The organism is Methylobacterium sp. D54C (assembly GCF_053345595.1).
Window position 1 is genome coordinate 221,837 of the sequence record NZ_JBKFAK010000006.1, and the last position, 47,541, is coordinate 269,377.

Consider the following 47,541-nt stretch of genomic DNA (forward strand, 5'->3'; position numbering starts at 1 on the left):
GCCCAGGCGGCGCTCGCCGGTGAGCTCGACCCGCCGGACGACCCGACGACCAAGGCCGCGACGCGGCTCCACCTCGCCCGCGTGATCCTCGGCCGCGTGGCGGCGAGGATGCGCGGCGGCAGCGCGCAGGAGGGCGGTCCCGATGGCGTCTGAGAGCCCCGACCGCGCGCACGCGGTCGCCTTCACGCTGAACGGGGAGGCCGTGCGGGCGCATGTCCCCGCCCGGATGCATCTCGGCGACCTGCTGCGCCAGTCCTTCGGCCTCACCGGCGTGCATCTCGGCTGCGAGCACGGCGTCTGCGGCGCCTGCACGATCCTGGTCGACGGCCGGGCGGTGCGGTCCTGCCTGATGCTCGGCGTCCAGGCCGACGGCGCCACTGTCGAGACCGTGGAGGGCCTGACCGAGAGCGGGCGCATCCGCGACCTGCAGGACGCCTTCCACGCCCGCAACGCCCTGCAATGCGGCTACTGTACCCCCGGGATGCTGGTGACGGCCGCCGAGCTCCTGGACGACGCGGACGCGGCCACCTCGCGCGAGGCGATCCGCGCGGCGATCGCGGGCAATTACTGCCGCTGCACCGGCTACCACGCCATCGTCGACGCCATCGCGGCGACCGCCGAGGCGCGCCGCAATCCCGGCCGGGAGGCCGCCGAATGAGCGCGGACCTGAGCGGCCTCACCTTCCTCGACCGTCCGAACAGCTATATCGGCCGCTCGGTCCCGCGGCCGAACGCGCGGCGCCTGCTCGAGGGACGGGGCGTCTACGTGGACGACGTGGCCGTCGCCCGCCTCGGCCACGTCGCCTTCCTGCGCAGCCCCCACGCCCACGCCCGCATCGTCGCCCTGGACACCGCGGACGCCAAAGCGATGCCCGGCGTGATCGCCGTGGTGACGGGGCCCGAACTGGCGGCCGTGTGCACGCCGTGGGTCGGCGTGCTCGGCCACTTCAAGGGCCTGCGCTCGGCGCCCCAGCACGCCCTGGCCCTCGACCGGGTGACCTGGGTCGGCGAGCCGTTCTGCGCGGTCGTCGCGCACGGCCGGGCCGAGGCCGAGGACGCGCTCGCGGCGATCACGGTCGAGTTCGACCCGCTCCCCGCCGTCGTCGACATGGAGACGGCGCTCGATCCCGCGACGCCCGCGATCCACGCCGAGCTCGGCGACAACCTCGCCTTCGAGCGCGTCCTCGACGTCGGCGACGTCGACGCGGCCTTCCGCGACGCGGCCCTGGTGGTCGAGGAGACCTTCCAGTTCGGCCGGCACACGGGCGTGTGCCTGGAGCCGCGGGCGATCCTGGCCGACTGGGCGGCGGCGGACGGGATGCTCACCGTCCACCACTCCTTCCAGGCGCCGCACATGATGCAGGACATCCTGTGCAAGCACCTCGCCCTCCCCGAGGGGGCGGTGCGGGTGATCTGCAAGGATGTCGGCGGGTCCTTCGGGATCAAGGTCCACATCTACCCCGACGAGATGGCGACCTGCGCGCTGGCGCTGATGCTGAAGCGCCCGGTCAAGTTCGTCGCGGACCGGCTGGAGAGCTTCCAGAGCGACATTCATGCCCGCGACCACCGGGTCACCGCCCGGATGGCCTTCTCGGCCGAGGGCGACATCCTCGCCCTCGACATGGACGACCTCACGGGCATCGGGCCCTACTCGGTCTACCCGCGCACCAGCGCGGTCGAGGCCAACCAGGTCGTCAACCTGACCGGCGGCCCCTACCGGCACCGGCACTACCGGGCCCGGGCCCGGGTCGTGCTCCAGAACAAGGCGCCGACCTGCCAGTACCGGGCGGTGGGGCACCCGATCGCCACGATGGTGGCCGAGGGGCTCGTCGATCTCGGCGCCGCCCGCCTCGGCCTCGATCCTTTGGCCGTGCGCGAGCGCAACGTCATCCCGGACGACGCCTATCCCTGCGCGGGCGTCTCGGGGATCAAGCTGGAGAAGCTGTCCCACCAGGCGGCGCTCGCCAAGCTCAAGGCGATGATGGACTACGACGGCCTCCGGGCCGAGCAGGCGGACCTGCGCCGGCGGGGGATCCACCGCGGCATCGGGCTCGCGGCCTTCATCGAGATCACCAACCCGTCGGCGGCCTTCTACGGGGTCGGCGGCGCGCGCATCTCCTCCCAGGACGGCTGCACGATCCGGCTCGATCCGCAGGGGGGTGTCGTCGCGTCGGTCAGCGTCACCGAGCAGGGCCAGGGCACCGAGGGCATCATCGCGCAGATCGTGGCCACCGCCACGGGCGTGCCGATGGACAAGGTCCGGGTGATCTCCGGCGACACGCAGGCGACGCCCTACGGCGGCGGGACTTGGGCCTCGCGCGGGGCCGGCATCGGCGGCGAGGCCGCGTGGCAGGCCGGCAAGGCGCTGCGCGGCAACGTCCTGGCGGTGGCGGGCGCGATCCTGCAGGCCGATCCGGAAAGCCTCGACGTCCGCGACGGCGCCGTGGTGGACGCAGGCACCGGGACCGAGCGCATGCCGCTCGCGGAGCTCGGCCGCATCGTCTACTTCCGCCCCGACACGCTGCCGCCGGGGGTGCAGCCCGAATTCGTGGCGACCCGGCACTACGTGCCCAAGGACTACCCCTTCGCCTTCACCAACGGCGTGCAGGCCTCCTACGTCGAGGTCGACACCGAGACGGGCTTCGTGCGGCTGCTCAAGCACTGGTGCGTCGAGGATTGCGGCACCGTGCTCAACCCGCTCCTCGTCGACGAGCAGATCCGCGGCGGCATCGTCCAGGGGATCGGCGGGGCCCTGTTCGAGCACTGCCTCTACGACGGCGAGGGGCAGCTGCTGAACGGGTCGATGGCCGACTACCTCGTGCCGATGGCCGGCGAGATGCCCGATATCGACGTCGCCCACGTGGTCTCGGCCACCGCGTCGTCCGAGATCGGCGCCAAGGGCGCGGGCGAGGCCGGCACCGCCGGCGCGCCGGCGGCGGTCGTCAACGCCATCAACGACGCGCTCGCGCCGCTGAACGCCCGTGTCGCGCGCCAGCCGGTGACGCCCGAGGTCGTGCTGGAGGCGCTGGGACTGATCTGAAACCGGCTGCGGGCTTCCCGTCTTTGCGAGCGCAGCGAAGCAACCCAGGGCAGCGGGACGCTGCCGAACGTGGCGGATCCCTGGATCGCTTCGCTGCGCTCGCGAGGACGGATGACCCTTTCGGGTCAGGACACATCGAGCATCACGGGGCACGGTCCGCCGAAGAGACCGGTCCCGACGAGGAAACGCCGACGGAGGGACGGGAATGGGAACGGGCTTCGACAGGCGCCGGCTGCTCCAGGGCAGCGCCGCCGCATCCGCGCTGGCGCTCGCCGCCCCGGCGCTCCTGCGCTCCGCGATCGCGCAAGGCGGTTCGACCGGAGGCCCGATCCGGATCGGCTTCCCGGTGCCGCTCACCGGCGCCTTCGGGGCCGAGGCGAACGACCAGGTCCGCGCCGCCCAGCTCGCCGTCAAGGCATTCAACGAGGCCGGCGGCTTCCAGGGCCGCACGGCCGAGCTCCTCGTGCGCGACGACAAGCTCAACCCCGGCGAGGCGGCGACCCGGACCCTCGAGCTGATCGAGAAGGACAAGGTCAACTTCCTGGTCGGCGGCCTCTCGGCGGCCGTGACCCTGTCGATCAACAACGTCGCCCGCGAGCGCGGCGTCATCTACAACTCGATCAGCCAGTCCGACGCGATCAACGAGGCCAAGGATTTCGGCCGCACGACCTTCCACGAGGCCCTGAACCCGCACATGACCGCGGGCGCGGTCGGCCGCTACGTCTTCCCGAAATCGGGCAAGCGCGTCGCCTTCCTCAGCGCCGACTACGCGTACGGCCACGAGATGATGCGCGGCTTCAAGCGCGCCGGCGAGGCCTCGGGCATCGAGGTCGTGGCCGACATCCGCCACCCGATCGGCGCCTCCGACTACTCGGCCTTCCTGCCCCGGATCGCCGCGCTCAAGCCCGACGTGCTCTGCCTGTGCAATTTCGGCCGGGACCAGGTCGTCTCGATCCAGCAGGCGACCGAGTTCGGCCTGAAGCGCACCACCAAGCTCGTCGCGCCGGTCCTGCTCTTCACCGCCCGCAAGGCCGGCGGCGACGCCTTCGACGGCGTGATCGGCGGCACCTCCTACTACTGGCGCCTGGAGGACAGCGTGCCCTCCGCCAAGGCGTTCAACGACCGGTTCCGCGCCGCCTACAACGGCGCCGTCCCGTCGGATTACGGGGCGCTGGGCTATGCCGGCGTCCGCTCGGTGCTGGAGGGCGTGAAGGCCGCCGGGTCGGTCGAGACCGACAAGGTCGTGGCCGCCATGGAGGCGCTGAAGGCCGACTTCTACAAGGGGCCGCAGAGCTTCCGGAAATGCGACCACCAGTCGGTGCAGTCGGTCCTGATCGTCGAGGCGAAGTCGAAGGACATGAAGACTCCGGACGACGTCTTCACGATCCTCGGCACGGAGGGGCCCGACGAGCGCTTCCTGCGCGGCTGCGACGAACTCGGGCACAAGGCGTGAGGCGCCCCATGCGAACCCGCGGGAGGGCGCGGCCTTGAGCGACATCACGATCGGCGGCTTCCCCCTCGATCTCCTCGCCCTCCAGCTCGTGACCGGCATCGCGCTGGGGGCGATCTACGTGCTCGTCGGCATCGGCCTGTCGCTGATCTTCGGGCTGATGAACGTCGTCAACTTCGCCCACGGCGCGTTCTTCATGGTCGGCGCCTATGTCGGCGTCTTCCTGTACGGCTACACCGGCAGCTTCTGGCTGAGTCTCGTCGCGGCGCCGCTGGCGATGGGGCTCCTCGGGCTCGCCGTGGAGCGCGTGCTCGTGCGCCCCCTCTACGGGCGCGGCATCGACGACCCGCTGCTCCTCACCTTCGGCCTGTCGTACGTGATGGTCGAGAGCGTGCGCATCGCCTTCGGGCTGACCGGCCTGCCCTTCGGCGCGCCGCCCGAGCTGCGCGGCGCGGTCGACATCGGCATCGGCTACTTCCCCCTCTACCGCCTGTTCCTGATCGGGTTCGCGCTGGCGGTGGTGGGCGCCCTGTGGCTGTTCATCGAGCGCACGCCCTTCGGCCTCGTGATCCGGGCCGGCGCCCGCGACCCGCAGATCGTGCAGGTGCTCGGCATCGAGATCACCAAGGTCTGGCTCGCGGTCTTCGCCCTGGGCTGCGCGCTCGCCGGGCTCGCCGGCATCCTCGCCGCGCCGCTGCAGGGCGTCACGCCCGAGATGGGGGTCCCGGTGCTCGCCGAGGCCTTCGTGGTCACGGTGGTCGGCGGCATGGGCTCGCTGGCCGGGGCCGTGCTCGCCGGGCTGATCGTCGGGATCGTGGTGGCGATGACGTCGCTCGTCGCCCCCGACATGACCAAGATGGCGATCTTCGCCCTCATGGCCCTGGTGCTGCTCGTGCGCCCCCGGGGCCTCCTCGGCCGGGCCGGAGCCCTCGGATGAGCGCCCGCGCCCCCGCCTCCGCCGTCACGAAGGGAGGCTCCCTTCCGGCTACCTTGCCGGCGGCCCGGCCGGGCTCCGGCCGGGCCGGGCGCCGGCTGGCGTGGTGCGGCCGGCACCGCGTCGCCCTGACGCTCGCCTTCCTCCTCGTGTTTCCCTGGATCGCGCCCTACCAGGCCCTTGCCGTGAACATCCTGGTGCTCGGGCTCTACGCCCTCGGGTTCAACCTGCTGTTCGGCTATACCGGGCTCCTGTCCTTCGGCCACGCCGCCTTCCTGGGTGGCGGCGCCTACGGCTGCGGCATCGCCATCGTCCATTACGGGCTGCACCCGGCCCTGGCCCTCGTCGCCGGCACGCTGCTCGCGACACTCATCGCCGCCGTCATGGGCGTGCTGGCGATCCGCACCCGCGGCATCTACTTCGCGATGACGACCCTGGCGCTGTCGATGTGCGTCTACTACGCCTTCTACCAGGCGGAGGCCTTCACCGGCGGCGAGAACGGTCTGCGCGGCATCAACGTGCCGACGCTGACCCTGCCGGGCTTCAGCCTCAACCTCCTCGACCCGGTGGTGAAGTACTACGTCGCGCTGGCGGTGGTCGGCGTCGCGGTCTGGCTGTTCTCGCGCCTCCTGTCGTCGCCCTTCGGGGCCGCCCTCGAGGCGATCCGCGAGAACGAGGGCCGGGCGCAGGCCTGCGGCTACGACGTGCGCCGCATGAAGCTCGCGGCCTTCGTGATCTCCGGGGCCCTGTGCGGCCTCGCGGGCGGTCTCCAGGCGATCCACCTCTCGATCGTGCCGATCGAGACGATGCACTATTCGACCTCCGGCCAGGCCGTGATGATGGCGCTGCTCGGCGGAATGGGGACCTTCTTCGGGCCCTTCGTCGGCGTCGCGACCTTCGCGCTCCTGCAGGACGGGCTCGCCACCGTGACGAGCCACTGGCAGCTCTTCGTCGGCGCCGTCTTCATCGCCTTCGTGCTGTTCCTGCCGCTCGGCATCTGGGGCGAGGTGCTGGCGCGCCTGAGGAGGGCCGGATGGTGAGCGCCGCCCCGGTCGCCGCGCCGGCCAAGGCGCCGAGTACGGCGCCGCCGATCCTCGCCACGGAGGGGCTCGGCAAGCGGTTCGGGCATTTCCGCGCCCTGTCGGACGTGACGGTCGCGTTCCCGGAGGGCGGCATCACGGCGATCATCGGGCCGAACGGGGCGGGCAAGTCGACCTTCTTCAACCTGATCTCGGGCGCCTTCCCGCCGAGCGAGGGCCGCGTGCTGTTCCGCGGGCGCGACATCACCGGGGCGGCCCCGCACGCCTTCGCCCGGATGGGCATCGCCAAGTCGTTCCAGATCACCAACGTCTTCCCGCACCTCACGGTGCGCGAGAACGTGCGGGTGGCCGCCCAGGCCCGGCGGGTCCGCTTCGCGTTCTTCCGGGACCGCGCGGCCTATCCCGAGCTGGCGGAGCGGGCCGAGGAACTCCTCGGCGAGGTCGGGCTCGGCGCCCGGATGGACCGCCTCGCGCGCGAACTCGCCCACGGCGAGCAGCGGGCCCTGGAGATCGCGGTGGCGCTGGCCGCCGAGCCGAGCCTCCTCCTCCTCGACGAGCCGACCGCCGGGATGAGCCCCGAGGAGACGCGCGAGATGATGGACCTCGTGCAGCGCCTCGCCGAGACCCGGACGCTGATCCTCGTCGAGCACAAGATGAAGCTCGTCATGGGCCTGTGCCGGCGCCTCGTCGTCCTCCACCAGGGCCAGCTCCTGGCCGAGGGCAGCCCCGACGACATCCGGGCGCATCCGGAGGTGCGCCGCGTCTACCTGGGCAACACGGCGGGCAAGATCACGGGCACGACCGCATGAGCGCCGCCGTCACGCAGCCGCTCCTGGCGGTCGAGGACCTGCGGGCGTGGTACGGCCACTCCCACATCCTGCAGGGCCTCTCGCTGGAGGTGCGCCCCGGCGAGATCGTCACGCTGGTCGGCCGCAACGGCGCCGGCAAGACCACCACGCTGAAGGCGATCATGGGCCTCGTGGCGAAGCGCGAGGGGCGCGTGACCTTCGCGGGCGCCGACATCCTCCACCGGCCGCCCCACGAGCGCTTCCACCAGGGCCTCGCCTACGTGCCGGAGGAGCGGCGCATCGTGCCGGGGCTGACCGTGGAGGAGAACCTGCGCCTCGGCATCCTGGCCGCCAGGGGGGCAGGACGGGGCGCGCGCGCGACGCGCCGCGACGAGGCGCGGCGGATCGAGGTCATCGCCGAGACCTTCCCGCGGCTGAAGCAGCGCCTGAAGCAGGAGGCGGTCACGATGTCGGGTGGCGAGCAGCAGATGCTCGCCATCGCCCGGGCGCTCATGGCCGAGCCCGTGATGGTGCTCCTCGACGAGCCCTCGGAGGGGATCATGCCGATCCTGGTCGAGGAGATGTTCGCGCAGTTCGTCGCGATGAAGCGGGCCGGCACCACGATCCTGCTCGTGGAGCAGAACGTCGAGCTCGCCCTCGACGTGTCCGACCGCGTCTACATCGTCGACGGCGGCGCCGTCGTCTACCACGCCCCCGCGGCCGCGCTGCGAGACGATCCCGAGATCCAGGCGCGCTACTGCGCGGTCTGAGCGCCCGCACCGGCCGGTGGGCGGCGCAGTGTCAGGAGGAGACCAGGATGGACATCGCTGGCGCGTATCGGATCCCGGTCGCGCGGGAGGCCGTCTGGGCGGCGCTGAACGATCCGGAGGTGCTGGCCCGCTGCATCCCCGGCTGCAAGGAGCTGGTGCAGGCCTCCCCGGAGGAGATGACGGCCAAGGTCGCCCTCAAGGTCGGGCCGGTCTCGGCGACCTTCGCGGGCACGGTCCGCCTCGAGGACTTGCGCCCCCCCGAGGGCTACAGCCTCGTCGGCCAGGGCAACGGCGGCATGGCGGGCTTCGCCAAGGGCCGCGCCGCCGTCAGCCTCGCGGCGGAGGGCGGCGAGACGCTCCTGACCTACACCGCCAAGGCCGAGGTCGGCGGCAAGATCGCGACGCTGGGCGGCCGGCTCATGCAGGCGACCGCGCGCAAGCTCGCCGACGAGTTCTTCGGCAAGTTCGCCGCCGAACTCGGAGCGACCGGCGACCCGGCCGCGCCCAGGGCGGCCGAGGCCTAGGAAAACCGCGCCTCGACCGCGCCTCGACCGCGCCGGCCGGGACGGTCGCGCCGGTCCGGCGCGTCGGAGATCGGTCATCGCTGCGATCCGATCTGCAGGACATTGAAGCCGCGCTGCAGGGAGGTCCCGAGGAACTCTCCGAACGGGGTGTTCGCACCCGCGGCACGATCGACGCGGAGGACGGCGGCACAGCCGCGCTGCGGGCTCTCGACCGAGCGGCCGTCGACGGAGGCCGCAGGGGCCATGCCGGCTCGCCAACGCGCCTTCAGCGCGGAGACGGCCCTGTCGGCCGTCCGGCAATCGGGATAGGCAAGGGATACGAGCAGGGCCGGTCCGTTCTTGCCTTGATAGTCCGCCACGATACCGCCGGCATAAGCCGGGACGCCGTCCCGTCCGCGCTCGCGCTGATCCGCGATCGCCTTCCTCTGCGCGGCCAGATCGGTCGTCGCCGACAGGAGGGCGGCAGGATCGTCGGGGGTGATCCCCATCAGCGGCGTCACGACGGCCGCTTGAAGGATCGCGCCCGGGTCGCGCTCATCCGCGGCGGCCAGACCCGTCAGCGCTGTGGCGACCGCCTCGTGATCCGCCGCGCTCCGACCGACCCCGACGCGTGTCTCCAGATCCGCGGCCGCGGACGCCTGCGCGATGACGCGATCGATCGCCAGGATCGCGCTGGTCTCGCCCATCGGGCCGGACCAGGGATCGGTCGGCTGCCGGGCCCTGAGATTCAGGGCGCGCGGCTCACCGTTGGCGAGAATGCGCGGCGCGGTCGAGACCGGCCGGAAGTTCCTGTCCTTCAGCTTGGCGACCAGAGTGTCGGCTGCCGCCTTCGTCGCCAGACCCCAGTAACTCACGCGCGCCGGAGGCTGGCCGAAGGCCGCGAAATACGAGATGTCCTCGAACGGGATGCCGGCCTTCTCGGTCCATGTCTGCGCGCCGCCGTAGCTGAGGGCGTTCAGCGGGCGGATGCTCTGCGCGAAGGCCATGCGCCGCAGGCCGGCGTCGCTCAGCGCACCGCCGGCGGCCCGGGACAGCGCCTGGACGTCCATGAAGACGATCGGCATCGGGTCAGGCGTCGCCAGGACGGAGTCCGGCACCGCGCGGAGAGCCGCCTCCAGAGTGCTGGCCGCCTGGGCCGCCGGCGCGATCATCAGGACTGAGAAGGACACGACGACGAGGCGGGATGAAACTGAGCGCCAGAGAGGTCGTGTCACGTCGAATCCCATGCTCCAGGTCCCTCGGGAGCGCCGATGCCCGTCTGCCGGTCATGACGATGATCGCGTCGGGTAAGAAGAGATCTCCGCAGTGCTCACCTGATCATTGCTGGACAGGCTCTCTTCTGTCTCCCTCAGTCGATTTTAGCTGAGCCGCTCTCGGCTTCCACTAGTGAGGGTGACCTATTGACCGCGCCGCCCGGATCGCCGCCGATCGGACGCCCGGCGCCGTCGAGACGAGCGACGACCGATGGGGGGCGTCGGCTCTGTGAGAGCCGCAACGTGACTTCGGCCTCCGCGTGTCGCCCCCCGCGCGCCGATCCTCTCACGCGAGCGATTCTCCGGTCCGATCGCGCATCGTGAGGACTGCGGCGAGCGAGATGGCCGACAGCACGGCGACGTAGAGGCCCGGCCCCGTGGGCCAGGCCAGGTGGTGGACGATCCACGTCGCGGCCATCGGGGCGGTGCCCCCGACCAGCGCCATCGAGGCGTTGAAGCTGATTGCCAGGGCCGTGCAGCGCGAGCGGTGCTGGAACATCTCGACGAACGCCGTCGGCACGACGGCGGCGTTGCCGGCGATCAGGATCGCGAACGCGACCTGGCTCAGGACGATCAGAAGCGTGTCGCCGGTGGTCAGCAGCATGAAGAGCGGCCACGACAGGATTGTCAGGCCCGCCCCGGTCAGGACCAGAACACGCTTGCGCCCGAAGCGGTCGGACAGGGCTCCGGCGATCGGGATGCACACGGCTTGAACCACCATGGCGAGGGAGTTGATGAGAAACGCCGTGTGTTGCGGGAGGCCCGACACGGTGTGCATGAACGTCACGAGGTAGACGAACACCACGTAGAAGCCGCACGCCAGGCCGAGATTCATCGCGAAGGCGCGCAGCATGGCGGAGCCGTCGATCTCGACGGCCGTGCGCAGCGGTGAGCGCTGGTCCGTCGGTGCCCGATCTTCGCGAAACACGGTCTCGACGTGATCGTCGTCGATATGGCGACGCAGAGCGAAGATGAAGACGCCGAGCACGATCCCGAAGAGGAACGGCAGCCGCCAGCCCCACTGGTGCACGTCCTCCGGCGTGAGCAGGCCGGTGACGAGCGTCCCGGCAATGGAGCCGAGCAGGATCCCCCCGGCGGCCCCGATGCAGGCGAGGCTGCCGGTCAGGCCGCGGCGCGCCGGTGCTGCGGTCTCGGACAGGAAGATGGCCGAGGAGGTGTACTCGCCGCCGACGGAGAGACCCTGGCCGAGCCGCAGCACCACGAGCAGGACGGGCGCGAGGAGTCCGGCCGACGCGTAGGTGGGCAGGCAGCCCATCAGGAAGGTCGAGACGGCCATGAGGCCCGCCGACAGCAGGAGTGCCGTCTTCCGGCCGTAGCGGTCGCCGATGTGGCCGAACACGATGCCGCCGATCGGGCGCATGAAGAAGGCGGCGGCGAACACCGCGAAGGCCGAGAGCAGCGACGTCGTGGGGCTGTCGGACGGGAAGAAGTTCCGGCCGATGACGGCACTGAAGTACCCGTAGGTGGCGAAATCGTACCATTCGAGCGTGTTGCCGATGGCGCCCGCGACCACGGAGCGGCGCCGCGCCGCGCCGGGGACCTTCGGGCCGTCGGCGATCGCGTCGGAACTGATCGGGAGCGGCGGCTCACCGTACGGAGGGGTGGATTGCATGATGCGCCCGCCTTGCCGCCGAATTCAGTCTAGACGCTAGACTGAAACGCCAAGCTTGGCGAGACCATTGGAGAAGGACGACATCGCTCTTCCGCTCGACAGTTAATAGGCGCGGGGCAGCCTCGCGCGGGCGAGCCCGCCAGGGCCGCACGCCCCTCCGTCCTCCGCGGCCAGACCGCGATCGGGAAGCCTTCCGTCCTCACGGTGCCTCGGCGTCGGCGGGAAGATCCGGAGCTTCGGCCGCCGCTGCGAACGCCCGCCGGGCCCGCTCGATCTCGGCGTGGTGCGTCTCGGCCCAGATCCACACGCCGCAGAACGCGGCGCCCAGGCTCCGGCCCAGCGGCGTCAGCGTGTAGTCCACGCGCGGCGGGATCACCGGGTGCACCGTCCGCCGGACGAGACCGTCCCGCTCCATCTGGCGGACGGTCTGCGTCAGCATCTTCTGGCTGATCCGGCCCACGGCCCGGCCGAGCTGCGTGAACCGGAGGGTGCCGTGCTCCTCCAGCGCCTCGAGGATCAGCATGGTCCACTTGTCGGCCACTTGGCCGATGATGTCGTTCACCAGGGCCTCGATCGCCGGATCGACGTCCTGCGGGGGTGGCCCGCGCCGCTTCGCCTCGATCGCGGGGTCGGGGGCAGCCCTGCGCATTCGACACTCTCCTTTCGGTGCGTACAAATCTTTTCGGTGCCTACTTCAGGGCGGAGAGTGTCACCCATACTCTCTGCGGCGACAACAACGGGGTCGCCATCATGAAAACCTCCGGCAACACGATCCTCATCACGGGCGGCGGGTCCGGGATCGGAGCCGCGCTCGCCCATCGCTTCCACGATCTGGGCAACACCGTCATCGTCGCCGGTCGCCGCGTGGAGGCCCTGGAACGGGTCACGGCCGGCCGCCCGGGCCTGCACGCGATGCCCCTCGACATCGCGGATGCCGGAGACATCGCGGCGTTCGCCCGGCGCGTCACGGCCGAGCACCCGGCCCTGAACGTGGTGATCAACAACGCCGGCATCATGCGCTTCGAGGCGCTGGATCAGGCGCGCGACCTCTCCGACGCGGAGGCGACGATCACCACCAACCTGCTCGGCCCGATCCGTCTGACGGATGCCCTCGTCGCGCATCTGGTCACACGGCCGGACGCGGCGCTGATCAACGTGTCGTCCGGGCTGGCCTTCGTGCCCCTTACGACGACACCGACCTACTCGGCGACGAAGGCGGCGATCCACAGCTACACGGTCTCGCTGCGCAAGGTCCTCAAGGGCCGTGTCGAGGTGATCGAGCTGGTGCCGCCGGCGGTCCAGACAGATCTCACGCCCGGCCAGGCCACCCGCGCGGGCTACCTGCCGCTGGCCGACTTCATCGACGAGGTGATGGCCCTGTTCCAGCAACAGCCGACGCCGACCGAGATCCTGGTGCAGCGCGTCGCCTTCCAGCGCAACGCCGAGGCCGAGCACCGCTTCGACGCGGCCGTCGCGACCCTGAACGAGGCCGCTCGCGCGGCCCGCGCGGCGCAGGAATGAGGTGCGCGCGGAGATCCGCGAGGAGATCCGCGTCGCCGCGCGCGGGCGCGACCCGTGTTTCATCAGTTCAGCCCGGAGACGATCGATGCCGTTCGCCAATTTCAAGATCCCGCAGGGCATGATGACCGGTCCGCAGAAGGCGGATCTGATCCACCGCACGACGGATCTGCTGGTCTCCTTCTTCGGGGAGGCCGCGCGCCCGCACACCATGGTCCTGGTCGACGAGGTCGTGGATGGCGGCTACGGGCGCGCGGACGAGGTCTTCGATCTCGAGGCCCTGCGACGCCTGCGGGCGCACCACGAGACGGGCCCCGTTCCGACGGGACTAGGAGGGAGCGCCGTTGCGTGAGACTCTGGGCCTGCCCCGGCGGGCGGGGCGAGGCGGAGTGCCATGCGATGAGCCAGGACGACGAATCGCCGCCGGCGCGGCGCCGCTTCCTCGCACAAGGCGCGGCGGCGGCCGCGGCCGTCCTCGCGGGCGGGCCGGCCCGATCGGACGAGGCGGCGCCTCCGGCCGTTCCCGAATGGATGAAGGTCCCGGGCGCCGATGTCGGCAGCCAGACCTACGGCCGGCCCTCGCGCTTCGAGGAGGGCGTCATCCGCAACGTCCCGAAGGGTCTGAAGCAGTACATCTCGGCGTCGAGCCGCACGCCGCTGCAGGATCTCGACGGCATCCTGACGCCCAACGGCCTGTTCTACGAGCGTCACCACGGCGGCATTCCGGACATCGATCCCGCCCAGCACCGGCTGATGATCCACGGACTCGTCGAGACGCCGCTCATCCTGACGATGGACGACATCCGCCGCTTCCCGTCGGAGTCGCACATCTACTTCCTCGAATGCTCGGGCAACCCGGGCTTCGAGGCGATCAAGGGCAAGACGGCGTCGGACCTCGTCGGCCTCGTCAGCTGCGCCGAATGGACCGGCGTGCGCCTCGCGACGGTCCTGGCGGAGGCCGGGCTCAAGCCGGACGCGCGGTGGGTCGTGGCCGAGGGCGCGGACGCCGCCGCGCTGACCCGCAGCATCCCGATCGCGAAGTGCCTCGACGACGCCCTGCTGGTCTACAGCCAGAACGGCGAGCGGCTGCGCCCCCAGCAGGGCTACCCGCTCCGGGTGCTGCTGCCCGGCTACGAGGGCAACATGAGCGTGAAGTGGCTGCGCCGGCTCAACGTCACGGCGGAGCCGGCCTATTCCCGCGAGGAGACGTCGAAGTACACCGACCTGATGCCGGACGGCACGGCGCGGCAATTCACCTTCGTGATGGAGGCCAAGTCGATCATCACGCGGCCCTCGGGCACGCAGCGGATCGCCCCCGGTTTCCACGAGATCACCGGCCTCGCCTGGAGCGGGCGCGGGCGGATCCGCGGCGTGCAGGTCTCGACCGACGGGGGCGGGAGCTGGCGCGACGCCGCCTTGCAGGAGCCGGTGCTCAACCGGGCGCTGACGCGGTTCCGCCTGCCCTGGCGCTGGGACGGGACGCCCACGACCATCGCGAGCCGGGCGATCGACGAGACCGGCTACGTGCAGCCGGGCTTCGAGGCGCTGACGGCGGTGCGCGGCCTCAAATCCTTCTACCACAACAACGCGGTCGTGCCCTGGCGCATCGCCGCGGACGGCGAGGTGGCCAATGGCTATGCGTGAAGCCCGCGCCGCCGCGGGGATCGCCCTGGTGCTCGCCTGCGCCGGACCGGCACGGGCGACGGAGCGCCTCGGGATCGGGCGTCTGGCCACGGAGGCCGAGATCGCCGCCTGGAACATCGACGTCGACCGGGACGGCCGGAAGCTGCCGCCCGGACACGGCAGCGTCGCCCACGGCCGAGAGGTCTTCGAGACCCAATGCGCCTCGTGTCACGGCAGCCGGGGCGAGGGCGGGACCGGCGAGCGGCTGGCCGGCGGCCAGGGCACGCTCGCCTCGGCGAAACCGCTCAAGACCGTCGGCAGCTTCTGGCCCTACGCGCCGACTTTGTTCGACTACATCCGGCGGGCGATGCCGATGAACGCCCCGCAATCGCTCAGCGCCGACGACGTCTACGCGGTCTCGGGCTACGTCCTGTACCTGAACGGGCTCGTCCCGGAGAGCGCCGTGCTCGATGCCGCCACCCTGGCCGCCGTCCGCATGCCGAACCGCGACGGGTTCGTGCCGGATCCCAGGCCGGATGTGAGACCCTGACGGGAGCGGCATACCCGACGGCGCCGTCCCGGCCCCGCCCGCCGCCAAGGCGCCACGGTGCTGTGGCCGTTCCGCCACTGTCGTCGCAACATTATTACATTCGGTTGCCGGGGCGTTGACCCGGCCGGTCGCCGCGGCAAGTATTTTCCTGCCAAGGTTATCCGGGCACGGCCCGGAGCCGGCGTGGTAATCCGGTGCGCGCTGCGCGGTGCGTCCGGATCTGCCCCGCACCTGTCGACTGGGCGCGCCCGTTCCCCGCGGCCGCCGGTGCCGCGCACCGGGACGGTCCGGCGGCGGCGATGACGCGCGTCACGGGAGGCGGCCTTCGGCGCGACGACGTTCCTCGGGCGCGGTGCCCCAGCGGAGCGCGCGGTGCCGCCCGTCCGGGCGTGACGCCGCCCGCCTCCGCGTGGCCGCGCGCCGGCAGCAGCGAGTGTGTGGTGGCGAGTTCTGGACGATTGTCGTTCCGCGAGAGTTCCAGGCCGCGCCGGGGATGCGGCCGCCCTGCCGGGGCGCGGCGCGGCAGCCCGCGCCTGGCCCTGGCGGCCATGCTGTCCGCCGGCGTGCCGGTCGGGGAGGTCCGCGCGCAGGAGAGCGTGACCCTGGAGGAACTGTCGGTCGAGCATGTCGGCGAGGGTGCCGCCCGCACGACGGCGTCCGGGCGCGGCAGCATCGGCCTGATCGGTCCGACACCGGGCTACGGCGCCGGCGCGGCGGTCAGCGCGACGCGCACGGCCACACCGCAGATCGACGTGCCCGTGGCCGTGTCGGTGGCGCCGCGCGAGACGATCACCGACATCGCCGCCACCCGCGTCGACCGGGTCTTCGACTACCTGCCCGGCGTCGCCCGCCAGAACAATTTCGGCGGCCTGTCGATCTTCAGCTACGCCATCCGCGGCGTGACCACCTCCGAGATCTACAAGAACGGCTTCCCCCTCAATCGCGGGACGCCGCCGCCGCCGGACGCCCAGAACATCGAGCGCATCGAGGTGCTCAAGGGGCCGGGAGCGGCCCTGTTCGGGCGCAGCGACCCCGGCGGGCTCGTCAATCTGATCACCAAGCAGCCGACCGCCGAGCGGTTCGTCGAGTTCGGCAATCAGGTCGACTCGTTCGGCCTGACCCGGGGCACGATCGATGCCGGCGGTGCGCTGAGCGCTGACGGCACGGTGCTCTACCGCTTCAACCTCGCCGCCCAGGGTGCGGGCAGCTTCCGCGACTTCGTGGACAGCGACCGGCTCCTCGTCGCGCCCGTGGTGAGCTGGCAGGTCACCCCGGACACGCGGATCACGGTCGAGACCGAGTTCGTGAAGAACCGGATCGTCTTCGACCGGGGCGTCATCGCGCTGAACCGGCAACTCGGGTTCCTACCCGTCTCCCGCTTCCTTGGCGAGCCCGGGCAGAGCACCTATCAGAACAACAACACGCTGCAGGTCCGCGTCGACCACCGCTTCGACGAGAACTGGCAGCTTCGCCTCGCGACCTACTTCAACACGGGCGATCTCGCGGGCGAGTCGGCGGAGATCCGCGCCATCGCTGCCGACAACCGCACGGTCTCGCGCGACCGCAACGTGCGCGACTACCGCTGGGACGTGGCCGTCGGGCAGGCCGACCTCGTCGGGCGCTTCGATACCGCCGGCATCGGCCACACGCTTCTTCTCGGCATGGACCGGGAGAGCACCGACAGCCGCACGCAGTACTTCCGCTCGAACTTCCGCACGAGCCCGTTCGCCCTGGACATCTACGCCCCGGTCTACGGGCAGGCGCTGCCGCCGATCACCATCCCGCGCAACAACCTGGAGCGGATCACCAACACCGGCCTCTACGCGCAGGACGAGATCGTCCTGAGCCCCGAATGGCGGGCGCTCGTCGGTGTGCGCCTCGACATCTTCGAGCAGAGCTTCCGCGAGCGCGCCGTCCGCAGTCAGGTCGACCAGTCGCGGGTCGCCGCGTCGCCCCGGGCGGGCCTCGTCTATCGGCCGATCCCGGAACTCGCCCTCTACACCAACGTCGGCACGAGCTTCCGGCCGAACATCGGCCCGGACGCCGCCGCCGTGACCCGCGGCACGGCCCTGCCGCCCGAGACCGGCCTCGGCTACGAGGTCGGCGCCAAGTCCGAGCTGTTCGGCGGCAGCCTGCTCCTCACCGCCGCCGCCTTCCGGGTGGAGCGGGAGAACGTGCTCACGCCCGATCCCGCCAATACCGGCTTCTCCCTCGCCGCCGGGGCCGTCCGCAGCCAGGGGTTCGAGCTGACGGCCCAGGGGCAGATCACGCCGGAGCTGAAGCTCCTGGCCGGCTACGTCTACGCCGACGCCCGGGTGACCAAGGACAACGTGCTCCCGGTCGGAGCCCCTCTCATCAACGTGCCGCGCCATTCCGGCAGCCTCCTCGCGGTCTACGAGCCGGAGGGGGCGTGGCGCGGCTTCGGCATCGGCGGCGGCGTGCGGGGCGTGGGCGCGCGCGCCGGCGACGCGGCCGGCTCCGGCTTCACCCTGCCGGCCTACGTCGCGGTCGACGCGCTCGCCTACTACCGCTTCGACAATGCCCGGATCGCGCTCAACGTCGAGAACATCTTCGACACCGCGTACTACGAGAGTTCGCTGAACGTGTTCCGGGTCTATCCGGGCTCGCCCCGGCGGATCACGGGCTCGGTGACGGTGCGGTTCTGATGGCGGGCCCGCGGCCCCCGTCCAGGCAGCCGCCGGGGTCGTCGCGCCGGCGAGAGGACGCGCCTGCGGGACTCCGCAGGCCGGCCGCTTCTGCGCTATGTCGGATTCCGTGCTGCACGGCAGCAGCGACGCGACAGGCCCGGGCAACGGGGCCGAGGGGACGGTATTCGGGTGGGTAAGGCTTTGATGGAAGCGATCGTCCCGTCCGATGGCACGGCGCCCCGCGTCGTGCGGCGCCGCATCGTTCTGCTCTACCTCGTCCTGATCGCGGCCAACGTCGCCGCCTGGTCCTGGGCCTACAGCCTGTTCGCGGGGCAGCCGGCCCTGCTCTCGACCGCGCTGCTGGCCTACGTCTTCGGGCTGCGCCACGCGGTCGACCCCGACCACATCGCCGCCATCGACAACGTCACGCGCAAGCTGATGCAGGCGGGCCAGCGGCCGGTCTCGGTCGGCTTCTGGTTCGCCCTCGGCCATTCCACCGTCGTGGTGGTGGCCGCGGCCGCGGTGGCGCTGGCCGCCACCAGCCTGATCACGGCCTCGGAAGGCTACCGGGAACTCGGCGGCCTGATCGGCACAGGCGTCTCGGCCGCCTTCCTGATCCTCATCGGCCTGGTCAATCTCGTCGTCCTCGCGGGGGTCTGGCGCGCGTTCCGGCAGGTGCGGCGCACCGGCCGCTACGTCGAGGCCGACCTCGACATGCTGCTCGCCAACCAGGGCGTCCTCGCCCGGATCCTGCGGCCGCTGTTCCGCCTCGTGACGCGCTCCTGGCACATGTACCCGCTGGGCCTGCTCTTCGCGCTCGGCTTCGATACCGCCACGGAAGTGAGCCTGTTCGGGCTCTCGGCCGCCCAGGCGAGCCAGGGCATCGATCTCTGGACGATCCTGGTCTTCCCGGCGCTGTTCACCGCCGGCATGACGCTGGTCGACGCGACCGACGGCGTGCTGATGCTCGGCGCCTACAGCTGGGCCTATGTCCAGCCCATGCGCAAGCTGTTCTACAATCTCACCATCACCCTGGTGTCGGTGGTGGTCGCGCTGGTGGTCGGCACGCTGGAGGCGCTGAACCTCCTGGCGGACAAGCTCAACCTCCAGGGCTGGCTCTGGGAGCGGATCGCCGCGATCAACGACCATTTCGGCGTGCTCGGCTTCGGCATCGTCGGCCTGTTCGCGGCGGCGTGGCTCCTGTCGTTCCTCATCTACCGCCTCGGCCGGTTCGACCGGATCGACGTCAAGCCGGCCGACATCCCCTGACCGGCGTCGGCCGTGTCCACGCGGGACGTCCGGCGCCGGTGAGTTGGGCCGATGTCGGAGCGCGCCGGATGCGCGCGGCGGGCTGAACCTACCCGTCCGCCTCGCTCAGCCTCAGGCCGGTGAACGTCAGCGTCGCCGTGTAGATCGGGGCGCCGGCCGCATCCCGGACGACCACCGTGTAGGTTTGCCTGTCCCCGTCGCTCGGGATCTCCCATGGCGCGACGTCCGGGAGGGAGATCATCGCTTCTCTGCGCGCAGCGTCGAAATCGGCGCACTCGGTCCCGTCCTCGTCACGTTGCAACTGACCGTCGTGGATATCGAAGAAATTGCGCGGCACCCACGCCTCCGTGACTGGCTTCCCCTCACGAAAGCTAACCGGGATCAGAAACGCCGGTTCTCGGCGCGCGGCGCCCGATCCGCGCCGGTGACCGCGGCCGACGCCCTCGGATGAGCGGGCGTCGACCGGGCCCGGCCGGCTATCCGTTCCGGGCCTTCCGGCGCGGGCGGCCGTGCCGTCGCGTCGCCGGATCGCGTCCCCGAACGGACACGTCGCGCGGGGCTGCGGATCGGAAGTGAGAGCGCCGCGCGACGGCGTGCGCGGCGTGACGGGACCGCTCCGGCCGTTCCGGCCGGGCCCGTGCCTCCGGACGGGCGGTCGCGGACCCGCGGTCTCTCAGCGGTCTCTCGTCTTCGTGGTACGGGAATCCTGCGTCTTGTTTCCGTCGTCGGCCGGCGAGGCGCCCGGAACGCCGGTGTTGCCCGAGCCCCCGCCCCTCTCTCCGCCCTTCATCTGATCGCCGTGCTGCATCCGCTGCCCGCCCGACCCGGACGGCGCTGGGCCGGACGTCGATCCTCCGGCGGCGCCCTGTGCCGTTGCCGCGCCGGCTGTCCCGAGAAGGAGCGACGAGACGAGGACGAAGATCCGGATTGGGGTCATGATGTTCTCCCGAAAACTACCATTGGGCAAGCACAGAAAGCTGTCTGAGTTCCGGAATATCGCAAAATATCGAGGGTGAGCTCATGATGTTATGTTTTTCTTATTGAATACTGCGGGTCGACGTGCCGAAATATCCGATGGCGGTCCGGGCGCGCGCGCATCGGCGGGCAAACCGCCCGGATCGCGCCTGAGCTGTGGGACGCCGACGTGGATAGGCCTCCCAGCGGGGAGCCCGCAGATCGGTCCGACACGGCGCGGCGGGCCGCGCTGAGAGCGGCTCGGAGGGCCGGAGGGGTCGGTCCGCCGACGATGACGGCACGAAATGACCGCCGCGGCGTGAGCCGGGCGGTCCAGGTGGTCTCGGGATGTCCAGAGTTAGACGATCGCGGGCCGCGCTTAATCCGCGCCGCGCGGAGCGGACCGCCGTGCCGGCCGCGTCCTCCGGCGGGCCTCGTCGTGCTGCGGCGCTCGCGCGCCATGTCCACGTCGTCGGCGGCGATGCCGACGCGTCGGTCCTGACCCGCGTCCGCGACGAGGACACGCGCCCCATATAACCGTCGCGGGAGCGCGGGCCTCCAGGAGGCCGTCCGTGGCGGCGCGGGGATCCCGCAGAGCGCCGGGTTCGACGCGGTGCTTCCCGATCGGAGCCGCGCAAAGCCGGGGGATGAGGAGGACCGAGATGCTGCGCGACAATGTCGAGCGAGGCCGCTTCGAGCTTCAGGTCGGCGGTGACGTCGTCTTCGCGACCTATCGGCGGGAGCCCGGCCAGCTCGTCATCAGCCACGTCTACGCGCCGCCGGTCCTGCGCGGCACCGGGGCGGCCGGCCGGCTCATGGAAGGCGTCGCGGCGCACGCGCGCGCCGAGGGCGATCGGATCGTGCCCCTGTGCGGCTACGCCCGGGCGTGGCTGCGCGGGCATCGGACGCATCGCGACCTGCTCGCGTGAGGCCGCGACCGGGCCGGGATCGGCCGCCGCCGGGGGGCGGTGCCGGGATCGCCTGGCGCTAGGTCATCCGTTGCGCCACGTGCCGCCGCCGGCGCTGGACGGCCTCGCGGACATGCGCGACGAGCAGGGCGACGAGGCGGATCTCGACGCTCTCCGTTCGCCTGTGGGCCTCCATCCGGATCGTCTCCGCCGCGAGCGCGTCGGCCTCCCGCTCCAGATGATCGAGCTCGACCGGATCGGCGCTCGACACGGACAGCCAGATCTCCAGGAGGCGCATGACCCGGGTGGGCGGCTGCAGCGGCCGGAAGCGCCGATACAGGCCGATGCCCGCCGCGCCGAGGGAGGCCAGCGCGCTGATCATGAGCCCGACCCAGTAGGCCGCGTTCTGCGCCTGATCGCTCAGGCTGGGCTGATTCCCGGTCAGGTACGCCGTCGCGCCCGGGTGGATCGGGAGCGCCTGGACCTTGTCGTCGGTGTCGGGGGCCTCGATGCCGGCCAGATCGTCGTCGAGCGCGACGAGCCGCGGCTTGCCGGTGAGAACCTCGCGGGTGATCTCGCCGGCGAGCCAGTCCGGCATGGCGCCGCGGGCCACGAGCCGGTGGCTGACGGACAGCGTGGTGATGTCGTCGCCCGGGGCCGGCAGGGAACCGAGGAAGGCGCCCTTGGGCACGTCGATCGTGTCGAGCACGGGGTGCTCCTTGGCGATCGCCGCCGCCTCGTCGACCTCGAACAGCTTCGCCGTCCCGGAGCCTTTGCGCAGCGCCGTGAACAGCGGCAGCCAGAGCGCGCTCCCGACCGGGGCCACCACGAACACCGAACCGATCTGGCGGCTGCGGGCGGCCTCCGTCAGCTGGTCGATCGTCAGGATCCGGCGATGCACGCTGCTCGGGGGCACGCCGAAATGCGTCAGGATCAGGTCGAGCAGGCGCGGGTCGAGCTTACGCCCGTCGAGGAGTCCGACGGTGCTGCCCCGCAGCTTGGCCACGCTGTCGACGGGGCTGCCCCCGGGCGCGACGAAGACCACCGCGTCGCGGCGTAGGATGACCAGGGTCTGCCCGTCCTTCGGCGCGGCGTCGCTGCGCACCAGGGCGAGCTGGGTCTCGCCCTTGTCGAGGGCCGCCGAGGCGCCGAGGCGATCCGGCTCGAAGATCGTCCGGATGCGCACCCGCGGATGCTGGGTCTGGAAGAGCTGCGTGAGCGCCTGCGCGGCCTCCCGATCCTCGGTGCTGGTCTTGGCGACCGCGATGTCGAGGGAGAGCAGGCCGAGGAGGAGATGGATGAGCAGAGCAGCGACGGCGGCCCCGGCGATGACGCCGAGGACGATGACTGTCGTTCTGGAACGCCGGATCATCCGTGCCGCGCTGACCTGCCGATCCGCCAGCATAGCGCGCGTGTCTGGCCCAGTCTCCCGCTCCCGGACAGGATCGGTCGACGCTCCGCCCCATGCTGTATCTTGCTCGGGGCGACGCGATCAGTTCATCTGGCGGTGCCGGTCCTGGACCTCCTGGAGGGCGAGCCTGCGGCCCAGCGTCATCAGCAGCGCTTCGGCCTGCACCTTGAGCTCCGCGTCCCGCAACTCGCTGATCGCGTACATCGCCGCGATGGCATGATCCGCTGCCAGCTCGAGGGGCGACGTCTCCGCACGCGGCACGGCCTCGTCGGCCATGTCCTCGAACATCCGCATCCGGGTGATGTCGAGGAGGATGCCGCTGCCGCCCTGGAGCCGCCCGACATGATCGCCGGTGAAGCGCCCGCGCACCAGGACCCAGCGCGTCCGACCGTCCGCCGAGGTCACCCGATGCTCGGCGAGGTACGGTGTCCCCTCGCGGGCGCTGCGCCGAATCAGATCATCGATCCGCTCGCGATCGTCCGCGTGGATGCTGCTCATGTAGCGGCCGAGCGGGACGCCTTCCTCGGCCTCGGCTGGATCGACATTGTACACCAGGGCGACGAAGGCGTCGGCCCGCACCCGATCGACGCCCGCGTCCCATTCCCAGCGGCCGACGACGTCGAGCGCGTCCAGCGCCGTCTGGAAGGTTTCCGAGGCTGTTTGCCCGTCTAGGGGCTTAAAAGCTGCCACCCGAGCACCCGTATTCAGTTAACACTAACATGGGTGGGCCTAAAGCGCTGCAACCGCAAGGGGCATAATCTGGTCTGCAATCAACTGTTGCGTGCCGGACACGGGTCGGCCCCGGCGAGCCGCCGGGGCCGGGTACCGACGACGGGCCGCGGGCGGTCCTTGCAGATCGGAACGTGGACACCCATTATGACTACAGTGGTCACGGAGGGCGCCATGCAGGAGATCCAGCTTCGGGACGCCAAGGCGACGCTGTCGGCCGTCATCGACCAAGCGAAGCAGGGCGCGCCCTCAATCATCACCCGCCACGGCCGCCCCGAGGCCGTGCTGCTCAGCTTCGAGGACTGGCAGCGGCTGTCCCGCGTCCCGTCGTTCGGCCGCCTGCTCATGGCCGCGCCCGTCGCGGCGGACGACCTCGCCCCTCCGTCCGGCGGGCTCAGAAGCGCCGAGCTGTGAGGCGGTGTACCTCGTCGACACCAACGTGCTCTCGGCCGGCGCGCCGACCAAGGCCGTTCCGGCCGTCGCACTGATCGACTGGATGGACCGGAATAGCGCGGGGCTCCACCTCTCGGTCGTCACGATCGCCGAGATCGAGGACGGCATCGCGAAGAGCCGCAGGGACGGTGCCGCGCGCAAGGCCGAGCGCCTCGCGGCGTGGCTGGAGACCTTGCTGCACCTGTACGCCGCCAAGGTCCTCCCGATCGACCTCGCCGTCGCGCGCCACATCGGCGGGTTGTCCGATCTGGCGCGCGGACAGGGGCACGCGCCCGGCTTCGCGGATCTCGCGATCGCCGCCACCGCGCGCTGCAACGGCTGGACGGTCCTGACCCGGAACGTGCGGCACTTCGCGCCGCTCGGCGTTGCCGCCTGCGATCCCTTCGTCGCGCTGCCGGCCGATGGGCGGTGACGGCGTCGCGCCGGTCACCGCGGGGCCGCGGCGGCGTGCCGATCGCGGCGGGACTATCGGGACGGTGTGCAGAACTCGGCCGTGAGACCAGCGAAGGCCGCCCGCAGGAAGGCGTCCACGGGACGGTCGCCGCCCGCCTGGATCCAGGCCTCGATCGCCAAGCGCATCGCACCGAGCGACGCCATGGCGACGAGGCGCAGCGGGGCGCTGCGGACGGGATCCGGCCAGCGCTCGATCAGCGCGGCATGCAGGGCCTGCTCGTGCAGGCCGTAGGCCGCCTGCTTGCGGGCCTTCAGGGTCTCGCTGGACCGCATGACGCGATCGATACTGATGAACTCCCGGGTCCGGAAACCCGTCGACAGCGCCAGCAGGGCGTCCCGGACGGCCTCGACCGGGACCTTGCCCTCCGGCTGGGCCAGGACGGCCTTGCGCAGCGCCGCGCCGAAGCCGCGCATCTGCCAGTCCAGCAGGATCTCTTCCTTTGACTTGAAGTAGTAGAAGAAGGTTCGACGCGAGATGCCGGCCGCCTCGGCGATCGCGTCCAGGGTCGTCGCCTCGTAGCCGTGCCGGCTGAACAGCCGCAGGCCGGTCTCGGCGATCCGTTCCAGAGTCTCCTGCCGTTTTCGCGCGCGCAGGCTGCCGGGCTTCGGTGGCGGGCTCCCCATGCCGGCGTTGTGACATGCGATTCCGCACTTGCAAAGTTGCACGCGGTGCAATTATATTTTTTACACCGAGTGCGATTTTGATGCGCGGTCTCGGGACGCGGTGCGGAGTCCGGTCGGGCGCCCGCCCCTTCCTGCCGATATCGGCAGCCTCGTTCGCCGTCGGGGCCTCCGTCGGCGAACGGAATTCGGTTGGCGCGCGCCGGGGGGCGAGGGCGCGTCGTGATCGGGCTGCGGCCGGCGATGCGCGGCTCTGCGAACCCTCCTGGCTCCCCTCCTGTCGCGAAAGCCCTCCTCATGCTCGAGTCTTCCGGTCCGACAGCGGCACGGCCGTTGCCCAACCGTCGGCAGGTCGGCGCCATGCTGCTGGGAATCCTGGCCGCGGGTGTGACGCGGCCGGCCGCGGCGGAGCCCGTCGTCGAGGACGTCCGGATCGTCGACTTCGACTGGGTCGACGGCGCGCGCCAGCGACCGGTGCCGGTACGCCTGTACTGGCCGAACACGTCGTCCCTCCGGCGGCGCGTCCCGCTGGTCGTGTTCTCGCACGGTCTCGGACAGTCCCGGACCGGCTACAGCTATCTCGGTCGGCACTGGTCGTCCCACGGGATCGCGAGCCTGCACCTGCAGCACGTCGGCAGCGACAGCTCCGTCTGGACCGGCAATCCCCTGGCCCTGCTCGACCGGATCGAGCGGGCGGCGCAGGAACGGGAGGCGATCGCCCGGGCGCGCGACCTGCGCTTCGCCCTGGACCGCTTCCTCGTTCAGGAGGGGGGCGCCTTCGGAGACCGGATCGACCCGCGCCGGATCGTGGCGGCCGGCCATTCCTACGGCGCCAACACGACTCTGATCGCCGCGGGTGCGCGCGTCGTCCGCGACGGGCACGCCCTTCAGGCGCGGGATCCGCGGATCGCGGCCGGGATCGTGATCTCGGCGCCGCCCTTCTACGGCGAGCGCGACCTCCGGGCCGTCCTGGGCGCCGTCGAGATCCCGACCCTGCACGTGACGGCGACCGAGGATGTCATCCAGCTGCCCGGTCGCACCTCGCCGTTCAGCGACCGCCTCGCCGTGTACGAGGCGATCGCGACGCCCCGGAAGTCCTTGGCGGTCTTCCAGGGCGGCTCGCACAGCATCTTCACCGACCGTCCCCTCACGGGCGGTCTGAACCTGAACCCGCAGGTCAAGGCGGCGACCGCCGCCGGGACGCTGGCCTTTCTCGACCTGGCCTTCCGCGGCGATCCGGAGCCGCTGCGCGCGTGGTCCTCGACCTGGCGACCGATCCTCGCCGTCGCGCCCGCGGGCTACGCGAGCGCGTCGCTGGCGCAACCCGCGATAGCGACCCGCGGAAAGGAGCGGACGCGCGCCCAGCCCGTGGAGCCGCTCTGACAGGCCGCTCGTCGCGCCCCTTGGCGACTGAGGTCAGGAGCCCGGCCTCCTCCGCGAGGTCGGTGCACGGGGTCGGCGCCTCGGGTCAGGTCGCTTCGCGCGCCGTCAGGGTGCGGTCGACCAGCTCGAGGATCCGTTCCCGCTCCAGCGCGGTCCCGAACAGGATCCGGTAGAGGATCGGCGAGACGACCCCGTCCAGCACCGCCTCGGGGTCCGGGAAGGCCTCGCCGCGGGCCACGGCCCGATCCGCGATGATCGCGATCTGATCGCGGGTGAAGCTGCAGCATCGCTGGGCACAGTTCGCGTCCGCCGCCGCCAGGACGTCCCGGATCATCTCCCGCCCCGGTGCGGACGACATCTCGTCCGCGTACTGCTCCGCCCACGCCTCGAGATCGGTCCGGCCGCTCCCGGTATCGGCCGGCTCGCCGTCGGGACGGAGCCGCTCGACCGCGACATCGGCCAAGAGCTCGGCGAGCGTGCCCCACCGGCGGTAGATCGTCGACGGCGTCACGCCGGCCGCGGCGGCCACCAGGGGCACCGTGATCTCCGAACGGTCCGTCGTGGTCAGGAGCGCGCGCACGGCCGCCTGAACCGAGGTCTGCACCCGCGCGCTGCGGCCGCCCGGACGCGGCCCTTGCCTCGTCGTCATCCTGCACTCTGCCATCTGGGGCGCCACAAACGCAAAGATATTGCGTTTGTGGCGCGGAGGGCCTACGCATCAAACGCAACGGATTAGCCTTTAGGTTCGCCAATGACCAGGGACCGCAAGCTGAAAGTTGTGGCTGTCGCAGGCAGCGGCACGCTGTTCTTCCACGCGGCGGTGCTCGGCACCTTCCTCGCCGCGTCCGCCGCTCCGACGCCGCTGTACCGGTTCTACCAGGAGACCTACGCGCTCTCCCCCGTGCTCACGACCGCGGTGTTCGCCGTCTACGCGCTGGCGCTCCTCAAGGCGCTCCTCGTCGCCGGGTCGATCTCGGACCATCTGGGCCGACGACCGGTGATCTTCGGCGCGCTGCTCCTCGAGCTGGTGGCGATGGCCCTGTTCACGACGGCCAGCGGGGCTTGGGGACTCATCGCGGCGCGCTTCGTCCAGGGCGTGGCGACCGGCATCGCGGCGAGTTCGCTGGGCGCCGCGCTCGTCGACGTCGACCGGGCGCGGGCCCAACTCGTGAACGCGATCATGCCGCTGATCGGGATGGCGGCGGGCGCGCTCGGAACCAGCGCCCTCGTGCAGTACGGCCCGCACCCTCTCCACCTCGTCTACGCGATCCTGGGCGCGGTGTTCGCCGCGCAGGCCGCTCTCCTCTGGCTCACGCCCGAGACCGGCGAGCGCCGCGCGGGCGCCCTGCGGGCCCTGAGGCCGCGCGTCGTGGTTCCGCCACAGGCCAGGCGGCCGCTCGCCGCGATCACGCCGACCAACATCGCGACCTGGATGCTCGGTGGCTTCTACCTCTCCATCGTTCCCTCGCTGGTCGTCGCCGCGACGGGCAGCCGGACCCCGTTGACGAGCGGCGTCATGGTCGCGGCCCTGATGGTCGCCGGCGCCCTCGCGGTCCTCCAGCGGCGCGGCCGGGACGCCGCGGCCAACCTGACGATCGGGACGCTCGCCATGACCGCCGGTCTCGTCATCGTGCTCGCCGGCATGCACGGCGGGAGCGTGCCGGTCCTGATCGGCGGGACCCTGGTCGGCGGGGCCGGCTTCGGGACGAGCTTCCTCGGCGCCCTCGGCACGATCGTCCCGCTGGCGAAGCCGAGCGAGCGGGCGGAGCTCCTCGCGAGCTACTACGTCGAGAGCTACCTGGCGTTCAGCCTCCCGGTGATCTGTGCCGGGTATCTCGTGCGCCGGATCGGCTACGTGACGACCGCCGACCTCTACGCGGCCGCGATCCTCGCCATGAGCGCGGCCGGGTTCCTGGCGCGGCGGGCGCTGACGTCGCGACGCGTCTCGCCCGGCTGACGTACCCTGCCTGCGGCGCTCCGGTCGGGTCCGCGTCCCGGACGGGCACCGAAGCCGGCCGCCGGGGGCCCTCGCGCGATCGCGCCGCCAACAGCCGTCGTGCCGGCCGGGGCGATCCCGGCGCGACCGTCCCGGCCCGGCCGCGTTGACCCGGATCAACGTTGCGCGAACGGGACGGCCGTTATCGGCACGCTCCCGGGACGCGGAGCCGAGCGGAGGCATCATGCGAGACTTCACCGTCGCCTGGGACGCGAACCGGCTGGCCTGGGTGCGGGAGCGCGTGCGGGCCTACCGCATGCCGCGCCTGCCGACGGGGGCCGGCTGGCGCTACGGCTGCGATCCGGACGTCCTGGCCGACCTGTGCGCCCACTGGCTCGACGGCTTCGACGAGGCCGCGGCCGCGGCCGAGCTCAACCGCTTCCCGCAGATCCTGGCCCGCGTCGAGGATCTCGACCTGCACGCCGTCCACGTCGTCGGCGAGGCGGAAGGCCGGCGCCCGCTGCTGCTGATCCATGGCTGGCCGGGTTCGATCTACGAGTTCTGGTCGGTGATCGAGCCCCTGGCCTTCCCGTCGCGCCACGGCGGGCGGCCGGAGGACGCGTTCGATCTCGTGATCCCGGCGCTGCCCGGCTTCGGCTTCTCGGGCAAACCCGCCGTGCCGATCGGCGCGCGCAGCACGGCGCGGCTGTTCGACCGCCTGATGCGCGAGACTCTGGGCTACCCGCGCTACCGGGTGCAGGGCGGCGACTGGGGCGCCGGGGTCGCGGCCTGGCTCGGCCTCGACCACGCCGCGTCGCTGGAGGCGATCCACCTGAACTACCTGCTGGTGCAGCCCGATGCCGAGCCGGAGAGCGCCGCGGAGCGGGTTTGGCAGAAGCAGGCCGGAGCCACCCAGCAGGCGCTCGGGGCCTACGCGCAGCTGCAGGGCACCAGGCCGCTCTCGCTCGGCTACGCCATGGCGGACGAGCCGGTGGCGCAGCTGGCGTGGCTGGTCGAGCGCTTCCACGACTGGGCCGACCTGCGGGAGCGGCCCTTCGCGCAGGTCTTCACGAACGATCAGCTCCTGACCAACGCCCTGCTCTACATCCTCACTGATTCCTTCGCGACGGCGACGTGGTTCTACGCCGGCGCGCAGCAGGAGGGTGTGCGCCGGATGCCGCCGGGGCGGCGCGTCACGGTGCCGACGGCCTTCGCGGCCTACCCGGATCCGCGCACGCCCGCGCCGCCGCGAGAGTGGCTGGAGCGCGGCTACGCGGTCTCGCGCTGGCAGACGATGCCCCGCGGCGGCCATTTCGCCGCCATGGAGGCGCCGGACCTGTTCGTCCGGGACCTGCGGGACTGGGGCCGCGGCTGACGGCGTCGTCCCGCCGCATCGCGGGCTCAGCCGGACCCGGCGGCACGAACCGGATCCTCTAGATCAGCGCGTAGCCCGCCCCGTCCCGCTCGATCCGCCCGCGGGCGGCGAGGTGCATCCCGGTCACGCTCAGGCCCTCCGCCGCCGCGCGGTCGAGGATGCGCCGGCGGGTCGCGATCGCCTCCGCCGGATCCGTGTCCCAGATGACGGTCCAGTCCGGGTGCGGCATCTGCAGGAGCCGCGAGTGGATGACGTCGCCCCAGATCAGCAACCGGTCCGCGCCGTCCGCGATCAGCACGCCCATGTGACCCGGCGTATGGCCGGGGAGCGGCATCGCGCGGATGCCGGGGGCGAGCTCGGCCTCGCCCGAGAGGCGGCGGATCCGATCGGGGTAGGCGGCGAGCACGGCCTGCGCCGTCTCGAACATCGGTCGCAGGGCGTCGGGCGCGGCGGCCCGCGCTCCCGCATCCGACCAGTAGGCGACCTCGCGCTCCTGCACCACGAGCTCGGCGTTCGCGAACCGCGCCAGGCGGCCCGGCGTCAGGAGACCGCCCACGTGGTCGGCGTGGAGATGGCTCAGCCAGATGGTCTCGACCTGGTCGGGCCGCACGCCCTCCGCCGCCAGCGCGGCGGTCACCCGGTTGAAGTCCGGTCCGAAGACCGTTCCGCACCCCGCGTCGAGCAGCCAGTGGCGCGCGCCGCACCGGATCAGAAAGGCGTTGACCGGCTCCGGCGACGGACCGTCCCCGGGAAGACCGGCCCCCGTCAACAGAGCCCGTCCGGCCAGGCTCTCGGCCGCGGGCATCATGCGCGGCTCCAGCGGGAACAGCCCGTCGCGCAGGGGCGTCACGGTGAAGGCGCCGACCCGGTAGGGCGGGGTTCCGGTCGCGGCCGCGCCGGGGCGGTGCAGGCCGAGCGGCAGCAGGGCGGCGGCGGCGAGCAGGCTGCGGCGGGACAGGTGAGAGGCCATGGCGGGCTCCGCGGGAGACGGGACGCCGCCATCCTGCGGGGCGCGTGGGGCGCGGGCCAGGGATATCCTCCCGCGCACGGCCGGGTATTCTTCCCGCGCTGCCTCGGCGCGGCTTGCGCGCCGGGCCCTTCCCGGTGCCAGATCGGCACGTCGCTTCGAGTCCGGCCGTTTCGCCCCCATGAGCCTGCCCGCGCATCTCGGCCTACGCCTCCTCGTGGTCGCCCTCCTGTGCCTGGCCGGAGCGGTCGCCTGGACCGGCTTCGCGGCCCAGGCGAGCCTGCAGCGGGAGGCCGCGACCTCGGCGGAGCGGATCGCCGCGCAGCTCGCGCGTCAGCCGGGCCTCGGCAGCGCCGGTCCGGTCGCGATGCCCGCCGCGCCGCCGCAACCCGCACCGGCCCTCCTCACCATCCTCCCGGGGATCTGCGCCGACATCCAGCTCGGCGTCGAGTTGCCGCGGCGCGTCTGCGGCGACTGGGATGGCCTCGACGCCGCCCCCGCGTGGTTCCGGGAGGCGGTCGCGGGGGACGCCGCGGCCGCGCCGACGATCCGCGCGATCGTCTTCCGCGAGCGCACGATCGGCAGCGTCACCGCTTGGCCCGATCCGATCGCCGCGGCGGCCCGCGTCTGGCAGCGGGTGCGTCTCGCGGGCGGGCTCGCGCTCGCTCTGACGGCGGCGACACTGCTCCTCAACTGGCTCGCGGTCACGCGCCTCGTCGCGCCCGCCGGGCAGATCGTGCGCGGGCTGGCGAGGCTCGACGCGGCCCGGACCCGGTCGCCGCTGCCGCGCTTCGCCGCCGCCGAGTTCGACCGGATCGCACGCGCCTGCGATGACCTCGCCGACCGGCTCGCCCGCGCGGAGGCCGCGCGCGCGGAGCTGATGCAGCGGCTCGTCACGGTGCAGGAAGAGGAGCGGCAGGCGCTCGCGCGGGACCTGCACGACGCCTTCGGCCAGTGCCTCGCCGCCGCGGGCGCCCGGGCGGCCGCGATCGAACTCGCCGCGCCCGACGACCGCGAGGATCTGCGCGCGGACGCGCGCGGCATCGAGGTCGTCCTCGCCACCATGCGGGAGAGCCTGCGCGGGGCGCTGGCGCGCCTCGAACTGCCCGACCTCGCCGAGACCGGGCTGGAGGACGCGCTGCGGGACCTCGTGGCGGATTGGCGGGCGCAACTCAGGTCCGGCCCGGCCCTCCATCTCGACGTGGCCGGCGACCTCGCCGACATGCCCGTGACCGTGTCGGCGAGCCTCTACCGCATCGCGCAGGAGCTGCTGACGAACGCCCTCCGCCACGGGCGTCCGAGCCGGATCTTCCTGCGGGTCGTCCGGACGGAGACCGGAACGCGGACGGTGACGCTCACGCTGGACGACGACGGCAAGGGCGATGTCTCGCGCACGGCCTCCGGCACGGGCCGCGGCCTCGTCGGCATCCGCGCGCGGCTCGCCGCCCTCGGCGGCAGCTTCACGCTGACGGGTACCGGCAGCGGGATCCGCGCCTGCGCGACCGTCCCGACCGCGGTCTGAGACGTCTCATGCCCACGTCCATCCTCCTCGTCGACGACCATCCGGTGGTGCGCGAGGGCTATCGCCGCCTGATCGAGCGACAGCCGGGACTCGTCGTGACGGCGGAGGCGGCGAGCGCGGCGGAGGCCTACCGCCAGTACAAGGCGCACGGGCCGGATCTCGTGATCCTCGACCTGTCGCTCCCGGGGCCGAGCGGCATCGAGGCCATCCGGCACATCCGCCAGTGGGACGGGGCGGCCCGCATCCTGGTCTTCAGCATGCGCACCGGAGCCGTCGTCGCGCGCCGAGCCTTCGCCGCGGGGGCGTGCGGCTACGTCACCAAGGCGAGCCCGCCGCGGGCGTTGCTGGCGGCGGTGGCGGCCGTGCTGCGCGGCGAGCGGGCGATGAGCGCTGACATCGCCCACGCGATCGCCCAGGACGAGGTGGCGGGCGGGCGCTCGGCCGTCGACGCGCTGAGCCCGCGGGAAGTCGAGATCCTGAGCCTGACCGCGGGGGGTATGACGGCGCAGGCCGTGGCCGAGGCCCTCTGCTTGAGCCTGAAGACGGTGCACAACAACCTGTCCGGGATCCGCGCCAAGCTCGGTGCCCGAACCGATGCACACCTCGTCTGGATCGCCGTGGGCGCCGGGCTCGTGTGCCCGCCCGAAGAGCTGGCCGGCAGGGCGTGACGGGGACAGCGCGCATCTGTCTGAGTGACGGATGATCCTTCCCGACATCCATCGCTGAACTGCGCGCCGCGTTTAATCCGCGCCGATGCGTGCGTGAGGGCACTCCGCGATTGCATGTCACCATCTACTTTGCCATCGCGGCACGAAATGATGCGTGAAGTCACGGTTGATGATTTTGCCGAGACTGCGGATTAAACGACGATTACATGGAGAGGGCGTCGCTGCTCTTGGTCGGCGAGGTGCGCAGGTCGCGGGCCGGCGGGGAGCACCCCCGCACCGATGGCAGCGTGGTCGATCGTGGATCTCCCGTCGGTCGTCGGCTCTCGCCCCGCGGACGAGGCGCGCATCACCGCGCAGGCAGATCGGATCGGAGATTGAATCGGGAGGCTCGCCATGACTGTCGGACAAGCGATGACCCGTGGAGCGATCATCGGCCTGATCGCACCGTTCATCTGCATCCATGCGGCGCTGGCAGCCGCGTTCACGGGGACGGGCGGCGGCCCTGAGACCACGATCAACGCGCCGTACCGCTCGTCGGTGGGGCAGACGGTGCCGCCCGGCGCGGGGGCCGCGCCGCTGCACGATCCGCGCGAACGGACGCGACGGCAGAAGGACCTCGACGCGGTCCTCGGCAGCGTCTGCGACAAGTGCTGACGTCGTCGCGACAGGTCCGCCTCGAACATCGACCGACACGAACGGGAACGAGCATTTGCGTCCTCCGCACGACATCCGAATTCTCAGCCAGGTGCGCTGCCACCTCGGTGAAGGACCGAGCTACGATCCGCGCACCGGGACGGCGTGGTGGGTCGATATCTTGGAAGCGCGCCTGTTCGAGAAGCCGATCGCGAGCGCCCAAAAGGCGCTCGTCCACGTCCTGCCCGTCCAGGTCAGCGACATCGCGGCGATCGACGGCGCCCACCAGTTGCTCTCGGCGGAGGACGGTCTCTACGTCCGGTCGATCCGGGACGGGGATATCCGGATGCTCTGCCCCCTCGAGGAGGATCTGCACGACAACCGGTCCAACGACGGCCGCGTCCATCCGAGCGGCGCGCTGTGGATCGGCACGATGGACCGCGACGCCACCAAGGGGCGCGGCTCGATCTATCACGTGGCCGGCACGAAGGTGCACCGCCTCTTCGGCGGCCTGACGATCCCCAACGGCATCAGCTTCTCGCCGGACGGCGCCACCGGCTACTTCGTCGATACCGACGTCGGCGTGCTTCACCGCGTCCCGCTCGATCCGAGGACCGGGCTGCCGCGGGGACCGGTCGAGATCCATTTCGACCACCGCGGCGGCGAGGGCGCGATCGACGGCGCCGCCGTGGATGCCGAGGGCCTGATCTGGACGGCGCGCTTCGGCGCCGGCTGCCTCGACGCCTACAGCCCCGCGGGCGAGCGGGTCCGCACCGTGTCGGTGCCGATGCGGCAGCCGACCTGTCCGACCTTCGCGGGACGCGATCTCGACCGCCTGCTGGTCACGTCCGCCTACGAGGGCATGGACGTGGCGGACCGCGCCGAGGATCCGGAGCATGGCCGGACGATCCTGATCGACGTGGGCGCGCGGGGGCTGCTGGAACCGGCCTTCCGGCTCTGCGCCTGACCGGGCCGGACCGCGGTCCTCGCCCGCCCTCGCCCGACATCAGCCGGCGCGTCGAAGCGCAACACCCAGGAGACTTCATGACCGACGCGGGCGAGCGCCCCTATCAGCCGATCGAAGCCTACGCCCTCCTGAGCAACTGCGAGGGGTGCGCGCTCGTCGCCCGCGACGGATCGATCGACTGGGCCTGCCTGGAGCGCTTCGACGCCGACCCGGCCTTCTCCCGGCTGCTCGACCGCCGGCGCGGCGGCCATTTCTCCATCCGCCCCGAGGGGCGGTACGAGACGGCGCGGCAGTACCTGAGCCGCAGCAACATCTTGGAGACCACCTTCACCACCCCGGACGGCTTCGTGACCCTGCACGACTTCATGGTCGGGCCGGAGGGCGGTACGCACCGGCCGCTCCTGGTCCGGCTCGTCAGCGGCGTGTCGGGCCGTGTCCCGATGGTGGTCGCCTACCGGCCGCTGGCGGGCTTCGCCGAGTCCTTCGCGCCGCCGGAGATCGCGGGCGGCCGGGTGACGGCACCGGGATGCCCGGGCCTCGTCGCGGATGTCGAACTCGTGCGGGACGGCGCCGGGGCCGCCGCGCGGTTCGTCCTCGAGGGCGGGCAGGCGCGGAGCTTCAGCCTCTACGGCGATGCCCTGCCGGACGCCCCGCCGGACGCGCGCGCCCTGATGGAGCGGACGCGCAAGGCTTGGGTGCTGTGGACGCAGGACGCCGCCTACACGGGACCGCTCGCCGATGAGCTGATCCGGTCGGCGCTCGTGCTCAAGGCGCTGACATACGCGCCCACCGGCGCGATGGTCGCGGCGGCCACGACCTCCCTCCCCGAGGAGATCGGGGGGATCCGCAACTGGGATTACCGGTTCTGCTGGATCCGCGACGCGTGCCTGTCCTTCTACGTCCTGAAGAAGTTCGGCATGCTGCGCGAAGCCGAGGCCTTCTTCGGGTTCGTGTCCGACCTCTGCGCGCGGGCGGAGGGGCGGCTGCGGCCGCTCTACAGCGTCTCGGGCGAGGCCGACCTCGCCGAGACCACGATCGCGCATTTCGAGGGCTGGCGGGGCAGCGCGCCGGTGCGGGCCGGCAACGAGGCCGCCGAGCAGCATCAGGCCGACGCGTACGGGCAGGTGCTCGACCTGCTCTACCTCTACACACGCCTGGGCGGCACGCTCCCGGAGGCGATGCTCGGGCACGGCGCCCGGCTGGCCGACATCTCCGCCGCGCACTGGCACCGGCCCGACGCGGGTCTCTGGGAGCCGCGCAAGCCCGAGCAGCGCTACCTCCACGCGGCGATCATGAACTGGGTCGCCCTGGACCGGGCGATCCGCCTGTTCGGCCCGCGCGAGACGTGGTGCCGGGAGCGCGACCGCATCGTCGCCTGCGTGAACGGCCCGGGGATCCACCGGGACGGCTACTACCCGCAATATCTCGGCGGTGACGACGTCGACGCCGCCCTGCTGATGGCGCCCCTGGTCGGCTTCCCGGTCGACGAGGCCGCCTTCGCCCGGACCGTGGACGTCGTCATCGAGCGCCTCGGGCACGGCCACCTCGTCTACCGCTACCGGAACGACGACGGCCTGCCCGGCCACGAGGGCACCTTCCTGCTCTGCGCCTTCTGGCTGGTCGACGCGCTGCTCTGGCTCGGCCGGGACGCGGAGGCGCGGCTGCGCTTCAACGCCCTGCGCGCCCTCCAGAACGACGTCGGCCTCTACGCCGAGGAGGTCGCGCCGGACGGCGCCTTCCTGGGGAACTTCCCCCAGGCCTTCAGCCATCTCGGCTTCATCCACAGCGCCCTGATGCTCGACCTGTTCGACCACGGCGGTCGCGCGGCGGTGCAGGGCACCTACGCCGACCGGTCCCTGCGCGAGACGGCGCTGCGCCGGACACCGACCCTGGGCGGCCCCGACTGATCGCCGCCCGCCATCCGCCCGTCCGCTGTCGCCACCCCTCATTCAGCACAGGAGTGCCCATGTCCCGATCGAGCCGTCACGAAGCCCGTCTCCTGAGCGTGGACGAGGCCGATCTCGTCGCGCGCTCGCATCACCCCTGGCTCGGTGAGGCCGATGACGGCGGCTTGGCGGAGCTGGTCGCGCGTCTTCGGGCAAGCCGCGACCGTGCGCGGGATATCTCCCGCCGGCAGCGCCGCGAGCTGCGCGGCAAGGCCGCCCCGTCCGGCGCGCGCGCCGCGACCGACAATACCGGGACCCGCCGGAAGGCCGCGGTGCTGGCAGCCGCGGTGAAGCGCGCCAGCAAGGAGAGCGAGCGCAGGCGGACCGCCCGGGCGCGCGGTCGCCTGGTCACGAGCTCCCGCAGGGCGCTGGCGATGAAGCAGGCCGCCGGCGATCACGGTCTCGCGCGACCGACCTCGCGCACCGCGCACGATGGCATGCAGGCCGTTCCGAACGACGGCCTCGCGCCGTCGGGCGCCCTCGACAGCGCGGGACACGAGATCGCGCGGCGGCGCGGCGGCGGTCCGCGGTAGCGCCAGACCCGGACGGCCGCCGCGGGCGCTCCGGGCTCGGCCCTTGCACACCGGCGTCGGCCTCCGCGGCCACTCACCGGTAGCGGACGGGCCGGATCCGCGGCGCGCCTCTCATCCGGCCGCGGCCGGTCACGGGCGCGGGCCCCCGCCTCGCGGTGCGCTCCGGCGCGGATCCCGCGAGATCCCTGTCGCGGCTCTCACGCGAACCTCGCGGACGCACCCGTCATGGAGCGACAGGAGACGTCGGTCCTGGCAGGGTGGGATCCGATCGTGGCCCCGGGCCGTAGCGGAGCGCGCCCGGACCAGGCGCGCATGAGGATGTTGTCGATGCGGGGCGCCGCGCTGATTTTCGGGACACTTCTCGTCATCGCAACATTCGTGTGGTTCATGTACTTCGTCCCCCTGGGATGTGCGATGAACACGACGGGGTGCCGGGAGACCTTCTCGGTCTGGAGCGGCGGCGGCCTGGTCCATTTCTGGGCGCCGCTCCTTGTCGCGGGCGTGGCGATCCTTTTCGGATTGTCCGGCTCCAGGTAGATCGGCGGTATTCGCGCATTGCGAGGCAGGGCCGCCGACGCTCCGGTCGTCGACGGGATCTGGTCAGCGGCGACGAGAGGGTCGTCGATGAACGTCTAGACGGCCGTGCAGCCGTTCCGGTGATCCTGCCCCTCGGTCACGGGTCAGCTTGCCGGCGGGACCGGGCCGTGCGAGGTGTCGCCCGCGACGATGCCTGACGTGAGTTGATCCGCCGATCGCATGAGCCTCGCCGTCGACCCGACCCGCGCCCGGACCCTGATGACCGCCGATCTGCACCGCGGCTATCGCGGCCGGGAGGGCGACCGACGGTCCGCGCGGGATGCCGGTCGATACCAGTCTCGGCGTCGGACAATCCCCGCGACCCGGCGAAAACGCGACTGGGCCGCCCATTGCAACCTCGTGCCGGCGCCTGCCGGAGGAACCGCGTCCCGCGAGGCGGGACCGTTCGCCAAGACAGGGGATGTCCGGGAATGATCATCTGGTCCGGCTGGGGAATGCTGACGGCGCTGATCGCGGCGGCGGGCCTGATCGGCAGCGTGCTGCTCGATCCGGCGCTCGCCCGCCTGGGCGTCCCGACGCCCACGGGCGTCATCCTGGTGTGGGTGGTGGCGGCCGGCTTCAACTGGTGGCTCGGCACCCGGCTGAACGGCCGGCCGGGCCGCGAACTGCTCGACCCGCGCACGGGGCAGACGGTGATCCTGCGCCCGCGCCACACCCTGTTCTGGATCCCGATGCAGTACTACTCCGTGCTCATGGTTCTGCTCGGTCTGCTCGCCGTGATCGGCGCGATGCACGCCGGCTCGCCGGGCCGGCCTGTCTGATGGGCGAGCGCCGCGCCGCGGGTGCGCGGCCGCGACCTCTCCGAGGCCTCTCAGGCGCTCGACGCCGCGGCGCAGGGATGAAGCCCGTGGTGATTTTAGGGGCAGTCCGGAGCGTCCGGTATCGCGTCGAAGGGCTGCGGTCCCGGCTGTGCTCGGGGGCGGACGACGACGCGGACCGTGACCCGGCAGTCACCCGCCCGGACGCGGTAGCGCTCCCCGTCGACGCGCTCGACTGCATCGATCGGACGCGATCCCAGCACCCGCGCGGCCGCCTCCGCGACGGCCTGGACTTCACGCACGCGTTGCCAGGACGGCGGCAGGGCGGCCTGGGAAGTCGTCGGAAGCAGCGCGAGCCCCGTCGCGCTTAGCCAGCGCCGCGCGGCCATCATGCCCGGGCCTCCCGGGTCCTGGCGGGAGCCGACACCGGCGCCGGGACAGCGGCCCGGATCGGCCGGACCGCGAAGAGCCGAAGGCGTCGGCGCGTGGGCGTCTCTCCGTTCATGCGGCGGGGACGAACCTCAGCGGACCGCGAAGACGGAGGCCGGCGCCCCGTAGCGCCGGTCCCAGCCTTCCCACGCGACGTCGGTCGGTCCCACGGCGAAGTCGACGACCCGCCAGCCGTTTCCGTCCTGGCGCAGCAGCGCGGCGTAGTCATTCGAGTCGAGATCGTCCGCGGCGCGAGGGAGGGGTCGGCCGTCGGGCCGCTGCATCCGCGCGAAGAGGAAGGCCCAGGGGCCGACTTGGTTCAGGGCGTGCACGACGAACTGCACCGGCTGTCCCCGCCCGGTCTCCGCGGGGCCCCGGGCGACATCGAGCAGGGCGCGCCGCGCCGCGCCCTGCGGGGTCTCCGTCCCGGCCTGTGCGGGCTGTCGCGTGCCGTCGCCGCAGGGCTGCCAGGTTCTCTGGGCGCCGGTGTCGGCCGGGCGTCCGTAGCACCAGCCCGCGGCGGCGAGCCGGCGATCGAGGCCGTCGCGCCGTTCGCAGGCCGCCTGCGTGCGCGGATCGTCGCCGGAGCCGCCGCGGCAGAGGCCGTTGGCCGTGGTCCAGTCCCGGAGAAGCGCCGGCACCGGTTCGGCGCGCGTCGCCGTCGGCGCCGCGATCATCAGGGCGCAGAGCGCGCCGACGCGCCGTGTTCGCCGGGTCCGGTCTCTCCGGCTTTCGCAGGGCGCGCGGCCATCACCGGGGAGGCCGCCATCGGCCCGCGCGACGGCGTGGCGGGCCGGAGCAGCGGATCCGCGCGTCTCCGCACCGGCGTCACCCGACCGCGCGCCAGTACCCGGACCGCCGATGGACCTTGCGTGTCCCCCTGTCATGCCCTGAAATCCCTGCCTGCGCCGGTCTCACGTCAGCCTTGAGCAGACCAGACCGAGTTCCGCGCGCGTCCCGCGCGGGACGATCGGCACGATCGTCGCGCTCATGTTGGGCACGCGGCGAGACCTGTCGAGGGGATCGGCGCCGCCGCGGGTCGGAGCGGGTGCGCCTCCGCGGCGCTGCACAGCCGGGTGGCGATCCCACCGTCGGCACTGCCGAGACGGGAGCGTCCCGCCGCGAACAGCCGCGCTCGTCGCCGGCAACCCGTTGCACCGGGCGCTGTTGGGTCCCCGGGAGTGGTTTCCGTATGGCGCGTCGCATCCTGATCACCGGCGCTAGCATCGCCGGCAACACGGTGGCTTGGTGGCTCGGCCGCAGCGGCTTCGACGTGACCGTCGTCGAGCGCGCGCCCGCCTTCCGGGACGGTGGGCAGAACGTCGATGTGCGCGGTGTCGGTCGCACGGTGCTGCGCCGGATGGGTCTGGAACGGGCCGCCCTCGACAGCGGCACCGGCGAGGAGGGCACGGCCTGGATCGACGGCCGGGGACGGGTCGCCGCGCGGTTCGACGTCGCCGGGGCCGAGGGTGATGGGCCGACCGCCGAGATGGAGATCCTGCGCGGCGACTTGGCGCGCCTTCTCTACGAGCCGGCCCGGGAGCGGGCCCGCTACCTCTTCGGCGACCGTGTGGCCCGCCTCGCGGAGGACGGGGACGCGGTCGCCGTCACCTTCGCGGGCGGCGAGACGGAACGCTACGACGCGGTGATCGTGGCGGAGGGCGTCGGCTCATCGACCCGCGAGCTCGTCTTTCCCGGAGAGTACGCGCCGCGCTGGATGGATCTGACCATCGCGTACTTCACGATTCCCAGAATCCCCGGCGACGACCGGATGTGGCGCTGGTTCAACGCCACGGGCGGCCGCAGCATCTCGCTGCGGCCGGACCGGCACGGCACGACGCGCGCGATGCTGACGCTCCGTCAGCCGCCCGGCGGCGAGCAGGACTGGGATATCGCTCGCCAGAAGGCGTTCCTGCGGGCGCGGTTCGCCGGTGCCGGGTGGCAGGCCGGGCGCGTCGTGGCGGGCCTGGACGCGGCGGACGATTTCTACCTCGACGTCCTGCGCCAGGTGAGGATGAAACGCTGGTCGTCCGGACGCGTCGTGCTCACAGGCGACGCGGCTTGGTGCGCGACGCCCCTCGCGGGCATCGGCACGACGCTGGCCGTCACCGGCGCCTGCGTGCTGGCCGGTGAGCTGGCGCGCACCGACACGGTCGCGGCGGGCTTCGCGGCTTACGAGCGGGTCATGCGCCCGTATGTCGAGAGGGCGCAGGGTGTCCCGAAGCTCGCGCCGAAGCTCATGAACCCGCGCACGCGGATCGGCATCCGTCTCCTTCACGCGGCCCTGAACGTCGCGAGCAGGCCCGCCGTTCGCCGCGTCACCGCGAAGCTGTTCGATGGGCGCTCCGAGGAGCCCGATGTCTCCGCTTACGTCGGTCGATCGGCCTGAATCGGCTCCTCGGCACACACGCTCCGGGCGGTTCCACATCGAGCGCTCGGATCGCCACGGCTCGGTTCTCTGCGGGGTCTGACCTTCTCAGGAACGACGGCGTCCGTTGTCGGGGCCGCCTCTCCCGACAAGACCGGCTGTGCCGGCGGGGGAAAATCCTCCCTAGAATTGTGAGATCAATGTCTGTTGTTTCATGAATCGGATCCCTGTCGGGTCTCGACGCGCGCGAGCATGTCGAGGGCATCACCGATCGCGGCGAACTCCGCGGTGTTGTCGAAGATGCACCACGCGCGTCGGCCGAGGGCCTTGTGCGCTCCGAGGCGCTCGGCCATCCGGGACAGGACGCGCGGTTCGTACGCCGAGTAGTACATGCGCGGCGAGCCGTGGAGCCGATAGTAGACGAGGTCCGGCCAGCCACCGGGCATGCCGGCGTTCCGGACCGGCGCGAGGTCGGCCGCGACACGGGCGATCGCGAGGCCGACGAGCAGGCGGTCGACATCTTCTGTGAACCACGTGGCGTGGCGCGGCTCGCAGACGATGTCGCCCGGGAAGCGCCGCCGGAATCCCGATAGGAAGGTCGCCGCGGACGGGCCGTCGAAGGCCAGACTCGGTGGGAGCTGGAGCAGCAGCGGCCCGAGTTTTGTCCCGAGGCCCGTGACCTCCCCGAGGAAGCGCGCGAGGGGCTCATCCACGCCGATGAGGCGCCGCTCGTGCGTGATCGATCGCGGCACCTTCACGGCGAAGCGGAACCCGTCCGGCACCGCCGCAGCCCATCTCGCGTAGGTCGTCGCCCGATGGGGCCGATAGAAGGCGGTGTTGATCTCGACCGCGGAAAAGCGCTGTCCCTACCGCTCCAGATGGCTGCCCGCCTCTGGGAACTGCGGCGCGTAGGCCTTGGGCAGGCTCCAGCCCGCGATTCCGACGGCGATGGCGTCTGATGGATGCATGGAATACCGCTCGGGGCCGAAGCCATGCCGGCCCGACTGGCGATCGGTAGACCGGGATCTGCGCGCATGCGAGCGCTCGACGAGGTGTTCGACCGTCTCCCGCAATCCGCGTTCCGGCGACGCTTCCGGCTGGCGATCGCCGATCGGGTCTACCTGCGAGAGAAGGGGCTCCCGACGGTCTTGGACCACCCGCGGGACTTCGTGCGGCGACGCCTCGCGTCCGCCGAGCCGAAGAACGACGGCAAGCAGACGCCCTTTCGCGGTCATCCCGTCTTCACGGCGCAGCACGCGACGGCAACCTGCTGCCGCGGTTGCCTGGCCAAGTGGCACGCGATCCCCGCCGGCCGGGCACTGACCGCCGTCGAGCAGGCCCACGTGGTCGCCGCGATCGCGCGCTGGCTGCGCTCCGAGGACCCCGAGGCCGCCTGAGGCGCGCGCCAGGCCGGGCGGCCGGCGCCACCGAGACGGGGCAAAGTCGGCGTCGCGGACGAACGCCGCGATCCGGTCACTCCCGCCGCGGCGCTTCAGGCCCGGCGGCGTGCCGCTGCCGGTCGCGGTGTCCGTGCCACACGGCCCCGCCGCTTCTCCCGCTCCGCGGACCTCTTGCTCTTCGCCCCTCCGGCGTTCGCCTCGTCCCTCCCCTGCCCTGGCCGCGCGGCGTGCGCGTCGAGGAAGCGCCGGCACGCGTCGAAGTCCGTCTCCGCGTCCGGCGGGCACGGGATGCCGCGCTGCTGGGCGAGGCTGCGCGCGTAGCCGACCATCGCCGCGCTCGGGCTCCGCCGGCCGTCTGCGCGGCCGGCGTCGTCCTCCTGTCCGCCACGCGGCCCGGCATGGGTGTCGAGGAACGCGCGGCAGACGCTGATGCTGCTCCTGCAGCCACGCGGCAGCGTCACGCCCTTCCGCTCGGATAGGCTCACGGCGAACGCCACCATGGCCGGCGTCGGCGGCCGCTGGTCGCCCTGACCGGCCGGGATCAGGCTCGGATCGAGGCTGACGGTCGGCGCCTGCGCGATCGCTGCGATCAGGTCGTCGAGGCGGGCGCGGGTGCGCTGGCGGAAGGCGGTCGCGCGCGCGACCGCCTCGGCGCGCGTCACCGCCCGGCCGATCTCGGCGAGCTCCGCCTCGAACATGGCGCGCCCGACCGGATCTCCGTAGGCCGGGAACACGCTGCGCACCGCGCGGACGAAGGTCAGGCCGACTTCGGTGACCTCGATGGCCGGATCCTTGCCGGTAGACAGCGTGATGTAGCGGCTCTTCAGGAGCTTGGGCAGGATCGTGTCGCGCGTCGCGGCCGTGCCCAGACCCTTCGGCTCGTTCGGGTTGGCGGGGTTTTCCAGGGCGCGCTTGGCGGCCGGATCGTCCACTTGGTCGATCAGCCGGCCCATCACCACCGGCAATTCGCCTCGGGTGATCCGCCGCGGCGGCTCGGTCTTCGCGGTGGCGATCTCCGCCGTCGCGGCGGAGGCGCCCTCGCCGTCGGTCACGAGCGGCAGGCGGGTGGCGGTGGCTTCCGCCTCGCGCTTGGTCTTGCCGGGCACGGCATCCGTTTCGAGCTCGGCCTCGCTGCCGTAGAGCGCGCGCCAACCCGGGGCGCGCACGACGCTGCCGGAGACGGCGAACCGCCTCACGCCCAGCGGTGTCGCGACATCCGCCGTGACGCTCGTGCGCGCGTCGACCCCGTCGGGCAGGTGCGCGGCGAGATAGGCCTTCGCCACGAGTTCCCACAAGCGGAACTGATCGGTGCTGAGACGGCCGCGCTCGGGCGCCTTGCGCAGGGGCACGATGGCGTGGTGCTCGCCCGGATCCGCGACGTAGTGGCCCTTCAGGCCGCGACGGATCAGCGGCGCAGCGTCGCGCGGAACGACTGTGCTCAGGTCGGTCAGGACGGTCGTGACGGCCGCGATGATCGCGGCGGCATCGCCGGCCTGGCCCTCGGGCAGGTGCTCCGACTCCGTGCGCGGGTAGCTGAGGTACCCCTGATCGTAGAGGTCCTGAGCGATGCCGGCCGTGTGCTGCGGGTCCCAGCCGAACCGCTTGGCGCAGCGTCGCGCCAGGGTGTCCTTCGAGAACAGCCGGGGCGGCGCGCGCCGGACATCCCTGTGCGCGACCGCCAGAGGGCCCGACCACGTCGCCGCGGCGGACCGGATCGTCTCAGCGACCGCCGCATCGAGGATCCGCTCCTTCGGGGCGTGCCAGAGGGTGATCTCCGCGCCTGCATGGGTCCTAAGGTGCAGCGCGACCTTGAAGAAGTCCTGCGGCACGAAGGACCGGATCCGCTCCTCCAGGTCCGCCAGGATGGCGAGGGTCGGCGTCTGGACGCCGCCGAAGCGCCAGGGCTCCCGGAAGGCGGGCGGGCGCAGGCGCAGCGAGATCGCCCGCGTGCCGTTCAGGCCGAGATGATAGTCCTCGTACTGCCGGCAGAGCGCCTCGAGATAGGCGGCGTAGTCGCGCTCGCCCGAGGCGGGATCCTTGGCCAGGGCCGCGAAGGCGCGTCGGATCGAGACCTCGTCGAGCGCGCCGAGCTTGAGCCGGTCGACCCGGCCGTTCCAGCCGAGATGCTCGAGCACTTCCCACGCGATCATCGAGCCCTCGCGACCCGGATCCGTGGCGATGATCACGCGGTCCACGCCGCTCAGCGCTTGCCGGATCGCGGCGATCTTCGGTGCGTGCGACTGCCCGGACCGGTTCGTGCCGTAGCCGACCGGGATCGTGGGAAGGACGATCGGGAGGAGGTCGAAGCGCCAGGGCTTCCACTCGGGCCGGATGCTGCCCGGCTCCTCGGCCGACAGCAGATGTCCCTCGGCGGCCACGCAGACCGTGCTCGGCGAGCGGAAGAAGCGCTGCAACTGGCGCATCGCCGAGGGCTTCTCGAAGAAGAACAGCGTGCGACCGGAGCTCGGAGATGACATGTCGCTGACCGCTCGGGCTGTCGCCGCGCCTGACCCAGGGTTCACATTTTGTTCCAGGCGGGCTCGGGATGCAACTGGCGCCGCGAGACGGGAAGCCGTGGGGAAGCCGGCGGCGTGTCGCCCTCCCCAGGCACACCGGCCGGCGCCGCGATGCTGGAGCGGCGCTTGTACCTGTGCTCCGGGCTCGCCCGCGGCGGCGACCCGGAATGCCTCCGTGGCCGGATTCCCGCCTGTGGCTGGCGCGTCGCCGTCGACCCGCGCACCGTCCTCCGAAGGCTCCGGGCACGCGCTCGCGTTCTACGGGTTGGCCGCCCCCTGTGCCTGCCGAGACCGGCGCGCCTTCAGCAGGCACGGCACCGAGGCCCGGTCGCTGGCCTAGCCGGCCGCGTGCGCCGAGCCGGGCTTGTTGCCGTGAATGAGGTCCCGACCCGCGTAGATGCCGCCCACGACCTGCAGATCGAGACGCTCCGCATCGCGGCGCCGGACCTCCGCCAGGATCGCGCTGGCCGCTTCCGGCTCGGCTCCGGTCGTCAGGAGCGCCTGCTCGCCGAGGAGCAGAGCCGACTCGACCGTCTCGCGGATCTGGTAGGCCACGCCCGCCTGGATCAGCTCGACCGCGTGTTCGCGATCCCGGGCGCGCGCCAGCACGGGCACCAAGGGGAACTCCGCCTTGGCGATCTCCGCGACGCGTCTGGCCATCGCGGTGTCGTCGACGCAGATCAGGATCGCCCGCGCCGTCGCGGCGCCGGCCGCGTGCAGAATGTCGAGGCGGGTGCCGTCACCGTAATAGACCTTGAAACCGAACCCCTCGGCGAGACGGATGTTGCTCGGGTTCGTGTCGATGATCGAGACCGAGCAGCCCTGCGCGATGAGCGGCTGACTGGCGATCTGGCCGAAGCGGCCGAACCCGACGATCAGGGCGCTGCCCACGAGGTCCTCGGGCGCCTCGACGCCGTCGATGGACGGAACGGCCTTGGGACCGAGACGATCGAAGGCGACGACCACCAGCGGCGTGATCGCCATCGACAGGATGATGGTGGCTGTCAGGACGGCGTTGGTCGTGCCGTCGATGATACCCGCGCTCGCGGCGGCCGCGTACAGCACGAAGGCGAACTCGCCGCCCTGCGCCATCAGGGCCGAGCGTTCCAGCGACTCGGCGTGGGAGGCGCGCAGCACCCGGGCCACGCCGTAGATGAGCAGGCCCTTCACGGTCATGTAGGCGGCGACGCCCGCCAGGATCAGGCCGGCATTCGCGGCGATCACCGTCAGGTCGAGGGACATCCCGACCCCGAGGAAGAACAGGCCGAGCAGGATGCCGCGGAACGGCTCGATATCGGCCTCCAGCTGGTGGCGGAAGCTCGACTCCGAGAGCAGGACGCCGGCCAGGAAGGCGCCCATCGCCATCGAGAGGCCGCCGAGCTGCATCGCGAGGGCCGAGCCGAGCACGACGAGGAGGGCCGCGGCCGTCATGACTTCGCGCGCCTTGGCGGCGGCGAGGAGGCGGAACAGCGGGTTGAGCAGCCAGCGCCCCGCGGCAACGAGCGCGCAGACCGAGAGCAGGGCGATGGCGACCGTGACCGCGCGCTCCGTCGCGCTCGCGGCGCTCCCGCCCGGCGCCAGAAGCGCGACGGCGGCGAGGAGCGGCACGATGGCGAGATCCTCCAGCAGCAGGATCGCCACGATGCGCTGACCCTTCGGCGTCGAGAGCGCGCCGCGCTCCTCCAGGAGCTGCATGACGATCGCGGTGGAGGTCAGCACGAAGCCGGTCCCGGCCACGAAGGCGACGGTGATCGAGAAGCCGAGGGCGAGTCCGACCAGGGTGAGGGCGGCGATGCAGGCGCCCACCTGGGCCAGGCCGAGCCCGAAGATCGCGCGGCGCATGCCCCAGAGCCGGGACGGCTCCATCTCCAGCCCGATGATGAAGAGGAACATCACGACGCCGAGCTCCGCCACGTGGAGGATGGCGTGGGCGTCCGTGAATAGGCCGAGCCCGAAGGGCCCGATCGCCAGTCCTGCCAGGAGGTAGCCGAGGACCGATCCGAGGCCGAGCCGCTTGAACAGCGGGACGGCGATGACGCCGGCCGCCAGGAGGGAGACGACCTGAACGAGTTCGCTCGCGGCACCGGATGCTTCGACGGCCATGGCGGGGTCCTTCCGTGGGTGCACTGGCGCCCCGCGGCCCGTGCAGGGCCCCGACGTCGCGCCGATGGATCCATCTTGAGCGAAGCACGCGCAGTCAGAAATGGAAACTATCGAAACGGATCGTTTCCATGAGCACTCATCGTGCGGCCCGCTCTGACGCGCGATCCGGAGCGAGGCCCCTCGTCCGGATCGCGGAGGGGTGTGCTGGCAGGCTGGCGCGGCGACGGGTCTCTGCGCGCGGGGGCTCTGCCGGATCCGGGAGCGGTGTCCGCACACGCGGACGACCGCGCCCGCCAGCCTCCGGCGGTCGAAGAAGACGGGCGATTGACAGCCGATTTCTGGCGCCCTATACGGCGCCTCCCGACGCGGTGCCCGGCCAGGGCGGGCCGCTCGGACGGACTTCCACTGAAGACTGCAAGCAACGGTCGGTGAGCGCCGAGTAGTTTTTTGTTGATCTTCAAATGGCACTTGTGTAAACAGGCGCCGTTCTTTGACAAGTGAATACGGGAAAGAGAAGCGTGGACGGCGCTTGTCCTTGCGGGTCCGGCGAGAGCCGGATCAACGAGAGAAGCGAGCTGTCTAACGCTTCGGAAGCTCACATATCCGGGCAGTGATGCCGGGATGATTGTGAGCCTCTGTCAAGTAGTTGTGATCAGCTTAGATCAATCTCTTCAACGTGAGAGTTTGATCCTGGCTCAGAGCGAACGCTGGCGGCAGGCTTAACACATGCAAGTCGAGCGGGCCTTTCGGGGTCAGCGGCGGACGGGTGAGTAACGCGTGGGAACGTGCCTTCTGGTTCGGAATAACCCTGGGAAACTAGGGCTAATACCGGATACGCCCTTTTGGGGAAAGGTTTACTGCCGGAAGATCGG

General features: G+C 71.9%; 44 protein-coding genes, 1 rRNA gene and 1 pseudogene (1 of these 46 running past the window's edge). 32 read left to right on the top strand and 14 right to left on the bottom strand.

The window, feature by feature from the left end:
- The 9 genes from ACLBYB_RS15840 to ACLBYB_RS15880 all read left to right on the top strand — a co-directional run.
- Positions 1-153 carry the 3' portion of an FAD binding domain-containing protein gene (locus ACLBYB_RS15840; protein WP_447699348.1) on the top strand. Its footprint begins 732 nt before the window's first position, so 153 of the gene's 885 nt are visible here — the last part of the coding sequence; its start codon lies off the left edge, out of view; the stop codon is at positions 151-153.
- Complete coding sequence (locus ACLBYB_RS15845) at positions 143-658, top strand: (2Fe-2S)-binding protein (RefSeq protein ID WP_447699349.1); 516 nt, start codon at positions 143-145, stop codon at positions 656-658. The genes ACLBYB_RS15840 and ACLBYB_RS15845 overlap by 11 nt, the downstream gene beginning before the upstream one ends.
- A complete protein-coding gene (locus ACLBYB_RS15850; RefSeq protein WP_447699350.1) occupies positions 655-3,039 on the top strand; it encodes a xanthine dehydrogenase family protein molybdopterin-binding subunit in 2,385 nt (794 codons plus the stop codon). The genes ACLBYB_RS15845 and ACLBYB_RS15850 overlap by 4 nt, the downstream gene beginning before the upstream one ends.
- Positions 3,040-3,244: 205 nt before the next feature.
- The gene (locus ACLBYB_RS15855; protein WP_091981647.1) at positions 3,245-4,492 is read left to right on the top strand and encodes an ABC transporter substrate-binding protein; all 1,248 of its coding nucleotides are present in this window, start codon (positions 3,245-3,247) and stop codon (positions 4,490-4,492) included.
- A gap of 34 nt (positions 4,493-4,526) precedes the next feature.
- Complete coding sequence (locus ACLBYB_RS15860) at positions 4,527-5,426, top strand: branched-chain amino acid ABC transporter permease (protein ID WP_447699351.1); 900 nt, start codon at positions 4,527-4,529, stop codon at positions 5,424-5,426.
- The gene (locus ACLBYB_RS15865) at positions 5,423-6,463 is read left to right on the top strand and encodes a branched-chain amino acid ABC transporter permease (RefSeq protein WP_447699352.1); all 1,041 of its coding nucleotides are present in this window, start codon (positions 5,423-5,425) and stop codon (positions 6,461-6,463) included. Before ACLBYB_RS15860 ends, ACLBYB_RS15865 begins: the two co-directional genes overlap by 4 nt.
- Positions 6,457-7,272: an ABC transporter ATP-binding protein gene (locus tag ACLBYB_RS15870; protein ID WP_447699353.1), complete on the top strand. Its 816-nt coding sequence runs from the start codon at positions 6,457-6,459 to the stop codon at positions 7,270-7,272. Before ACLBYB_RS15865 ends, ACLBYB_RS15870 begins: the two co-directional genes overlap by 7 nt.
- Entirely contained in the window at positions 7,269-8,021 is a 753-nt protein-coding gene (locus ACLBYB_RS15875) for an ABC transporter ATP-binding protein (protein ID WP_100251662.1), read from the top strand. The genes ACLBYB_RS15870 and ACLBYB_RS15875 overlap by 4 nt, the downstream gene beginning before the upstream one ends.
- Before the next feature lie 47 nt (positions 8,022-8,068).
- A complete protein-coding gene (locus tag ACLBYB_RS15880; protein WP_091981639.1) occupies positions 8,069-8,545 on the top strand; it encodes an SRPBCC family protein in 477 nt (158 codons plus the stop codon).
- 74 nt (positions 8,546-8,619) lie between these two features.
- On the opposite strand, the gene ACLBYB_RS15885 is transcribed toward ACLBYB_RS15880, so the two are convergent.
- From ACLBYB_RS15885 to ACLBYB_RS15895, 3 genes are all read right to left on the bottom strand, one after another.
- Positions 8,620-9,759 (bottom strand): hypothetical protein, encoded by a 1,140-nt coding sequence (locus tag ACLBYB_RS15885; protein ID WP_447699354.1) that lies wholly within the window; start codon positions 9,757-9,759, stop codon positions 8,620-8,622.
- A gap of 325 nt (positions 9,760-10,084) precedes the next feature.
- Positions 10,085-11,431 (bottom strand): MFS transporter, encoded by a 1,347-nt coding sequence (locus ACLBYB_RS15890; protein WP_132368761.1) that lies wholly within the window; start codon positions 11,429-11,431, stop codon positions 10,085-10,087.
- Positions 11,432-11,630: 199 nt separating this feature from the next.
- Entirely contained in the window at positions 11,631-12,080 is a 450-nt protein-coding gene (locus ACLBYB_RS15895) for a winged helix-turn-helix transcriptional regulator (protein ID WP_020094431.1), read from the bottom strand.
- Between the two features lie 101 nt (positions 12,081-12,181).
- Between ACLBYB_RS15895 and ACLBYB_RS15900 the strand changes: the two genes are divergently transcribed.
- The 6 genes from ACLBYB_RS15900 to ACLBYB_RS15925 all read left to right on the top strand — a co-directional run bounded on the left by ACLBYB_RS15900 (position 12,182) and on the right by ACLBYB_RS15925 (position 19,039).
- Positions 12,182-12,952: an SDR family oxidoreductase gene (locus ACLBYB_RS15900; RefSeq protein WP_447699355.1), complete on the top strand. Its 771-nt coding sequence runs from the start codon at positions 12,182-12,184 to the stop codon at positions 12,950-12,952.
- A gap of 85 nt (positions 12,953-13,037) precedes the next feature.
- Positions 13,038-13,301 carry a tautomerase family protein gene (locus ACLBYB_RS15905; protein WP_447694016.1) on the top strand — a complete coding sequence of 88 codons (264 nt, stop codon included), beginning with the start codon at positions 13,038-13,040 and terminating at the stop codon, positions 13,299-13,301.
- A gap of 47 nt (positions 13,302-13,348) precedes the next feature.
- The gene (gene soxC / locus ACLBYB_RS15910) at positions 13,349-14,593 is read left to right on the top strand and encodes a sulfite dehydrogenase (RefSeq protein ID WP_020094428.1); all 1,245 of its coding nucleotides are present in this window, start codon (positions 13,349-13,351) and stop codon (positions 14,591-14,593) included.
- Entirely contained in the window at positions 14,586-15,122 is a 537-nt protein-coding gene (locus ACLBYB_RS15915) for a c-type cytochrome (RefSeq protein ID WP_447699379.1), read from the top strand. Before soxC ends, ACLBYB_RS15915 begins: the two co-directional genes overlap by 8 nt.
- A gap of 548 nt (positions 15,123-15,670) precedes the next feature.
- Positions 15,671-17,788, top strand: coding sequence for a TonB-dependent siderophore receptor (locus tag ACLBYB_RS15920; protein WP_234083185.1), 2,118 nt, complete (start codon positions 15,671-15,673; stop codon positions 17,786-17,788).
- Positions 17,789-17,974: 186 nt separating this feature from the next.
- Positions 17,975-19,039 carry a HoxN/HupN/NixA family nickel/cobalt transporter gene (locus tag ACLBYB_RS15925; RefSeq protein WP_091981621.1) on the top strand — a complete coding sequence of 355 codons (1,065 nt, stop codon included), beginning with the start codon at positions 17,975-17,977 and terminating at the stop codon, positions 19,037-19,039.
- An 88-nt stretch (positions 19,040-19,127) separates the two neighbouring features.
- Here ACLBYB_RS15925 and ACLBYB_RS15930 read toward each other — a convergent pair whose 3' ends face one another.
- Positions 19,128-19,376: a DUF6894 family protein gene (locus tag ACLBYB_RS15930; RefSeq protein WP_447699356.1), complete on the bottom strand. Its 249-nt coding sequence runs from the start codon at positions 19,374-19,376 to the stop codon at positions 19,128-19,130.
- 1,279 nt (positions 19,377-20,655) lie between these two features.
- On the opposite strand from ACLBYB_RS15930, the gene ACLBYB_RS15935 reads away from it, so the two are divergent.
- Positions 20,656-20,922: a GNAT family N-acetyltransferase gene (locus ACLBYB_RS15935; RefSeq protein WP_020094422.1), complete on the top strand. Its 267-nt coding sequence runs from the start codon at positions 20,656-20,658 to the stop codon at positions 20,920-20,922.
- A gap of 58 nt (positions 20,923-20,980) precedes the next feature.
- Here the strand turns inward: ACLBYB_RS15935 and ACLBYB_RS15940 are convergent, their stop codons facing one another.
- Both ACLBYB_RS15940 and ACLBYB_RS15945 read right to left on the bottom strand, forming a co-directional pair.
- On the bottom strand, positions 20,981-22,273 hold the full coding sequence (locus ACLBYB_RS15940) for a TAXI family TRAP transporter solute-binding subunit (RefSeq protein WP_447699357.1): 1,293 nt from the start codon (positions 22,271-22,273) through the stop codon (positions 20,981-20,983).
- A gap of 120 nt (positions 22,274-22,393) precedes the next feature.
- Complete coding sequence (locus ACLBYB_RS15945; protein WP_020094420.1) at positions 22,394-23,002, bottom strand: PAS domain-containing protein; 609 nt, start codon at positions 23,000-23,002, stop codon at positions 22,394-22,396.
- Between the two features lie 213 nt (positions 23,003-23,215).
- On the opposite strand from ACLBYB_RS15945, the gene ACLBYB_RS15950 reads away from it, so the two are divergent.
- Both ACLBYB_RS15950 and ACLBYB_RS15955 read left to right on the top strand, forming a co-directional pair.
- A complete protein-coding gene (locus ACLBYB_RS15950) occupies positions 23,216-23,455 on the top strand; it encodes a type II toxin-antitoxin system Phd/YefM family antitoxin (RefSeq protein ID WP_026605131.1) in 240 nt (79 codons plus the stop codon).
- Between the two features lie 4 nt (positions 23,456-23,459).
- A complete protein-coding gene (locus ACLBYB_RS15955; protein WP_447699358.1) occupies positions 23,460-23,906 on the top strand; it encodes a PIN domain-containing protein in 447 nt (148 codons plus the stop codon).
- A 53-nt stretch (positions 23,907-23,959) separates the two neighbouring features.
- Here the strand turns inward: ACLBYB_RS15955 and ACLBYB_RS15960 are convergent, their stop codons facing one another.
- A complete protein-coding gene (locus ACLBYB_RS15960) occupies positions 23,960-24,571 on the bottom strand; it encodes a TetR/AcrR family transcriptional regulator (protein ID WP_447699359.1) in 612 nt (203 codons plus the stop codon).
- A 357-nt stretch (positions 24,572-24,928) separates the two neighbouring features.
- Between ACLBYB_RS15960 and ACLBYB_RS15965 the strand changes: the two genes are divergently transcribed.
- Positions 24,929-25,951 (top strand): alpha/beta hydrolase family protein, encoded by a 1,023-nt coding sequence (locus tag ACLBYB_RS15965; protein ID WP_447699360.1) that lies wholly within the window; start codon positions 24,929-24,931, stop codon positions 25,949-25,951.
- Between the two features lie 85 nt (positions 25,952-26,036).
- Here the strand turns inward: ACLBYB_RS15965 and ACLBYB_RS15970 are convergent, their stop codons facing one another.
- Positions 26,037-26,600 carry a TetR/AcrR family transcriptional regulator gene (locus ACLBYB_RS15970; RefSeq protein WP_132368769.1) on the bottom strand — a complete coding sequence of 188 codons (564 nt, stop codon included), beginning with the start codon at positions 26,598-26,600 and terminating at the stop codon, positions 26,037-26,039.
- A gap of 102 nt (positions 26,601-26,702) precedes the next feature.
- Here ACLBYB_RS15970 and ACLBYB_RS15975 point away from each other — a divergent pair, with 102 nt between their 5' ends.
- On the top strand, positions 26,703-27,908 hold the full coding sequence (locus ACLBYB_RS15975; RefSeq protein WP_091981604.1) for an MFS transporter: 1,206 nt from the start codon (positions 26,703-26,705) through the stop codon (positions 27,906-27,908).
- Between the two features lie 223 nt (positions 27,909-28,131).
- The gene (locus ACLBYB_RS15980; RefSeq protein ID WP_447699361.1) at positions 28,132-29,262 is read left to right on the top strand and encodes an epoxide hydrolase family protein; all 1,131 of its coding nucleotides are present in this window, start codon (positions 28,132-28,134) and stop codon (positions 29,260-29,262) included.
- A gap of 58 nt (positions 29,263-29,320) precedes the next feature.
- Here the strand turns inward: ACLBYB_RS15980 and ACLBYB_RS15985 are convergent, their stop codons facing one another.
- Positions 29,321-30,232, bottom strand: coding sequence for an MBL fold metallo-hydrolase (locus ACLBYB_RS15985; RefSeq protein WP_447699362.1), 912 nt, complete (start codon positions 30,230-30,232; stop codon positions 29,321-29,323).
- Between the two features lie 178 nt (positions 30,233-30,410).
- Between ACLBYB_RS15985 and ACLBYB_RS15990 the strand changes: the two genes are divergently transcribed.
- From ACLBYB_RS15990 to ACLBYB_RS16025, 8 genes are all read left to right on the top strand, one after another.
- Positions 30,411-31,751, top strand: a complete 1,341-nt coding sequence (locus tag ACLBYB_RS15990; RefSeq protein WP_447699363.1) for a sensor histidine kinase — start codon at positions 30,411-30,413, stop codon at positions 31,749-31,751.
- A gap of 8 nt (positions 31,752-31,759) precedes the next feature.
- Positions 31,760-32,419, top strand: a complete 660-nt coding sequence (locus tag ACLBYB_RS15995) for a response regulator transcription factor (protein WP_020094410.1) — start codon at positions 31,760-31,762, stop codon at positions 32,417-32,419.
- Between the two features lie 411 nt (positions 32,420-32,830).
- The gene (locus tag ACLBYB_RS16000; RefSeq protein WP_020094409.1) at positions 32,831-33,073 is read left to right on the top strand and encodes a hypothetical protein; all 243 of its coding nucleotides are present in this window, start codon (positions 32,831-32,833) and stop codon (positions 33,071-33,073) included.
- A gap of 55 nt (positions 33,074-33,128) precedes the next feature.
- Positions 33,129-34,019 carry an SMP-30/gluconolactonase/LRE family protein gene (locus ACLBYB_RS16005; protein ID WP_056531092.1) on the top strand — a complete coding sequence of 297 codons (891 nt, stop codon included), beginning with the start codon at positions 33,129-33,131 and terminating at the stop codon, positions 34,017-34,019.
- 77 nt (positions 34,020-34,096) lie between these two features.
- On the top strand, positions 34,097-35,926 hold the full coding sequence (locus tag ACLBYB_RS16010; RefSeq protein ID WP_447699364.1) for a glycoside hydrolase family 15 protein: 1,830 nt from the start codon (positions 34,097-34,099) through the stop codon (positions 35,924-35,926).
- A 59-nt stretch (positions 35,927-35,985) separates the two neighbouring features.
- Positions 35,986-36,498, top strand: a complete 513-nt coding sequence (locus tag ACLBYB_RS16015; protein ID WP_447699365.1) for a hypothetical protein — start codon at positions 35,986-35,988, stop codon at positions 36,496-36,498.
- Positions 36,499-36,912: 414 nt separating this feature from the next.
- Positions 36,913-37,035 (top strand): hypothetical protein, encoded by a 123-nt coding sequence (locus tag ACLBYB_RS16020; protein ID WP_447699366.1) that lies wholly within the window; start codon positions 36,913-36,915, stop codon positions 37,033-37,035.
- A gap of 470 nt (positions 37,036-37,505) precedes the next feature.
- Positions 37,506-37,856 carry a hypothetical protein gene (locus ACLBYB_RS16025; RefSeq protein WP_056531099.1) on the top strand — a complete coding sequence of 117 codons (351 nt, stop codon included), beginning with the start codon at positions 37,506-37,508 and terminating at the stop codon, positions 37,854-37,856.
- Between the two features lie 95 nt (positions 37,857-37,951).
- Here ACLBYB_RS16025 and ACLBYB_RS16030 read toward each other — a convergent pair whose 3' ends face one another.
- Together ACLBYB_RS16030 and ACLBYB_RS16035 are read right to left on the bottom strand one after the other, a co-directional pair.
- Entirely contained in the window at positions 37,952-38,245 is a 294-nt protein-coding gene (locus ACLBYB_RS16030; RefSeq protein ID WP_447699367.1) for a hypothetical protein, read from the bottom strand.
- A 129-nt stretch (positions 38,246-38,374) separates the two neighbouring features.
- Complete coding sequence (locus ACLBYB_RS16035; RefSeq protein ID WP_447699368.1) at positions 38,375-38,959, bottom strand: hypothetical protein; 585 nt, start codon at positions 38,957-38,959, stop codon at positions 38,375-38,377.
- 515 nt (positions 38,960-39,474) lie between these two features.
- Here ACLBYB_RS16035 and ACLBYB_RS16040 point away from each other — a divergent pair.
- Positions 39,475-40,671, top strand: coding sequence for an FAD-dependent monooxygenase (locus ACLBYB_RS16040; RefSeq protein ID WP_447699369.1), 1,197 nt, complete (start codon positions 39,475-39,477; stop codon positions 40,669-40,671).
- Between the two features lie 191 nt (positions 40,672-40,862).
- Here ACLBYB_RS16040 and ACLBYB_RS16045 read toward each other — a convergent pair.
- Positions 40,863-41,618 (bottom strand): annotated as a pseudogene (locus tag ACLBYB_RS16045) (DUF72 domain-containing protein).
- 66 nt (positions 41,619-41,684) lie between these two features.
- Here ACLBYB_RS16045 and ACLBYB_RS16050 point away from each other — a divergent pair.
- Entirely contained in the window at positions 41,685-42,047 is a 363-nt protein-coding gene (locus ACLBYB_RS16050; protein ID WP_447699370.1) for a DUF4186 domain-containing protein, read from the top strand.
- A gap of 95 nt (positions 42,048-42,142) precedes the next feature.
- Here ACLBYB_RS16050 and ACLBYB_RS16055 read toward each other — a convergent pair whose 3' ends face one another.
- Both ACLBYB_RS16055 and ACLBYB_RS16060 read right to left on the bottom strand, forming a co-directional pair.
- The gene (locus ACLBYB_RS16055; RefSeq protein WP_447699371.1) at positions 42,143-44,527 is read right to left on the bottom strand and encodes a type IA DNA topoisomerase; all 2,385 of its coding nucleotides are present in this window, start codon (positions 44,525-44,527) and stop codon (positions 42,143-42,145) included.
- Positions 44,528-44,902: 375 nt separating this feature from the next.
- A complete protein-coding gene (locus ACLBYB_RS16060) occupies positions 44,903-46,669 on the bottom strand; it encodes a monovalent cation:proton antiporter-2 (CPA2) family protein (protein ID WP_447699372.1) in 1,767 nt (588 codons plus the stop codon).
- A 672-nt stretch (positions 46,670-47,341) separates the two neighbouring features.
- Here ACLBYB_RS16060 and ACLBYB_RS16065 point away from each other — a divergent pair.
- Positions 47,342-47,541, top strand: a 16S ribosomal RNA gene (locus ACLBYB_RS16065); the annotation flags it as partial.

What these genes read in the sequence shown, in the direction of transcription:
- ACLBYB_RS15895 (WP_020094431.1), bottom strand. Translation starts at nt 12,080, where the DNA reads ATGCGCAGGGCTGCCCCCGACCCCGCGATCGAGGCGAAGCGGCGCGGG.
- ACLBYB_RS16035 (WP_447699368.1), bottom strand. Translation starts at nt 38,959, where the DNA reads ATGATCGCGGCGCCGACGGCGACGCGCGCCGAACCGGTGCCGGCGCTT.
- ACLBYB_RS15920 (WP_234083185.1), top strand. Translation starts at nt 15,671, where the DNA reads ATGCTGTCCGCCGGCGTGCCGGTCGGGGAGGTCCGCGCGCAGGAGAGC.
- ACLBYB_RS15995 (WP_020094410.1), top strand. Translation starts at nt 31,760, where the DNA reads ATGCCCACGTCCATCCTCCTCGTCGACGACCATCCGGTGGTGCGCGAG.
- ACLBYB_RS16015 (WP_447699365.1), top strand. Translation starts at nt 35,986, where the DNA reads ATGTCCCGATCGAGCCGTCACGAAGCCCGTCTCCTGAGCGTGGACGAG.
- ACLBYB_RS15890 (WP_132368761.1), bottom strand. Translation starts at nt 11,431, where the DNA reads ATGCAATCCACCCCTCCGTACGGTGAGCCGCCGCTCCCGATCAGTTCC.
- ACLBYB_RS16010 (WP_447699364.1), top strand. Translation starts at nt 34,097, where the DNA reads ATGACCGACGCGGGCGAGCGCCCCTATCAGCCGATCGAAGCCTACGCC.
- ACLBYB_RS15980 (WP_447699361.1), top strand. Translation starts at nt 28,132, where the DNA reads ATGCGAGACTTCACCGTCGCCTGGGACGCGAACCGGCTGGCCTGGGTG.
- ACLBYB_RS15875 (WP_100251662.1), top strand. Translation starts at nt 7,269, where the DNA reads ATGAGCGCCGCCGTCACGCAGCCGCTCCTGGCGGTCGAGGACCTGCGG.
- ACLBYB_RS16000 (WP_020094409.1), top strand. Translation starts at nt 32,831, where the DNA reads ATGACCCGTGGAGCGATCATCGGCCTGATCGCACCGTTCATCTGCATC.
- ACLBYB_RS15845 (WP_447699349.1), top strand. Translation starts at nt 143, where the DNA reads ATGGCGTCTGAGAGCCCCGACCGCGCGCACGCGGTCGCCTTCACGCTG.
- ACLBYB_RS15960 (WP_447699359.1), bottom strand. Translation starts at nt 24,571, where the DNA reads ATGGGGAGCCCGCCACCGAAGCCCGGCAGCCTGCGCGCGCGAAAACGG.
- ACLBYB_RS16055 (WP_447699371.1), bottom strand. Translation starts at nt 44,527, where the DNA reads ATGTCATCTCCGAGCTCCGGTCGCACGCTGTTCTTCTTCGAGAAGCCC.
- ACLBYB_RS15970 (WP_132368769.1), bottom strand. Translation starts at nt 26,600, where the DNA reads ATGACGACGAGGCAAGGGCCGCGTCCGGGCGGCCGCAGCGCGCGGGTG.
- ACLBYB_RS15985 (WP_447699362.1), bottom strand. Translation starts at nt 30,232, where the DNA reads ATGGCCTCTCACCTGTCCCGCCGCAGCCTGCTCGCCGCCGCCGCCCTG.
- ACLBYB_RS15905 (WP_447694016.1), top strand. Translation starts at nt 13,038, where the DNA reads ATGCCGTTCGCCAATTTCAAGATCCCGCAGGGCATGATGACCGGTCCG.
- ACLBYB_RS15900 (WP_447699355.1), top strand. Translation starts at nt 12,182, where the DNA reads ATGAAAACCTCCGGCAACACGATCCTCATCACGGGCGGCGGGTCCGGG.
- ACLBYB_RS15990 (WP_447699363.1), top strand. Translation starts at nt 30,411, where the DNA reads ATGAGCCTGCCCGCGCATCTCGGCCTACGCCTCCTCGTGGTCGCCCTC.
- ACLBYB_RS15935 (WP_020094422.1), top strand. Translation starts at nt 20,656, where the DNA reads ATGCTGCGCGACAATGTCGAGCGAGGCCGCTTCGAGCTTCAGGTCGGC.
- ACLBYB_RS15950 (WP_026605131.1), top strand. Translation starts at nt 23,216, where the DNA reads ATGCAGGAGATCCAGCTTCGGGACGCCAAGGCGACGCTGTCGGCCGTC.
- ACLBYB_RS15880 (WP_091981639.1), top strand. Translation starts at nt 8,069, where the DNA reads ATGGACATCGCTGGCGCGTATCGGATCCCGGTCGCGCGGGAGGCCGTC.
- ACLBYB_RS15870 (WP_447699353.1), top strand. Translation starts at nt 6,457, where the DNA reads ATGGTGAGCGCCGCCCCGGTCGCCGCGCCGGCCAAGGCGCCGAGTACG.
- ACLBYB_RS15940 (WP_447699357.1), bottom strand. Translation starts at nt 22,273, where the DNA reads ATGATCCGGCGTTCCAGAACGACAGTCATCGTCCTCGGCGTCATCGCC.
- ACLBYB_RS15965 (WP_447699360.1), top strand. Translation starts at nt 24,929, where the DNA reads ATGCTGCTGGGAATCCTGGCCGCGGGTGTGACGCGGCCGGCCGCGGCG.
- ACLBYB_RS15855 (WP_091981647.1), top strand. Translation starts at nt 3,245, where the DNA reads ATGGGAACGGGCTTCGACAGGCGCCGGCTGCTCCAGGGCAGCGCCGCC.
- ACLBYB_RS16040 (WP_447699369.1), top strand. Translation starts at nt 39,475, where the DNA reads ATGGCGCGTCGCATCCTGATCACCGGCGCTAGCATCGCCGGCAACACG.
- soxC (WP_020094428.1), top strand. Translation starts at nt 13,349, where the DNA reads ATGAGCCAGGACGACGAATCGCCGCCGGCGCGGCGCCGCTTCCTCGCA.
- ACLBYB_RS16030 (WP_447699367.1), bottom strand. Translation starts at nt 38,245, where the DNA reads ATGATGGCCGCGCGGCGCTGGCTAAGCGCGACGGGGCTCGCGCTGCTT.
- ACLBYB_RS16050 (WP_447699370.1), top strand. Translation starts at nt 41,685, where the DNA reads ATGCGAGCGCTCGACGAGGTGTTCGACCGTCTCCCGCAATCCGCGTTC.
- ACLBYB_RS15915 (WP_447699379.1), top strand. Translation starts at nt 14,586, where the DNA reads ATGCGTGAAGCCCGCGCCGCCGCGGGGATCGCCCTGGTGCTCGCCTGC.
- ACLBYB_RS15975 (WP_091981604.1), top strand. Translation starts at nt 26,703, where the DNA reads ATGACCAGGGACCGCAAGCTGAAAGTTGTGGCTGTCGCAGGCAGCGGC.
- ACLBYB_RS16060 (WP_447699372.1), bottom strand. Translation starts at nt 46,669, where the DNA reads ATGGCCGTCGAAGCATCCGGTGCCGCGAGCGAACTCGTTCAGGTCGTC.
- ACLBYB_RS15925 (WP_091981621.1), top strand. Translation starts at nt 17,975, where the DNA reads ATGGAAGCGATCGTCCCGTCCGATGGCACGGCGCCCCGCGTCGTGCGG.
- ACLBYB_RS16020 (WP_447699366.1), top strand. Translation starts at nt 36,913, where the DNA reads ATGAACACGACGGGGTGCCGGGAGACCTTCTCGGTCTGGAGCGGCGGC.
- ACLBYB_RS15865 (WP_447699352.1), top strand. Translation starts at nt 5,423, where the DNA reads ATGAGCGCCCGCGCCCCCGCCTCCGCCGTCACGAAGGGAGGCTCCCTT.
- ACLBYB_RS15850 (WP_447699350.1), top strand. Translation starts at nt 655, where the DNA reads ATGAGCGCGGACCTGAGCGGCCTCACCTTCCTCGACCGTCCGAACAGC.
- ACLBYB_RS16025 (WP_056531099.1), top strand. Translation starts at nt 37,506, where the DNA reads ATGATCATCTGGTCCGGCTGGGGAATGCTGACGGCGCTGATCGCGGCG.